This is a genomic window from Nonomuraea sp. NPDC049504 (genome assembly GCF_040676845.1).
In the GTDB taxonomy this organism is placed as follows: Bacteria; Actinomycetota; Actinomycetes; order Streptosporangiales; family Streptosporangiaceae; genus Nonomuraea; species Nonomuraea salmonea.
Genome location: NZ_JBFAPT010000007.1, coordinates 55717 through 111259, shown reverse-complemented (window position 1 = coordinate 111259; position 55543 = coordinate 55717). Strand labels below are relative to the sequence as shown.

Genomic DNA, 55543 nt, shown 5'->3' with positions numbered 1-55543 from the left:
AAGCCCGACAAGCTCGACGAACTCGCCGAGGACAGCTACGAGCGGCGCCGCGGCGCAGACCTGGCCCGCGCGTTCGCCGACGACCGGCGCCCGGCCCGCCGTCCCGTGTTCCTGCCGGCGGCCGGCGCGATCGCCGCGGGCGCCGCCGTCGTCGCGACCGGCGTGCTCGTCGTCACTCCGCCCCCGGCCGCCCCGCCCGCCGGCACGCCGCCCTTGAATACCCCGGCCGCCCGGCAGGTCCCGTCCGGCGACCCGGAGGCGTCGCCGGCCACCAGGATCGACGCCCGCGCCTTCCTGCTCGCCGCCGCCGACACCGCGCTGCGCGAGCGGCCCACGTCCGGCGCCTACTGGTACGTCCGCCAGCGCACGACCTCCCCCACCGGCTACTGGCCCAAGGAGTTCTGGGACGGGGTGAGCAAGCTCCAGCGCCAGGAGCAGGCCGAGATCGACAGAACCGGCGCCGAGGACGACGAGCTGATCGCGATCAACGAGAAGTACAACAAGAAACTGGCGGACCTGCGCGAGCGCGTCTACCCCGACGGCCCCCCGTTCAAGGCGTACGTCGTCGAGTCCGAGGAGCGCTGGCGGCCCAAGAAGGCGGGCGGCACCCACCGCACCAGGCGCACCGACCGCGAGGTCGTCTTCCCCACGCCGCAGGACGAGGCCGCCTGGCGCAAGGAGGGCTCGCCCAAGCTCCTCCAGGACCGCCCTGAGAACGTCGACGACACCCTGCCCAGGCCGCTGTCCATCGAGAACATGGACATCACCATGCAGAACGTCGGCGACCTCCCCCAGTCGAAGAAGGCGCTGGCCGCCCAGCTGAAGGCGCAGTTCAAGCGCTTGCCCGAGGACGGCAAGGAGTTCGACCTCTACCTGTGGCAGACCACCGTCGACCTGATGACCGCCCCGACCACCCCCGGCACCCGCGCCGCGATCTTCCGCATCCTCGCCGACCAGCCGGGCATCCGCTCGGCCGGCGAGGTCGAGGACGCCGCCGGCCGCGAGGGTGTCGGCCTGGAGGTGGACGGCGATGACGGCTACGAGTTCCGGCTGGTCGTGGATGAGAACACGGCGGAGCTGCTGGAGTACTCGGTGGCGGAGCAGGGCGAGGACACCACGAAGGTGACCTTCGAGGAGTCCGGCTGGACCGACGAACTGGGCGAGCGCCCCCAGAGCTGACCCCTCGGAACAGGGAAGGCGCGCCCCGCTAGGGTGGGGGGCGCGCCGGCGCCGGCGCTGGTTCGAGGAAGGGCTGGGGAGCACGATCCGATGACTGAGCTGGTGACCTTCGGTGAGACCATGGCGCTGTTCGCGGCGCGCCGCACGGGGCCACTGCGCTTCGCCCGCGACTTCGACCTCGGCCTGGGCGGCGCGGAGTCGAACGTCGCGATCGGCGTGTCCCGGCTCGGTCACGCGGCCACGTGGGTGGGCCGGGTGGGCGCCGACGAGTTCGGCGACCTGATCAGGTTCACGCTCGCCGGCGAGGGCGTCGACGTGCGGGCCGTCCCCGACCCCGACGCGCCCACCGGGCTGATGATCAAGGGCAGGCGCACCGCCGACCTCATCGACGTGCGCTACTACCGCAGGGACAGCGCGGGCTCGCGGCTGCGCGCCGGCGACCTCGACCCCGCCCTCATCAGGTCGGCCAGAATCCTGCACGTCTCCGCGATCACTCCCGCCCTGTCGGCGTCGGCGCGCGAGGCCGTACGCCACGCCATGGCCGTCGCCAGGGACGCCGGGGTGCCGATCTCGCTGGACGTCAACTACCGGCGGGCGTTGTGGAGCCCCGAGGAGGCCGGGGCGTGGCTGCGCGAGGTGATCGGCGAGGTGGACGTGCTGTTCGCCACCGAGGCCGAGGGCCGGCTGATCGCCGACGTCGAGGGCGCCGATGAGCTGGCCGCCGAGCTGGCGGACCGGGGGCCGAAGCACGTGCTGATCAAGTTCGGCGCCGAAGGGGCCATGGAGCTGTCCGGCGGGGCGGTGCTGCGGGCGGAGCCGTACCAGGTGACCGAGGTCGACTCGGTCGGCGCGGGCGACGCGTTCGCGGCGGGCTGGCTGGCCGACTGGCTGGCCGGGGCCAAGCCCGCCGACCGGCTGGCCACGGCGTGCGCGGCGGGGGCGTTCGCGGTCACCTCGCAGGGCGACTGGGAGAGCCTGCCCCGCCGGTCCGACCTCGACCTGCTCCGCAAGCCGGCGGACGGTGTGAGTCGTTAGTGCGTACGTGACCAAGCCTTAACATGTGGGGCATGAGACGCCCCCTGGGAGACCTCGAGTCCACGATCATGGACAGGATGTGGGCCTACCGCAGGCCCGCCTCCGTCCGCGACGTGCTCGAAGACCTCCGCAAGGAGCGCGAGATCGCCTACACCACGGTCATGACCGTGATGGACAAGCTGCACACCAAGGGCCTGCTGCGGCGCGAGCCGGTCGGGCGGGCCTACGTGTACGAGCCGATCGCCACCAAAGAGGCCTACACCGCCGAGCTGATGCGCCACGCGCTGGCGGCCAGCGGCAACCAGGCCGCCACGCTGGTCCACTTCCTCGAACGGCTCACTCCCGAGGAGGCGACCGCGCTGGAGACGGCGCTCCAGGTCGTGCCGCCCGGCAGCCGCCGCGCCTAGCCGATCCTCCCTTGTTTTCGTCCCTGCCTCGCGGGCAGGCGGACTGGACTACGCAACGGGGAAGGAAACGGCACGATGACCGACGTTTCGGGCCAAGGCTCACAGCCGGAAGACCAGCGCCCCATCCTCACCAACCGGCAGGGGCATCCGGTCTACGACAACCAGAACCAGCGGACGGTCGGCCCGCGCGGCCCGGCGACGCTGGAGAACTATCAGTTCCTGGAGAAGATCAGCCACTTCGACCGCGAACGCATCCCCGAGCGCGTCGTGCACGCGAGGGGCACGCTCAGCTACGGCTACTTCGAGTCGTACGGGAAGATCGGCGACAAACCCATCGCCCGCTACACCAGGGCCAAGCTCTTCCAGGAAGAGGGCAAGCGCACCGACGTGGCCGTGCGCTTCTCCACGGTGATCGGCGGCCGTGACTCCGCCGAGACGGCCCGCGACCCGCGCGGCTTCGCCGTCAAGTTCTACACCGAGGACGGCAACTGGGACCTCGTGGGCAACAACCTGGCCGTCTTCTTCATCAGGGACGCCATCAAGTTCCCCGACGTGATCCACGCGCTCAAGCCGGATCCCGTGACGTTCCGCCAGGACCCGAACCGGATCTTCGACTTCATGTCGCAGACGCCGGAGAGCCTGCACATGCTCGTCAACCTGTTCAGCCCGCGCGGCATCCCGGCCGACTACCGGCACATGCAGGGCTTCGGGGTGAACACCTACAAGTGGGTCAACGCGCAGGGCGAGTCGCGGCTGGTCAAGTACCACTGGATGCCCAAGCAGGGCGTACGCAGCATGACCGAGGCCGACGCCGCCGCCGTCCAGGCGCACGACCTCGGCCACGCCACCAAGGACCTGCACGACGCGATCGAGCGCGGCGAGTTCCCCGAGTGGGAGCTGCTCGTGCAGATCATGACCGACGACGAGCACGCCGAGCTGGACTTCGACCCGCTCGACGACACGAAGGTCTGGCCGGAGAATGAGTTCCCCGCGCTGCCCGTCGGCCGCATGGTGCTGAACCGCAACGTGGACAACCAGTTCGCCGAGAACGAGCAGTCCGCGTTCGGCACCGGCGTGCTGGTGGACGGCCTCGACTTCTCCGACGACAAGATGCTCATCGGCCGGACGTTCTCCTACAGCGACACCCAGCGCTACCGGGTCGGGCCGAACTACCTGCAGCTCCCGGTCAACCAGACCAGGGCCGAGTGCCGGACCAACCAGCGCGACGGCCAGATGACGTACTTCGTGGACACCGGCGGCGAGGACCCGCACATCAACTACGAGCCGTCACTGCGCGACGGGCTGCGCGAGGCGCACTATCCGCACCCCGACGAGGTGGGCCCGGTCGTCTCCGGCCGGCTGACCCGCAAGCGGATCCCGCGGACCAACGACTACACGCAGGCCGGGCAGCGGTATCTGCTCATGGAGGAGTGGGAGCGCGACGACCTCGTCCGCAACTTCGTCACCAACCTCAAGCAGTGCGACCGCGCCATCCAGGAGCGCATGGTCTGGCACTTCCTGCTCGCCGAGGACGACCTCGGCCTGCGCGTCGGCGAGGGCCTCGGCATCACGCCGGACGACGTGGCCCACCTGGAGCCGCTGCAGAGCCAGGACCTCACCGACGAGGACCGCAACCGGCTCGCCAAGCTGGGCAGGAACGGCCCTCGCGACGTCGAGAACCTGAAGATGACCCACTGCGTGCCCGACGAGCGGGCGGTGCACGCGGAGTCGTAGCTCACCAGGTGCGAGCGGGCCCTCGGTGCGGGGGCCCGCTGCCCGCGCGTCAGGCCGGCCAGCGCTCCACCCGCCGCCACCGCCCGCGCCAGTCGCCGAACCACTGCGCGAACCACGGATGCGCCCCCGCCAGCGGCATGACGTACGCCACCGTCTCCAGGTAGTAGCGCCGCTGGAACCGCCACGGCATCCGCTGCAACTCCTGCACGTTGCTCACCCGGTCGGCCAGCTTGACCAGCACGGCCTTGGGCGGCGCCTTCACCAGCGAGGCGAGATAGTCGGCCTTCGCGCCGCCCGGCGGCTTCGTCACCCACCGCACCAGCGCTCCCACCTCGGGCCCGAACCTGCGCGCCACCTCCGCCTCGGTGCAGGGCGTGTCCTCCAGGACGTCGTGCAGCACGATCGACACCAGCACGTCCCTGTCGCTCAGCCCCGCGCCGCGCACCGCCACCTCCAGCGCCTCCAGCAGATGCTCGAGGTACGGCCGCCCCGTGGGCCGCTGCTGCACCCCGTGCCGGCGCCGGGCGAAGGCGACCGCGTCACGCAGGGCGTCCACGGTGCGCTCCGGGAGCGCCGCGGCCAGCGGGCCCTCCGCGTGCGCCCAGGACGGCCAGCTCGTGAAGATCTCCATCCCGCTCCTTCGTCTGTGATCGTGCCGCGAGCGTGTCCTAGGGTGAGAATATGGCCGAGATCGCGGTGCCCGACGGGCAGTGGACGTTCAATGGGGAATTACTGCGGATCGTCCCTGGCAGCGACAAACGCGTCGATGAACTGCGCAGGACGCTCGGCGAGGTCGAGGTGCCGCTGGAGGCCATCGCGGGAGCGGCGTTCGAGCCAGGGCGCAAGGGCGGCCACCTCCGGTTGCGGCTGCGCAAGGGGGCCGACGCGCTGTCCGACGTGGTGGCGGGGGCGCTGGCGGCGCCGGCCGATCCGTACCGGCTGGCCGTGCCCAAGGCGCGGGCCGGCGCGGCCGAGTACTTCGCCGACGAGGTCCGCGACACCCTGCGGGTCTTCGAGACGCCCAGCGGCCCCTGCGACGCCTACCTCCTGCGCGTCCCCGACGTCCCCATCACCGCAACGGCCGGCGACGGCCAGGTGTTCTTCGACGGCGAGCGCATCCGCCTCGAGTGGACCGGCTGGGCGAGCAGCGACAAAGAGAAGATGGGCACGCAGGAGTTCCCGCTGACCGACGTGGCGAGCGTGGAGTGGAAGCCGCAGTCCGGCATGGGCTACGGCACGCTGCGCTTCCGGGTCAAGGGCGGCGGGCCGTCCCTGCCGCCGCAGAAGGACCCGCGGTGTGTGGCGTGGAGCGTGCAGCGCTTCGGCGGCACCACCGCGCTGGTGGCCGCGGCCGTCCTGGCCCGCCTGCCCCGCGAGCTGCCCGAGCTGCCGCCCGCGCCGGCCCCCGACGACGACGTCCACGACGCGGTGCTGCGCCGCCTGGCCGAGCTGGGCCGGCTCCACCAGTCGGGCGTGCTGACGGACGACGAGTTCGCCGCCGCCAAGCAGGCCATGATCCGCCGCCTCCAGGAGTCGTAGCGGTGGCATGAGAGGCTGCGGTGACCCCGACATACCGATGAGGAGCTGGTCATGGTGACACCTGACGAGGAGCGCCTGCTGCGCCGCGCGATCGAGCTGGCCGCCGAGGCACGGGAGGGCGGCAACCCGCCGTTCGGCTCGCTGCTGGCCGCCGCCGACGGCACGATCCTGGCCGAAGAGCGCAACAGCTCGCTGACCGACCACGACATCACCGCCCACCCCGAGCTGAAGCTGGCCCGCTGGGCCGCCCGCGAGCTCGACCCCGGGACGGCCGCAGCCACCACGATGTTCACCAGCTGCCAGCCCTGTGGCATGTGCGCCGGCGCCATCGCCCGCTCGGGCCTCGGCCGGGTGGTCTACGCCCTGTCGGGCGAGCAGCTCGACGGCCTCAAGCCCCCGGGCACCGCCTTCACCGACCCGCCCGCCTCCGGCCCCGCCCTGTACGACGAGGCCCGTATCCCCGTCGAGGGCTATTACCGCTAGGCAGGAGACGACCCTTCGCTTACGATCGACTACGCAAAGTAACGTTCGATCGTTCGTCCAGGAGGGGCAATGTCCAAAAGGATGTGGATGGCGGCGGCCGGCGCGCTCGCACTGCTGACGACGGGACTCACCGCGTCACCGGCCGCCGCGGCCACTCACCTCAACTGCCACACCTTCGTCCACGAGAACGACCGCGACCTCGGCATCGCCTCCTGCTCCAACCCGACGGGCGGCACCTGGATCTTCCGCGCCGTGGTGGTCTGCGGCCGCGCCCCCGACGTGGTCGGCGAATGGGTCCGCCTCACCCCCGGCGCATCGGGCCAGTCCCAGGGCTACTGCGGCGGCATCTTCACCAGCGGCGTCGGCGCAGTGGGCGTCGACGAACGCCCGGCCTGACGGACGAAGAGGCGAGAGCACAGCACAGCCCGCACCGGCGAGATCTCCACAGCAAAAGCCCCAGCTCAGTGTGCTGAGCTGGGGCTTTCCGTGGTGCGCCGCCAGGGACCGTCCGTACTCACGAGCCATCATGCCGCACGATCTCCATGGAACTTCAGTTGACAAACTGTACTTGCAAAAGACAAGCTTACTGCTCGTTCGGCCAGCCGGCCGGACCGGCCCGCCCGTAATCCATGGAGCACGTAGCCCTCATGACGCACACGATCCCGTCCTCAGCCGCCCCCATCCGTCCCGCGCGGACAACTCGTCCGGCAGCCCGCCTCTTGCTCGCGTGCGGTATCGCCGCGGGTCCCCTGTTCCTCACGGTCGGCGTCCTTCAGGGCGTGTTCCGCGACGGCTTCGACTTCACCCGCAACGCCATCAGCCAGCTCAGCCTCGGTGATCTGGGCTGGATCCAGGAGACCAGCTTCGTACTCACCGCAGCGCTGATCATCGCCGGCGCGATGGGGATGCGGCGGACGCTGGACGGCGGGCCCGGCAGCACCTGGGCGCCCAGGCTCATCGCGGTGTTCGGGACCTCGTTCCTGGTCAGCGCGGTGTTCCCCGCTGACCCTGGCGCGGGCTTCCCCACCGACGCCCCTGAAGGCCCCGGCGTCTCAATCAGCACCAGCGGCATCGTCCACATGCTCGGCGGCATGGTCGGCTACCTGGCGCTGTGCGCGGCGTTCTTCGTGCTGGCCCGCCGCTTCTCGGGCCAGGGCCGACGCGGCTGGGCGGCGGCCTGTCGGATCGTTCCGTTGGCGGTCCTGGCCGGCTTCGCCGGATCCGCGACCAGCGTGCTGGCCTTCTCCACGGGGGCGGCGCTGGGCCTGCTGTGGCTCACCGCGACAACCGCACGGCTCGCCACCGCGCCGACGGCCGAACGGTGAGCACGAACCGCCGACACTCCCACTGGCCGGCCTGCCCGAACGCAGCTGAACAAGCAATATGCGAACGCATGACAGACCTCGTGGCCGCGAGGGGGCACGCGTACGAGATCCGGAGTGACGATGAGCATGGCGAGCCTGGGGTTGACCGCCGAGCAGGAGCGTCTCTATCGCTACCTGCTGCGCCATCCCCGTGCGGACCCAGAGGCGGCCGGGGCCGAGCTGGTGATGCCCGGCGTGCGGCTGGTGCTGGCGGAGCTGCGTTCGCTTGAGCTGGTGGACGGCACGCTGACCGCGCTCCCTCCGGCCGCCGCAATCGACGTACTGGTACGGCGGCGCATCGAGCAGACACAGCGCCAGCTCACTGAGCTGACCCTCGCCTGGGACGTGCTCACCGAGCTGACGGAGGAGCACCGTAGCGGCCGGCCGGTCCAACTGGTCGAGCACATCCCTGAGGGCGCGGCTGTCACCCGTCGCATGCGTACGATGCTGGCCGCCGACCCCGGCGAGTTCGCGCACCTGAAGATCAGCGCCATCAACGCCTCGCCCGGCTACGACGACCGGCCGTTCCGACGGCTGCTGGCGCGCGGGTTACGCAGTCGCACCCTGTTCCCCGCGGACACCTTGGAGAACCGGGACGAGGAGTCGCACGCGCGGACCTTGCACGCCCTGGGCGACCTGCACCGGGTGACCACCGAGCCGGTGCGGCACCTGGCCATCGTCAACCGCACGATCGCCTTCGTCCAGGCCGACCCCGCACGGGCGAGTGCGGGGGCGTTGCAGATCCGGCAGCCCGGCGTGGTGATGATGCTGGCGGACGTCTTCGACGGCATGTGGGCGCGAGCCCGTGACCTGGATGACCTGCCGCTGTCACCGATCGAGCAGCAGGTCCTGCACGCGCTGACCCGGCACGACAACGACGAGGCCGCCGCCCGGTCGATCAGCGTGTCGGTGCGCAAGTTCCGCGCGCACGTGGCGGAGCTGATGGCCCGCCTGGACGCGGCCACCCGCTTCCAGGCGGCCCTGCGCGCCAAGGAACGTGGCTGGCTGTAGGGGCGGGGCCGGCCGTGATCAGGGCCGGACCCAGGGCTTCGTGGAAGCGGCCAGGTGCCGGGTTGTCGATGGGCGCGCTGCCGGACGTGGTGGCCGAGGCGCCTGCCGTACCGGGTGGGGCGATGATGACGGCAGCGGCCGTCCGGCGAGCGTCCTGATCACGAAGGTTGCGCTCTGAATGCGGGGGCGTGGGTGGTAGCCCACTGTGTGAAGGTGCGGGGCGGGCGGCCGGTGAGGTTCTCCACGGTGGGGTGGACGGTGGTCTCGTCGATGATGTGGCCGCGGTAGAAGCTGAAGAACGCCTGCACGTATGCGATCGGTGTGGTGGCGCTCATCCGCGTCCAGGCTTCCTCGTCGGTCAGCGCCTCGAAGCGCAGATCGCGGTCGAGTGCCCGACCGAGGATATGGAGGCGCTCGGCGGGTAGCAGGGCCTCGGGGCCGCTGAGGGAGTAGGCGCGTCCCTCGTGTGCCGGCTCCAGCAGCGCCTTGACGGCCACCGCCGCGATGTCGGCCGGGTCGATACTGGCGATCGGCACGTCGCCGAAGGCGTCGCTCACGACGTCGCCCGCTCGCAGTTGGGGCAGCCAGCGCAGGGTGTTGGACATGAAGGCGGCCGGCCTCAGGAACGTCCAGGCCAGACCGGACTCGCGGACGGCCGTCTCGGAGTCGATCATGTAGGCCGAGACGGCGTTGGCGGAGTCGGTGGCCACGGCGGCCTGGCTGGACAGCAGCACCACCCGCTCGACCCCGGCGGCGGCGAACTCGGCGGCCAGCCCGCGCATGTCGCGATAGCCCGGTAGCAGGAACACCGCCCGCACCCCTTCCAGCGCGGGACGCAGCGAGGCGGGGTCGTCCAGGTCGGCCCCGGCGGTCCGCGACAGGCCGCGCACCGGGACGCCGGCCGCGGTGAGCTGGGCGAGCACCTCACGGCCGACGTTGCCGGTGGCTCCGGTGACGAAGATCATCGCAGCGTCCTGCGGAAGTGCGCGGCCACGGTGTCGGCCGAGACCGTCACCTGCGGTTCCTGGTCGTAGAAGTCGAACTGGGTGCCCTGGGTCCACAGGATGTCCTTGGGCCCGGCCAGCCCGGTGTGGAAGCGGCGCGCACCGTCGGGGATCGCGGCGTCCTGGCTGTGCACGAGCAGGGTGGGCTGGGTGATCCGCGAGGCCAATGCGATGGAGTCGTAGGTGAGCCAGTCCGGCCACGCCATCACCGCGAACCGGTTGGGCCAGGCCGGGATGCCGCCGCGGGCGGGATCGAGGTAGAAGTCGATGGCGTACGGCATGGCCGCCCGCGGGTCCGTGGCGCTGACCACCGGCACGTAGTCGATCTCACCGGTCTCGTCGTAGCGTGAACGGGCTTCCCGCCCGGCCTTGATCTTCTCGGCCACCGCCGCCGCGCCCCCGTAGGCGGCCTCGCAGATGGCGGCGTCATGCAGCCAGGGCGCCACCAGCGCCAGCGAGGTGACGCGGGGATCGTGCGCGGCGGCGTCGGCCATGTACATCGCCGCCGCGCAGATGCCCAGAGCACCCACCCCGTCGCCCTCGACCGCCGGGTGGGCGGTCAGGAAACCGGCCGCGTGGCGGATGTCGCGGACCTTGCGTGCCGGGTTCTCCACCTCCCGCGGCTCACCGCCTGAGGCGCCGAAGCCGGTGAAGTCGAACGACAGCGCCGCGAAGCCGCGCTCGGCCAGGCGCTGCGCGTAACGGTCGGCCATCAGCTCCTTGACGCTGGTCCAGGTGCCCGCCACCACCACGCCCGGAGCCCGTTCCACCCCTTCGGGCAGGAACAGGTTGCCGGCCAGGGTGACGCCGTCGCTGTCGAAACTCACGTTCACGCGTACTCCAAGGTCGCTTGGGTGATCAATCCATCGGTGATGTCGAAGTGGTAGTTCGCGCGGAAGCCGCCCACGCCTCCGGGCTGGAAGCGGACCAGCATGCTCACCCCGCCCGCGCGCGGCGTGCTGCCGAGCAGCTCGTACACGCCGCCGATGACCTCGTCGGCCGCCCATCGGCGGATGGCGTCGCGGCCGCGGATCTCCCGGCCGACGTCGACGACCAGGCCGTCGGGCGCGAAGGCGGCGGCCAGCGCGTCGGCGTCCCGCGCGGCCACCGCGTCCAGGTAACGCCGCGCCGCCGGGTTCAGCTCACGCCGTTCCGCCGGGTCCGACCGGCCGGGTGAGGCGGCCGGGTCCGGCCGACCGGGTGAGGCGGCCGGGTCCGGCCGACCGGGTGAGGCGGCCGGCGCGGCCGGAGATTGGGCGGAGCCGGCGGCACCCGCGCGCAGGAAGTCGCTGCCGGCCACGGCTGCGATGCCGCCGACGACGAGGACGGCCACCGCCGTACCGGCGATGACGGGACCCGTCCTCACCGCACGCCGTCGTTCCAGGCCGCGGCCATCACGACCGCGGTGATCCGCCAGCCGCTGCCGGTGCGCGCCAGCTCGAAGCGGTACGTGCCGCCCAGCGTCCACGAGGTGTCATCGCTCTTGCGATGGGTGGCCTGGAAGGGGGCGGTGCACAACGCGGTGTCGCCGTCGACGACGACCAAGGGGTGGCTCAGCAGGTGCTGGGTGGCCGCGTAGCCGCCGAGCACGGCCTGCCAGCCGCCGACGATCTGCGCCGGGGTGAGCGTGGCCGGCTCGCCCCCGTCAAGGCTCGTATAGTCGAGGGTCACCTGGTCCGCGAACACCTCGGCCAGCTCGGCCCACTGCCGCTGGTCGGCATGCCAGGCCATCTTGACGCAGGTGTCGATGACGTCGAGTCGTTCCATGCGTCCAAGAATGTCGGCCTCGTTCGCCCGGCTGGGAGAGGGAAAAGTTGCAGCGTCGGCTGCAGGTGCCTGCAGCCGACGCCTGCCTCGGCATGGCCGCAACCGGCTCTTCGCCTCTCCTCCACCCAGGCCGGGCCAGTGCCGGCGGCCCGTTCGCCCGGATGGCCTCCGAGCAACCGGCGAGCGACCAAGGGGCTGTCTCGGCACCGCCCGAGAACCTCCCAACCGAAAAACCTCAGCTCAGCGTGCTGATCTGAAGTTTCTCTGTGCCCCAGAATGCCACCACGTACTGACGTGTGCCACGTGCCGCGGCTGGTCCGCGACAGGCAGCATCTCCTTGGGGATGACGCCACCGCCGCGAGCGGGCGGTGCGCGCCGGCCGGAGCGCGATCTTGCCTGCGACAGGAATACCGCCGCTGGGTGCCGACCGATTCGTGTCCGGCCGGCGCCACCGCCATTTCTACATGGGGGTGAATCGTACGGGTAGCGTCGTGAGGCCGCGTAGGAAGTCGCCTGGCTTCCAGTGCAGGCCGACGGTCGGACCGGTCAATTGGAGGTCGGGCAGCCGCGTGAGCATGGTGTTGATGGCGATGCGTGCCTCGAGACGGCCGAGCGGAGCGCCCAGGCAATGGTGGATGCCGTGCCCGAACGCCAGGTGAGTGGGGCCCGTCCGGTCAAGGATGAGACGGTGGGGTTCGGCGAAGATCTCCGGGTCCCGGTTCGCTGCGGCGATCTTCAAGATGACCCGGCTACCCGCAGGGATCGTCATGCCGTCGATGTTGATGTCTTCGAGTGCGATGCGGGGAGTGGCATGCTGGACCGGCCCGTCCAGGCGCAGGAACTCCTCGACGGCGGAGGGCAGCAGGTCGGGCCGGTCCCGCAGGAACCGGTACTCGTCGGGGTTGGCGAGCAGCGCCAGCATGGCGTTGCCGATCAGGTTGACGGTGGTCTCGTGTCCGGCCCCGAGCAGCAGGAACACCGTGGCCACGAGTTCTTCCTCGCTCAGCGCGTCATCGCCGTCTCTGGCGTGGATGAGGGCGGTCAGCAGGTCGCCGCCGGTGTCCTCGCCTGAGCCTCGTTTGGTGTCGATCAGCGTCTGGATGTAGTCGTTGAGCGTTTTGAGCGCCCGGCCCACGATGACGTCCGCGTCTGGGGCCTCGGCCGGGGTGAGGGCGGCGGTGAACCAGTCGCTGAACGTGGTGCGGCCGGTCGCCGGCACGCCGAGAAGCTCGCAGATGACGGTGGTGGCCAGGGGGAAGGCCACGTCGCCGATCAGGTCCGCCTTTCCCTGGGGGCAGATGCCGGCGATCAGCGCGTCGGTGATCTGCTGGATGCGCGGCCGGAGGGCGGCCACCTGCCGTGCGGTGAAGGCCTTCTGCGCGAGTTTGCGGAGTCTGGTGTGGTCCGGGGGGTCGGTGTTGAGCATGTGCCGGCCGCCGAAACCCGCCTGGCCGTCAGGGGGCGCACTGGACAGCCTGGCATCGGTCAGCAGAGTGCGTATGGTCTTGTATCCCTCGATCACGACGGTCTGTCTGTCGGTGCTCATGCCGTTGCCTCTCGTGCCTTGGGGCGGTTGACGGTTCGGGGCAGCAGCGCCAGCAACGCCACCAGGACGAGGCCGGCTGGCGCGCCCCAGAACAACACGTCCGGGATGGCACCGGCGGTCGCCTGGGGGGCCGGGGCCTGCCCTTGGAGTTCGCGGGTGAGGAGGCTGCCGAAGAGGGCCACGCCGAGCGAGAGACCCAGGCCGCGGACGGACACCGCGGCGGAGGTGGTGGCGGCCAGGTCTGCAGCGGAGACGGCGTTCTGCGCGACAACCACGAGGTTCTGCATCAGCAGCCCGAAGCCGACGCCGAGCACGCCGATCTCTACGGCGAGCAGGGCGTAGGGGGTGTCGGGCTGAAGCAGGCTGAGCAGGGCGAATCCCAGGACCGCGATCAGTGAGCCGGCGAGCAGGTAGGGCTTGAACCGGCCGCTGGCGCCGATGCGGGCGCCGGCCAGCGAGGAGACCACCATGAACGTCAGGACGTACGGGTTGAGCGCCAGCCCCGCCTGGGTGGCTCCCATGCCGTAGGTGGCCTGCAGGTAGGTGGGCAGGTAGACGATCGATCCGCCGAGCAGCGCGCCGAGCAGCGCGGTGGCGGGCAGCGCGACGCGCAAGGTGGGGTCGGCGAACAGCCGTAGCGGCAGCAGCGGGTTGGCCGCGCGTCGTTCCCGCCACACGAACAGCGCTCCCAGCACTACCAGGGCAGCGATCAGTGTGAGGATGACGCCGGAGTTCCACGCGTACGTGCGGCCGCCCCATTCGGCCACCAGCAGCAGGCTCACGGTCGCGCCGGCGATCAGCACGGCCCCGGCGAAGTCGATCCTGCCGTCCCCGCCGGTCCTGGGCAGCCGCAGCGCGAACGCCACCAGCGCCATGGCGAGCAGGCCGAGCGGCAGGTTGATGTAGAAGATCCAGCGCCAGCCCCAGGCGTCGGTGATCGCGCCGCCGGCGAGCGGGCCGCCCACGCTGGCGAGAGCGAAGACGCCGCCGGTGAAACCCTGGATCCGGCTGCGCAGGCGGGGTGGGTACAGCTCGGACAGCGCGATCGTGGGCAGCACGAACAGCGCTCCTGCGCCTATGCCCTGCACGGTCCTGGCCGCGATCAGCTGGGGCATCGTCTGGGTCAGACCGCACAGTGCGGAGCCCGCGACGAAGACGGCGACCGCGGTGAGGAACACCGTACGTCGGCCGAACCGGTCGCTGAGGCGGCCGTACAGGGCTCCGGTCGCGGTCGAGGCCAGCACGTACGAGGTGACGACCCAGCCGATCGCCTCCATGCCGCCCAGGTCGGCGGCGATGTCGGGCAGGGCGATGGCCACCACCGTCTGGTCCAGCACCGACAGCAGCATGCCGATCAGCAGGCCGGCCGTGGCGAGCGGCACATTGCCGCCGTCCTTCGACGGGAGGCCGGTGGCGGTCTGCGTGAGATCCGCGGACACCGTGATCAGCCCCTTGCCTGCGCGAACGGGCTGGGCAGGTCGAAGTCGGCGCTCAGCAGGTCCTGGTCGATGACCGCTGCGGCGAGGGTGCCGCCGGCAGCCGCGGCGATGACCGCGGCCATCGGCACCGGCATGCTGGCCCGGCGCGCCATGTCACCTGCGGCGTACACGCCGGGCACACTGGTCTGGCCGAACTCGTTCACCTCCACGCACCCGTCGGCGAAGGTCGCGCAGCCCAGGCGGGCGGCGAGGTCGGAGCGCTGGCGCGGCACGCTGACGACGAACACCGCGTCTCGGGCCAGGGATGGGCCGGTCTCGAACACGATCTGTTCCAGCCGTCCGTCCGTGCCCTCCAGGCGGGCGACGGCCTCGCAACGCACGCCGACACCGTGCCTGTCCAGCGTGGCCTGCGCCGCGGGGTCGAGCGGCCAGCCGCCGGTGCAGAGTGTGACGTCGGCGGCGAACCGGCTCAGCTGCAGCGCCAGCCGTACTCGGGCCGGGTCCGTGCCGAGCACGGCGACCTGCTGGCCGGTGCATTCGTAGCCGTGGCAGTAGGGGCAGTGGAAGGCGGAACGGCCCCACAGCGCTTGCACCCCGCGCGGGCCGGGAAGCTCATCGGTCAGCCCCGTGGCCAACAGCAGCCGCCGTGCCTGCGCCGTTTCACCTCCGGACAGGTCCAGTCGGAAGTCGTTCCCGTCCAGCACGCGGACGTCGGTGACCGTCCTCGTCCTTGTCTGTAGCGCCGGGTATCCGGCCAGTTCCTCGCGGCCGAGCTTGCGCAACTCGGCGGGTGGCGTGCCGTCCCGGGTGAGGAAGTTGTGTACGTTCTCGGCGGCGATGTTGCGGCCTTCTCCGGCGTCGACCAGTAGCACCGTCCGGTGAACCCGTCCCAGGGCCAGCGCGGCGGCCATGCCGGCCGGGCCTCCCCCGACAATGACGACGTCGAACATCTCTTGCCTCCATAAAGCGCGATCGCTTGACGTGAAGGCAAGTCTGCAAGTTAATGTCAACATGAAGTCAAGTGACTGGATGCGGATCGGGGAACTCGCGGAGCAGTTCAACCTCGCCCCACATGTCCTGCGCCACTGGGAGGCCATGGGTCTTCTGGCCCCCACCACCAGAGTCAACGGCCGCCGCCGCTACACCCGCGACCACGTCGTCCGCGTCCTGACGATCGTTCGCGCCAAGGCAGCGGGCATGAGCTTGGAGCAAATCCGGGAGATCCTCAGCGTCTCCGGACAGGTCGAGCGCCAGGCCCTCCTCCAGCAGCACCACGCGGAACTGGAACGCCGGCTACAGGAGATATCGGCCTCCAAGGCGCTGATCGAGCACCTGATGCAGTGCACCGCAGACGACTTCACCCGATGTCCTGTCTACCGGCGGATGGCGGAGAGCACGGCCGGACTCCACAACCTCGGCAAGGACGGCTGCGTGATCTGAAACGCCGCCTGTCCTCCCGTCAAGAAGGCCCCGGCGGCCCGCTGCGGAACGTGATCCGCGAGCCGCAGCCCGCCTGGGAGCCGCTTCACGGCAACACACAAACCGCCGAGCCCGACCAAGCCCAGCCGTTGTAGGTTTCCACCGCGTCGGTCGCGGCCGAGCCTGTGGGTTGAGGTTGATGGTGTCGACGTAGGAAGTGGACGGCGACGATGTGCTCGGCCTGCGCAGCAGATGGATCGACCTCGCCCGAGCCGCTCCGAGAACCAAGAAACCCCAGCTCAGCGCACTGAACTGGGGTTTCTCCGTGGTGCGCCGCCAGGGACTCGAACCCCGGACCCGCTGATTAAGAGTCAGCTGCTCTGACCAACTGAGCTAGCGGCGCAACAGGGATAACTGTATCAGCCGCCAGACAGTGTCCGCGCCGCCCAGGCGCTCTTCCCTACGTCAGGCGGGCCGAGAGCTTCTCGTACGTCCCCAGCACCAGGTCCCAGAAGGCCGGGACGTCCATCGCCGTGGCCACCAGGGCGTTCGCCTGGCGTGCGTCGACGCGGAAGTCGGTGACCGTCATGCCCCTGGTGTACTCCCCTGCCGTCTCCACCTTCACCACGGCGGGCACGCAGGTGAACAGGCTCGGGCGCAGCACGTACGCCACCGCGACGGCGTCGTGGATCGCCGGGCCGCCCTCGGCCGAGACCACCCCGTAGTACTGGGCGGCCGGCACCAGCAGGTCCGACAGCCGGCCGAGCGGGCGCATCCGGTCGAGCACCTGCGAGGTCACGGCGGCGGTCAGCGTGACGTCCAGGCCGAACATCTTGACCGTCCACCCGGCCTCGAACACGATCGCGGCGGCCTCGGGGTCGGCCAGCATGTTGAACTCGGCGGCCGGGTTGTGGTTGCCGCGGGTGTACGAGCCGCCCATGATGACAAAGTCGCGGGCCCACTCGACGATGCGGGGCTCGCGGCGTACGGCGAGAGCGATGTTCGTCAGCGGCCCGACCGCGACCAGCGTGATCTCGCCGGGCGCGGCCCGCAGCGTCTCCACGATGAAGTCGACCGCGTGCCCCTCCGACGGCCCCCGCGAGGGGGCGGGCAGCACCACGTCGCCGAGCCCGGTCGGCCCGTGCACGTCGGTGGCCCTGACCGTGCGCCGCAGCAGGGCGCCCGCGCTGCCGGGCGTCACCGGCACGTCGCCGAGCCGCAGGAACTCGCGCAGGGCGAGGGCGTTGGCGGTGGTGAACTCCACGTCGACGTTCCCGCCGACGGTGGTGATGCCCACCAGGTCGATGTCGTCCGCCGAGCCGGCGGCCAGCGCGAGGGCGAGTGCGTCGTCTATGCCCGGGTCGCAGTCGATGAGAACTTTCTTCACTCATCGGAGCTTACGCATGGATCGGGCCGGGCAGTTCCCCCAAATCTGCCCGGCCCGATCGGTTGCGGTCCAGGCCGGCGCTTTCCCCCAAAAACGCCGGCGGTCCCGCACTTTGCGAACCGCGGTCCCCCTCCGCGCTCGCATCGGTGAAGGTCCTCGTGGTCAGTCGCCAGTGCTCCTGACCTGCTCCTACGCTACCGAGACGAATGCAACGGTCGCGTCATAACGGGGTCGAATATCTGTTTAATCCACCTACGGAAGCTCCAACCGAACTTCGGTGCCGTCCTGCAGTGATCTGCTCACCGTGCAGTACTTCTCGTGCACCCGGTGGGCGACCGCCTCGAACACCTCGCCGGCCTCCTCCGACGGGAGCTCGACGTCGTACGTGACCGTCACCGACCCCAGCTTGTTGGGCTCGATCTTCTCCGACTCGACGGTCATCGCCAGGCGCACGAGCCGGTGACCGCGCTTGGCGGTGAGCGGCTCGACGGTCACGATGTTGCACCCGCCCACCGCCGCCAGCAGCAGCTCGACCGGAGTGAACACGCCCTCCTGGTCTCCGCCGCCTATCGACACCTCGGCGCCGCGGGCGTTGGTCGCCCGGAATCCGCCCTCTTCAGTCCGCTCCACGCGCACGTTAGCCATGTTTCTAGACCCTACTCAGAATGCTTTCATGTTCGATCCGCAAGGTTGATGACATGGCTAGCGAGGCGAATGCTCATCAGGGGCCGATCCTCTTCTGGAGCGGCGTCGCGGTCGCCGAGTTCGGGGCGATCCATCCGGGTTCCGGCCATCCGCCGGCTCCTGCCTACACCGCCGCGGCGCTGCTCGTCGCGGTCGGCTTCCTCACCGTCGTGGCCACCGACCACCTCCCCACCGAGGAGGCCAGGCAGCGCCTGCGGCTCGGCGGCTATCTCGCGGGCGCGCTGCTGGTGGCCCACCAGTTCAGCGTCACCACCCAGGCCACGGGCTTCGCCCGGGTGGCCTCCCTGCTCCTGTACGCGGCCGCCGCCGTGACGGCCGTCCTGAGCCACCGCGTCCCCGGCCCCAGGCGGCCGATCCTGCTCATCGCGACCGGCCTCGACCCCCGCGAGCTGGGCGAGCGCCTGGCCGGCGAGCCGGACACCGTCGCGGTCTATCGGACCGAGCGGGTCACCGACGAGCTGCGCGAGCTGCAGTCTCGCCACGGCGTCATCCTCGTGGTGGGCGCCGAGCACGATCCGCGCGTCAAGGAGCGGGTGAGCGCGTCCGGGCTCGGGCGCGAGGTCCCCGACATCGCCGAGCGCGAGGTGGTGGTGGCCGGTCCGCGCCGCTTCCAGCGGTACGTCGGTGGCGCGCTGTCCCGCCTGGCGGTGCCCAGGTCACAGGTTCATTTCAGATCTGAGCTCAAGGCTTAGGCTGAGCATACGAGCGATCTGACAACGTGGGCGACGGACAAGGAGGCAAGATGACGACTTCCAAGGTCACCGGGTCCGTGACGACTTCCAAGGTCACCGAGTCCGACACGACTTCCCATATTGCAGAAGCCCCGACGGCGTTCCCCGGCAGCAGCCGGGTCGAGACGGTCATGGGCCGGCCGGTCACCATCGACATCCGCACCCCCCTTCCCGCTCGCGAGCTGACCCCGCTGCTGGACGACGCGTTCGCCTGGCTGCGCTGGGTCGAGGACACCTTCAGCCCCGGCAAGGAGGACAGCCAGATCAGCCGCCTCAACAGGGGCGGCACCATCAAGCAGGTCCCCGAGCTGATCGAGGTGCTGCACCGCTGCGAGGAGCTGAGCGAGGCCACCGGCGGCTGGTTCGACGCCCGCATCAACGGCGTCACCGACCCCTCCGGCTACGTCAAGGGCTGGGCGCTGGAGCGCCTGTCGCGCGCGCTGGTGCAGGCGGGCGCGGGTGACCACCGCATCACGGCGGGCTACGACGTGCGGGTGCGCGGCTCGGCCGCTCCGGGCAGGCGCTGGCGGGTGCCGGTGCGTGACCCGCGTACGGGCGAGGTCCGCAGGATGGTGCGGGCCCACGATCTCGGCATCGCCACCTCGGGCGGGTCCCGCGTGGTCGACCCGCACACCGGCGAGGTGCGCGACGCGCTGGGGGCGGTCACGGTCATCGGCCCCGACCTGGGGCTCGCCGACGCGTACGCCACCGCCATGTACGCCATGGGCCCCGTGCGGGCCCGCCGCTACGCGACCGAGCTGGCCGGGAAGGGTCCGTACGAGACGCTGATCGTGCTGCACGACGGCCAGGAGCTCACCACGCCGGGCTTCGCGACGTACGGCGGCCCGAGGGAACGCCTCGCCGGCTGAGCCGCACCTCCCACGCGTTCAGGCGTCAGGATGTTTGCGCAGATAGTCGAGGTAGACCGGGCGCAGCGCTTCGCCCAGCTTGCCCTCGCCCGCCGCGAGGGCGTCGCTGAGCAGCGCGGAGACCTGGCTGAGGTCGTTGGCGGACTCCGTCGAGTGTCCGCTGGCGGCCTCGGCGGCCGGGATCACTTTCAGCAACTCCCATAGGAACCCCAGGTCCCCGTGGCGTACGGCGTAGCGCACCGCCCGGTCGTGCAATTCGGCGGCCGGCAACGACTCGAGCCCGTTCGTGTCCATGTCGGTTCCTCCCCTGCACGCCTCTTCCCCGCGTCGTCCGGCGATAACCGGTGACCACCCGGCGACTACGGAAAGTGATCGGCGGGCATCGTTCTGACGGCGCCCCTATCGAGCACTGATCTCAAGTGGGAGGATCAAGCAGCGTGAGATTCATCATCAGAACGCTCGCAGCGGCAGTGGCGCTGTGGGTGGCCATCCAGTTCCTCGACGGCATCTCCGTCGACGCCCCCACGAACTCGGCCAGATACTGGGGCGTCCTGCTCCTGGTGGCGTTGATCTTCGGTGTCGTCAACGCCATCGTCAAGCCGATCGTGAAGGCGCTCGGCTGCGCGATCATCGTCCTGACACTAGGCCTGTTCCTGCTCATCATCAACGCGGCGATGCTGCTGCTGACGAGCTGGATCGCGGGCGAGCTCGGCATCCCCTTCCATGTCGACAACTTCTACCCGGCCGCCTTCTGGGGCGCGATCATCGTCAGCGTGGTGAGCTGGGTGCTCAGCGCGTTCATCCCCGACGGAGACTGATCCCCACGTTCATGGAGCTCGACGGTGCCGGCCTGACGTGCGCGCGGGTGCACGAGGCCGCCTACGGAGGAGCCCGGGTCGCGATCGTCTCCCTCGATCGGGCCCGGGCCGCGTGGGCCACCGCCCAGGAGCTGACCAGGCCGGTGTACGGCAGGAGCACGGGCGTGGGCGCGAACCGGGACGTCCTGCTGGAGGGCGGCGGCCTCGACCTGCTGCGCAGCCACGCGTGCGGCGCGGGTCCGCGCGTCGATCCTGGCCGGGCCAGGGCGATGCTGGTGGTGCGGCTCAACCAGCTGCTCGCGGGCGGCTCGGGCGTGGACCCGGGGGTGTGCGAGGCGCTGGCGTACGCGATCAACCACGGCTTCACGCCGCCGCTGCGCACGTACGGGGCGATCGGCACCGGTGATCTGACCGCGCTGTCCACGACGGCGCTCTGCCTGCTCGGCGAGCTGCCCTGGGACAGCGCGGAGCCGGCGGACGAGGAACCACCGCGCTACCCGCTCGCCTCCAGCGACGCGCTGCCGTTCATCAGCTCGGGCGCGGCCACGCTGGCCGACGCCGCCCTCGCGGTGCACCGCCTGCGCACGCTCATGGAGGCCGCCATCGGGGTGGCCGCCATGTCGTTCGCCGCCGTGGACGCCTCGGCCGAGCCGCTGGCCGCCGTCGTGCAGGAGGCGCGCCCGCATCCCGGCCAGGCGGCGGTCGCCGCGGCGCTGCGCGGGCTGGTGTCGCACGAGCCGAGCACCCGCGTCCAGGACCCGTACGGTTTCCGCGCCTTCGCCCAGGTGCACGGCGCCGCCGTGGACGCGCTCGGCAGGGCGGTCACCGCGATCGAGACCGACCTCAACGCCGCCGCCGAGAACCCGCTCTTCGCCGGCTCACTCGCCTGGCACAACGGCAACTTCCACTCCGCGCCCGTGGCGCTGGCGCTGGACGCGCTGCGCCCGGCGCTCGTGCAGGCGGCGCAGCTCAGCGCCGCCCGCCTGGCCACGCTCATGGACCCGGCCTACACCGGCCGGCTGCCCTTCCTCGCCGACCGTCCCGGCGCGTCGGGCATGCTGATCCTGGAGTACGTCGCCCAGGACGCCGTCGCCGAGCTGCGCCATCTCGCCCAGCCGGTGACGACGGGCACGGCGGTGGTCTCGCGCGGCGCCGAGGATCACGCCGGGTTCGCCACCCAGGCGGCCCGCCACACCCTGCGCTGCCTTGAGCCGCTGGAGATCGTGCTGGCCTGCGAGCGTACGGCCGCCGCTCGCGCGCTCGACGCCCCCGCTCCCGACCGCCCGCTCACCGCGGACCTGGAGGAGTCGCGCCGGGCCCTGACGGGAGCCTGAACGTCAGGAGCCTGAACGTCAGGAGCGCTGAGCCACCGAGCCGCGCTCGCGCAGCGTCGGCTTCTGGACGACGCGCCGCCGGCGCGCGCCGCCGTCGGCCGCCGCCGAGATGAGCCGCACGGCGGCCCTGACGATGCCGTCGATGTCCCAGTCGACGGTGGTGAGTCCCGGGCTGAGCAGGCCCGACATCGGATGGTCGTCGTAGCCCATGACGGACACGTCACCGGGGATCGACAGCCCGAGGTCGGCCGCCGCCGCGTAGACGCCGTAGGCGATGGAGTCGCTGAAGCAGAAGACGGCGCTCGGCTGCTCGCCCGACAGCACGCGGTGGGCGGTCGCGGTGGCGCCGGCCAGGTCGTGGGGCGCGGTGGTGAGCTCGATGTCGAGCCCGAGCCGCTCGGCCTCGGCCGTGACGTGGACGTCGGCGGGCCGGTCTGGCGTGCTGGGCCGGGTGGGCGTGAGCACGGCGATGCGGCGGTGGCCGAGGGCGCGCAGGTGCTCAAGGGCGAGCGTGACGCCGCGCCGGTTGTCGAAGACGACCTCGCCCGCCGTGCCGGCGATGGAGTCGCCGATGGCCACCACCGGCACCGACTCGCACAGCTCGGCCCAGAACGCGGCGGCGGGATCGACGGGCTGCACGATCATGCCATCGACGCGCTGGTCGCGCAGCTGCCGGCCCAGGGCGCGCTCGCGGGCGGGGTCGCCGACCGCGTCGAGGATCAGGGCGTAGCGGTCTTTCTCCCGCAGGCCCCTGCTGATGCCCACGGCCAGCGACTGCTGCCACAGGTCCTCCAGCGAGCCGCAGAGCAGGCCGATCATGCCGGTGCGCCCGCTGGCCAGGGCTCTGGCGATGGGGTCGGCCTCGTAGCCGAGCTCGGCGGCGGCGGCGCGGACCCGCTCCATGGTCTCCTCCGACACCTGGAGGCCGCGCAGCGCGTAGGAGACGGCCGCCGGTGACAGACCCGTGGCCTGTGCCACCTCACGGATCGTGGCTCTCTTCCGAGGCATTAGGCCAGCCTATTGCGTGTCACCGACAGAAGCCGTTTTCCCGCCAGCGCTTGTCGGTCTTGTGGCGGGGGCGCCCATTGACAGCCCTCTGGTGAAGCGGTTCACTGAACCGTATCACTGAAACGGTTCACTCCACCGGTTGCGCAGGCCGGACGGTTTACATGTATTGTGAGTAGGAAATAGCGGAAGGAGGGCCGCGGACGATGAGCATCGACGTGCACCAGCACCTGTGGACACCGGCGTTCATCGATGCCCTGCGCGCCCGTACGAGCCCGCCGTACCTCGACGGCTGGACGCTGATCCTCGACGGCGAGCCGCCGTACGAGGTGAACCCGGCCGACCACGAACGGCGCGACACGACCGGCCTGGAGCTGGCCCTGGTGTCGCTGTCGAGCCCGCTCGGCATCGAGTTCCTGCCGCCCGAGGACGCCTGGCCGCTGATCGACGCCTACCACGACGGCGCGCTCGCGCTGGGCGAGCCGTTCGGCGCGTGGGCCGCCACCTGCCACAGCGAGCTCGACCCCGGCCGCCTGGCCAAGGACCTCGACCGCGGCTTCGCCGGCCTGCAGATCCCGGCCACCGCCGTCCCCGACGACCGGCTGCTGGAAGTGCTGACCGCCAGAGACCTGCCGCTGTTCGTGCACCCAGGCCCGGCCGCGCCGGCTCCCGGCACGCCGCCGTGGTGGCCCGCGCTGGTGCCGTACGTCCAGCAGATGCACGCCGCGTGGCACCACTTCCACGCGGTCGTCCGGCCCCGGCACCCGCGGCTGCGGGTCTGCTTCGCGCTGCTCGCCGGCCTCGCGCCGCTGCACTCCGAGCGCCTGATCGCCAGGGGCGGCGGCGGGCGCGGCCAGGTCGACCGCGACTTCTTCGTGGAGACCTCCTCCTACGGCCCGCGCGCGATCGACGCGATCGTCCGCGAGCTCGGCATCGACGTCGTGGTCAACGGATCCGACGCCCCCTACGCCACCGCACCCGACCCCGGGCTCGGCGCGGCCGCCGGTCACGCCGTCCGGGTCGTCAACCCCCGTCGTCTGCTGAACAGAAAGGAGACTCGTACGTGAGCACTGACCAGATCCAGGACGGGGGCACCTGTGCCGGCCTCCCCGAGCGCACTCTCGACCGGCGTGAGTTGCGCGACCTGGTGAACGAGCTGGCCGCCCATCCGGAGGAGTGGCGCGACCAGGTGGACTTCCCCGCCGACGGCGGGCGCCACTACGCCTCCCTCTATCGCGACGCCTACGTGGACGTCTGGCTGCTGTGCTGGCGTCCCGAGGACGACACGGGCTGGCACGACCACGACACCTCCTCAGGGGCGGTGCACGTGGTGCAGGGCGCGCTCCTCGAATGCAACCCGCGCATCGGCGGCGAGCACCTGGAGACGGTGGTGACGGAGGGTCGGTCGTTCTCGTTCGGTCCCGACCACATCCACCGGCTGACCGGCGCGGTGGACCAGAGCGTGTCCATCCACGCGTACTCGCCGCCGCTGTGGCGGCTCGGCCAGTACTCCATCGACCGCACGGGCGTCATGCGCCGCGTCTCGGTCAGCTACGCCGACGAGCTGCGTCCCATCGACGAGCCCGCCGCCGCGCAGCCGGTGGGATCAGTGGCCTGAGGACGCGCGGGCCCGCGCGGCGGGCAGGAGCACGCAGCAGCTCGCGCAGGGTTCGACGTCGGGCAGGGTGATCCACAGACAGCAGGTCCTGCGGAAGTAGCCGTCGCCGGCGGGCTCGATGAGCCCGTCGAGCGGCGGCCCGATGCGGCGCAGCAGCTCCATGTAGTCGCCCGGCACGATCGAGGTCAGCGGGTGGGCGAACGCCTCGGCCGTCGAGCCCCACAGCGTGCGTTCCCCCACCTTGGCCAGCGCGCCGATCGCCGCGACCAGCGGGCGCTGCGACTCCTCCAGCGCCTCCCGGATGGCGCCTTCGCCGGTCTCCCACCGCACGCTCGTGGCGGCCAGCGTCACCCCGGCGTCCGACACCTTGACGTACGTCTCCCCGAACGGCATGACCGGCACCCGCCCGTCGAGCGCCCACCCGAGCGCCATGGGCAGCGCGTGCCAGTAGCCGTAGGTCTTCCAGAACAGCGCCGCGCCGACGTGGCGCGGGGCGTTCCAGCGCGCGGCGGTGTCGTCCACCAGCCGCGCCAGCGGCGTGTACGGCTCGCGCACCAGCTCGGTGACCGGGGTCCACGACTCGTCGGGCTCGATGACGAGCTCGGGCACCACCCCGAGCACCCCGCCGCGCTCGTCCGCCAGCCGACGAAGGGTGTCGGTCAGCACGCGAGGCCTTTCGTGGAAGTCATCGTGTCTCCAACGTAGCAGGGCGGCCGGCCAGCCAACCGGCCACGAGCTGCACCACCAGCACGCCGAGTCCGACGGTCAGCGGCACCGTCCAGCCGCCCGACACCTCCCGCAGGAAGCCGAACAGCAGCGGGCCCAGCGCCGCCACCACGTAGCCGACGGACTGGGCGACGGCCGACAGCGCGGTCACCGCCGCCGGGTCGGCGGGGCGCAGCGCGATGATCAGCAGGGCCAGCGCGAACGCGGCGCCCTGGCCGACGCCCAGCACGATCATCCACGCCCATGGCAGCGTCGTGGGGGCCAGCAGCACGCCCAGGTAGCCGAGCACGGTCAGCAGGCACGCGCCCACCACGTACGGGACCTGCGAGGCGCGCCGGCCCGCCAGCACGGGCACCGCGAGCGAGGTGCCGACCTGCACCAGGTTCGTCAGGCTGAGCAGGTATCCGGCCTGGTCGGCGGGCAGCCCGGCCTCCAGGAAGATCGTGGGCAGCCAGGCCAGCATCACGTAGAAGGTGAGGGACTGCAGGCCCATGAGGGCGGTGACGTACCAGGTGACGCGGCTGCGCAGGACGGCGCCGAAGGGGCGGGGGCCGTTGGCGGCCGCCTCCGGTCTGCGCAGCGCCTGCGGCAGCCAGAGCAGCGCCGCCAGCAGCGCGGGCACGGCCAGCAGCGCCGTGACGCCGCGCCAGGAGAACCCGGTGCCGTGCTCGATCGGGATCACCAGCGCGGAGGAGAGCGCGGCGCCGGCGACCACGCAGGAGACGTAGACGCCGGTCATGAGGTTGACCCGGTCGGGGAAGTGCTGCTTGACGACGCCGGGCATGGAGACGTTCATGACGGCGATGGCCGTCGCGGCCAGGGCGGAGCCGAGGTAGAGCAGCGGGGCGCCGCCGAGGCCGCGTACGGCGACGCCCGCCGCGATGACGAGCAGGCCGGCGAGCAGCGTGCGGTCGAGGCCGATCCGGCGCGCCAGCAGCGGCGTGACCGGCCCGAACACGCCCAGGCAGACCACCATGACCGTGGTGATGGCGCCGCCGCCCGCCGGGCTGAGACCCACGTCCCCCATGATCTCGTCGAGCAGCGGGGAGACGCCCGCGATGGCCGGGCGCAGGTTGAGCGCGGCCAGGGCGACCCCGGCCACGAGCAAGGCGGATCTCAGCGACATAGACGACCACTCTCGCATAAGCGCTTGACAACGTTGTCCGCCCCTCCCGAGTAGGAAATGATCCAGGCGTGAGACCGACGATGAAGGACGTCGCCTCGGCGGCCGGCGTGGCGCTCAAGACCGTCTCGCGGGTCGTGAACGGCGAGCCAGGCGTCCACCCGGCGACCGCGGAGCGGGTGCGGGCGGCCATCGAGCGGCTCGGCTACAGCCGCAACGAGAGCGCGCGCGTGCTGCGCAGGGGCAGGACCGCCACGATCGGGCTGGTCATCGAGGACGTGGCCGACCCGTTCTACTCGGGGCTGAGCAGGGCGGTGGAGGACGTCGTGATCGAGCACGGCTGCCTGCTGCTCAGCGGCTCGTCAGGCGAGGAGCCGGGCAGGGAGCGCGAGCTGGTCGAGACGTTCTGCGCGCGGCGGGTGGACGGGCTGATCGTGGTGCCGGCCGGTGACGACCACACCTACCTGCGACCCGAGCTGGAGGCGGGGACGCCGGTGGTGTTCGCCGACCGGCCGCCTGGCGCGGGGCTCGACGTGGACACCGTGCTGGCCGACAACGCGGGCGGGGCGCGGCAGGCCGTACGTCACCTGATGGCGCACGGGCACCGCAGGATCGCCTTCCTCGGTGACGACCCGGCCATCTTCACCGCCGCCGAGCGGCTGCGCGGCTACCGGGACGAGCTGGGCGAGCTGTACGACGAGCGGCTGGTGGCCATGCGGGCGCCGTCGGCCGAGGCGGTGCATGCGGATCTGGAGCGGATGTTCGCCCTGGACGAGCCCCCGACGGCGCTGTTCACCGGCAACGGCCGCTACACGGTGACGACGCTGCGGGCGCTGGAGCGGCGGCGGGTGGCGCTGGTCGGGTTCGACGACTTCGAGCTGGCCGACCTGCTCGACCCAGGGGTGACCGTGGTGGCGCAGGAGCCCGCCTGGATGGGGCGGGTGGCCGCCGAGCTGCTGTTCCGCCGCCTGGGCGGCGACACGGGCCACTCCGAGCACGTCGAGCTGCCGGTACGCCTGATCGTGCGCGGCTCGGGCGAGCTTCCCCCTTGAATCGGGGGGAGCTTCCCCCTCAAGGCGCCGGGACGGCGACGGGGACGGCCGGCGGGCGGAGCACGCGGACCAGCGCGAGCGCGACCAGCACCCCGGCCACCCCCGACGCGGCCATGGCGTACCCGGGGGCGACCACCTCGCCGAGGCCGCCGATCAGCGCCGCGCCGGCCGCCTGCCCGGTCATCAGCCCGGCCGACTGCAGCCCGAACGCCTGCCCGCGCGCCTCCTCCGGCACCGCGTCCACGAACCGCCGCTGCAGCCCGAGCTGGTACGACAGCCCCGCCGCCCCGAGCGCGGCGAGCAGCGCCGCCCACCCGATGCCGGGCTGAAGGGCGAAGGCGATCCACGGCACCGCGATCAGCACGGCGAGCGGGAACGACAGCCGCTCACGCAGGGCGGGCGCCGCGAACCGGCCGACGGCGAACTCCCCCGCCGCCATGCCGACGGCCGCCGCCGCGAGCACCATCCCGGCCTGCCCCTGCCCGCCGAGGTACGGCACCACCATGGCCTCCGCCCCCGCCATGCACACGCACGGCAGCCACCCGGCCAGCAGCAGTCCCCGTACCCGGCGATCGGCCAGCAGCCGCCGGTTGACCCGCAGCGTCTGGCGGACCGCGCCCGACTCACCGGCCTTGCGCGCCGGCGTGTACGGCAGCCCGTACCGCAGGACCAGGGCCGCCACGACGGACAGCCCGGCGGTGACGGCGAGCGCCCCGGAGGGCCCCGCGACGGCGAGGAACGTGCCGCCCGCGGCCAGCCCGACGACCTGCGCGCTCGCCGAGGCCACGTTGAGCAGCGAGCGCCCGAGCACGAACGCGTCGCCTGGCAGCACCTCGGGCAGCATCGCGGCCCGCGCCGCGAAGAACACCGGCGACAGCAGCCCGGACCCGACGACCAGCGCCAGCATCGCCCACACGGGCAGCCCGGCGTAGGCGAGCAGCAGGCAGGTGACGGCCCTGAGCAGCTCGCCGGCGATCATCAGGGCCCGCGCCGGCAGCCGGTCGGCCAGGGAGAGCAGGAAGAGCCCGCCGAAGATGTACGGCAGCCACCCCGCCATGTACGCCGCCGCCGACAGCCCGGCGGATCCCGTCCTGGCGTAGACGAGCACGGACAGGGCCAGCATCTTGATCGAGTCACCGGCGATCAGCAGCGCGAAGCTGCCGAACAGCACCCGGAACTCCTTGACGGCGAACACCTCGCCGAACGTCGCACCCTTCACGGTCACGATGCTGCGGCCCGCCCGAGCCCCGGGCGACTTCTTCGGATATAACCGAAAGGTGGTGGCGATCGCAGTGGGCCCGCAGGACGTGATGGCCAGCAGGTTCGCCATCTCGCCGCTGATCGAGACCATGCACGCGCAGTGGGTGCTGGCCGGACACTACCGGGCGGGCCCCCACCAGGCGTGGGTGGCGCGATGGCGGGAGACGTACCTGCGGCTGACGCGGGAGCTGCCCGCTCTCCGCGCGGCCGGCGCGATCACCGGCAACAAGGGCAGTGCGAACGTCGACTTCATCGCCCCGCCGCCGACGGCCGTGGACGTGCCGTTCGAGGCGGAGCTGGCCGCCGTGCGGGCCACGCCGGTGGCCCGGGCGCACGCGGACATCGAGCGGGTGCTGGCCGTGCGGCCCCCGGTGGCGCCCTGGGTCAGGGAGCTGCTGTTCGGGCCCGACGTGGTGGCGCTGGTCGCGCGGGCGTACGAGGCGCTGTGGTCGGAGATCCTGGTGCACGAGTGGCCGCGGCTGCGGGCGGTGCTCCAGCGGGACGTGGCCTACCGGGCGGGACGCCTCGCGGCGTACGGGTGGCAGGCGGCCCTTGAGGACCTGAGCCCGCAGCAGGTGCGCTGGCGGGGCGGGCGGATCGAGGTGAAGCTGCGCAGCATGCAAGGCGAGGAACGGCGGCTGGGCGGCAGGGGGCTGCTGTTCCTGCCGTCGGCGTTCATGGAGAGCGTGGGGGCGTACCTGGAGGAGGGCTGGCCGTACGCGCTGGTCTATCCGGCCAGGGGCATCGCCGCCGTTCCCGCCGCGCCCGACCGGCGGGTGGCGGCGCTGATCGGCCGCAGCAGGGCCCGCATCCTCGCCGAGCTGGCGGAGCCGGCGACGACCACGCAGCTCGCCGCGCTGCTCGGGCAGAGCGTCGGCACGGTCGGCGAGCACGTGGCGGCGCTGCGCGGCGCGGGCCTGATCGCGGGCACCCGCACCGGCCGCAGTGTGGTGTACGCGCGCACCCCGCTCGGCGACGCCCTGATCGGCGGCTAGCCTGTCCCCCGGGACGTGCAGGAAGCACGTGGCTATAGTGGTTGCGCATCAGTTCTGCAAATCTGTTCACCGAGGAGCGCGTGCATGAATGCCGCCGACGTCGCACCCGAGGCGCAGGCCAGATTTCCCCAGGAGCTGATGTACACCGCGGCCCAGCAGTACTACCTGGAGGACGCCACCCAGGGCGACATCGCCAAGCGGCTCGGCGTCAGCAGGGCCACCGTGAGCCGGCTGCTCACCGAGGCCCGCAGGCAGGGCATCGTCGAGATCAGGGTGCACCGCCCGGCCGCGCTGGCGGACGGCCCGCTGGCCGCCGAGGTGGCAGAGGCGCTCGGCCTCGACCGCGTCCACCTGGTGCCCAAGGCCAACGGCCCGGCCCTCGGCCCCTGGCTCGCGCCCGGCGTGGCCCGCGCGCTGGCCGGTGCCGGGCTGGTGTCGGGCGACGTCGTGCTGGTCTCCTCCGGCACCACCGTCTACGAGTGCGCCCGCGAGGACCTCGGCCGCCATCCCGGCGTGACCATCGCCCCCGCGGTGGGCGGCCAGGAGGAGCCGCAGCCCTGGTACCAGACCAACGAGACCACCCGCATCCTGGCCGAACGCGTCGGCGGCGTGCCCGCCTACCTCTACGCGCCCGCCCTGCCGGGCCCCGAGCTGTTCTACTCGCTGCAGCACGAGCCGTCGGTGCGCCGGGTGATGGACCTGTGGGGGCGGGCCAAGTGCGCGCTCGTCGGCGTCGGCTCCGCGCCGCTGATGCGGCAGATGGTGCCCTCGCTCATGCCCCGCGACGCCGACAGCCTGCGCCAGGCGGTGGGCGACGTGTGCATGCGGATCTACGACCGCGACGGGGCTCCGGTGACGTACCCGGGCAGCGAGCGGCTGGTCGCGGCCGAGCAGGAGGACCTGCGGCGCATCCCGCACACGATCGCGGTCGCGGTCGGAGCCGAGAAGGTGCTCTCGATCGTGGCCGGCGCCAGGGGCGGCTACTTCAACCAGCTCGTCACGGACACGCCCACGGCGGAAGGGCTCGTCGCCGCCGCCCACCAGCTCTGAACATCTTTGCTGGACAAAGTTTCTGACAGCGCGCTAACGTGAGCCGCACCACAGGCTGTGCGCTCCTGCGCGGGCGTCCCTGTCTCGGGGACGGCGTGCGTTCAGAAACCTGGCGTAAGTGAGGTAACAACCCGTGAACAGAGCTCAGATGCGGACCTCCGCGTTCGCCGCGGCGGCCGTGCTCGCCGCCTCCGTGCTGGCCGCCTGCGGCTCCGGCGCCGGCTCGACCGGCGGGGACACCGGGGGAGGCGGCGACCCGCAGAACGCCAAGGTCGCCTTCCTCATGCCCGACCTCGCGTCCACGCGCTACGAGCTGCAGGACAAGCCGCTGTTCGAGGCGAAGATGAAGCAGCTCTGCCCGACCTGCGAGGTCATCTACCAGAACGCCGACTCCGACGCCTCCAAGCAGCAGCAACAGGCCAACTCCGCGCTCGCGCAGGGCGTCAAGGCCATCGTGATCGACCCGGTCGACTCCGCCGCCGCGGCCACCATCGTCAAGTCGGCGCAGTCGCAGCAGGTGCCGATCATCGCCTACGACCGGCCCATCCCGGCCACCCCCGCCGACTACTACATCTCGTTCGACAACGAGAAGATCGGCCAGCTGATCGCGCAGTCCCTCGTCGACCACCTCAAGGAGGAGAAGGCCGAGGGCGGCATCCTCCAGGTCAACGGCTCCCCCACCGACGCGGCGGCCGGGCTGATCAAGAAGGGCATCCACAGCGCGGTCGACCCCAGCGGCTTCAAGCTGCTGGCCGAGTACGACACCCCCGACTGGCAGCCGGAGAAGGCCCAGACCTGGGTCAGCGGCCAGATCACCCAGTTCAAGGACCAGATCGTCGGCGTGGTCGCGGCCAACGACGGCACCGGCGGCGGCGCGATCGCCGCGTTCAAGGCCGCCGGCGTGAAGGTGCCGCCGGTCACCGGCAACGACGCCGAGATCGCCGCCGCCCAGCGCATCATCAACGGTGACCAGTACAACACGATCTCCAAGCCCATCAAGATCGTGGCCGAGGCGTCGGCGAACGTGGCCTGGGAGTTCATGCAGGGCAAGAAGCCCGCCGGCAAGACCACGCTGTACGACACGCCGTCCGAGCTGTTCGTCCCCACGGTCGTCACCAAGGAGAACGTCAAGGAGGTGCTGTTCGACAGCGGCATCATGAAGGCGTCCGAGGTGTGCACCGGCGAGTACGCCAAGGGCTGCGACGAGCTCGGAATCAAGTGATGAGCGTTCTGTCCCTCCGGGGGATCAGCAAGACGTTCGGCGCGGTCGCCGCGCTCACCGACATCGAGCTCGACGTGGACGCCGGCCAGGTCGTGGCGGTCGTCGGCGACAACGGCGCGGGCAAGTCCACGCTGGTCAAGATCCTGTCGGGGGTGCACCCGCCGGACGCGGGCACGATCACGTTCGAGGGCCGCGAGGTGCACATCCCCACCCCGGCCGCCGCGCACCGGCTCGGCATCGCCACGGTCTTCCAGGACCTCGCGCTGTGCGAGAACCTCAACGTCATCCAGAACCTCTTCCTCGGCCAGGAGATCCGCCCGCTGCGGCTCAACGACGTGGCCATGGAGACCCGCTCGTGGGAGCTGCTGCGCCAGCTCTCGGCCAAGATCCCGAGCGTGCGGGTGCCGGTCGCGGCCCTGTCGGGCGGCCAGCGGCAGACCGTCGCCATCGCGCGGTCGCTGCTCGGCGACCCCAAGGTGATCATCCTGGACGAGCCCACGGCCGCGCTCGGCGTGGCCCAGACCGCCGAGGTGCTCAACCTGGTCGAGCGGCTGCGCGAGAACGGCCTCGGCGTCATCATGATCAGCCACAACATGGCCGACGTGAAGGCCGTCGCCGACACCGTCGCGGTGCTGCGGCTCGGCCGCAACAACGGCGTGTTCGCCGTGGACGAGGTCACCACCGAGGACATCATCTCGGCCATCACCGGCGCCACCGACAACGCGGTGTCCCGCCGGGCCCAGCGCGGCCAGGGAGCACAAGGAGGACAGGTGTCATGACCGCCGTGACCACCGACCGCCAGGACGAGCGGCTGCGGCAGAGCGAGGGCCTGCGGGGCGCGCTCTCCGACGTGGTGGAGCGGGCCCGCGGCGGCGACCTCGGCGTCATCCCCGTCGTGGTGGGCCTGATCGTCATCTGGTCGGTCTTCCAGGCGCTCAACCCGATCTTCCTGTCCAGCGCGAACCTGGTGAACCTCACGCTGGAGTCGGCCGCCGTCGGCGTCATCGCGCTCGGCATCGTGTGCGTGCTGCTCGTCGGCCAGATCGACCTGTCCGTCGGCTCGGTCAGCGGCCTGTCGGGCGCGGTGCTCGCGGTGCTCTTCGTCGGCCAGGGCCTGCCCGTGTGGGTGGCGATCGCCGCGTCGGTGCTCATGGGCGCGGTCATCGGCTGGGTGTACGGGCAGCTGTTCAACCGGTTCGGGGTGCCCAGCTTCGTCATCACGCTGGCCGGGCTGCTCGCCTTCCTCGGCTTCCAGCTCTACGTGCTGGGCACCAAGGGGTCGATCAACCTGCCGTTCGACTCGGGCCTGGTGAACTTCGCGCAGCTCGACTTCGTGCCCGCGTGGCTCTCGTACACGTTCGCGGTGATCGCGGCCGGCTGGTTGTTCGCCGGCGGCTACCTGCACGCCAGGCAGCGGCGCAAGGCCGGGCTGTCGGCCCGCAGCACGACGACGCTGGTCGTGCGGAGCGTGGCGCTGCTCGCGGTGCTCGCGTTCGTGGTCTGGTACCTCGGGCAGACGCGCGGCGTGGGCTGGATGTTCGTCTTCTTCGTGGCTCTGGTGCTGATCATGCACTACCTGCTGTCACGGACGAAGTGGGGCAGATCCGTGTACGCCGTCGGCGGCAACGTCGAGGCCGCGCGCCGGGCCGGCATCAACGTCCGGGCCGTCTACACCTCGGTGTTCGTGCTCTGCTCGACGTTCGCCGCGGTCGGCGGCATCCTCGCCGCGGCCAGGCTGGCGGCGGCCAACCAGAGCAGCGGCGCGGGCGACGTCAACCTCAACGCGATCGCCGCGGCGGTGATCGGCGGCACCAGCCTGTTCGGCGGGCGCGGCACCGCGTTCGGCGCGCTGCTCGGCATCATCGTCATCCAGTCCATCTCCAGCGGCCTGACGCTGCTCAACCTCGACTCCTCGATCCGGTTCGTGGTGACCGGCGCGGTGCTGCTGCTCGCCGTGATCGTCGACTCGGTCTCGCGCCGGTCCAGGACCTCGCACGGCAGGGCATGATGGCGATCATCTGCGTGGACGCCGGCACCACGGTCATCAAGGCCGTCGGGTACGACGACGCCGGCGCCGAGGCGGCCGTGGCCCGCCGCGCGACCGTGGTCACCAGGCCCGCGCCCGGCCACACCGAGCAGGACATGCACGCCGTCTGGGACGCGGTGGCCGAGACCGTGCGCGAGGTCGCCGCCCAGACGGGTGGGGCCGAGTTCGTCGCGGTCACCGCCCAGGGCGACGGCTGCTGGCTGGTCGACGCCGCGGCCGAGCCCACCGGCCCCGCCATCCTATGGAACGACGCCAGGGCCGCCACCACCGTGGCCGCCTGGACGCGCGACGGCCTGGCCGAGACCGCGTTCCGCCGCAACGGCTCGTCGGCCGCGTCCGGGCTGCCGCACGCCATCCTCACCTGGCTGCGCGCCCACGACCCCGATCGCCTCGGCCGCTCCAGCGCCATGCTGACCTGCGGCGGCTGGATCTTCTCCCGGATGACCGGGGAGATCGCCGCCGACGAGTCCGACGCCTCGGCGCCGTTCATGGACCTGCGGGAACGGGCGTACTCGCCCGAGCTGCTGCGCCTGTTCGGCCTGGAGTGGGCCGAGCGGCTGCTGCCGCCGATCAGGCCGACGCCGGTCGCCGGGCTCACCGCGCGGGCCGCCGAGACGCTGGGGCTCGCGCCGGGCACGCCGGTGGTCATGGCCCCGTACGACATCGCCGCCACGGCACTCGGCTCCGGCGCGGTCCGCCCAGGGCAGGCGTGCGGCATCCTCGGCACCACGCTGTGCACCGAGGTCATCGCCGCCGCGCCCGACCTCGACGGCCCGCCGACCGGCATCACGATCGCCCTGCCCGGCGGCTACCTGCGGGCCTTCCCCACGTTCGCGGGCACCGAGGTGGTGCAGTGGACGTGCCGCCTGCTGGGGCTGTCGGCCCCCGACGAGCTGGGCGAGCTGGCCATGACGAGCGAGCCGGGCGCGGGCGGGCTGGCGTTCCTGCCGTACCTGTCGCCGGCCGGTGAGCGGGCGCCGTTCTCCGACCCGCTGGCCAGGGGCGCGCTGCTCGGCATGTCGTTCGAGCACGGCAGGGGCCACGTCGCGCGGGCCGTGCTCGAGGGGCTGACCATGGTGATCCGCGACTGCCTGGCGGCGACCGGGGCGGCGCCGACCGAGCTGCGGGTGTGCGGCGGCGGCGCGAACAGCGCGGTCTGGCTGCAGCTCATCGCCGACGTCACCGGGCTGCCGGTGCGCCGCTCCACCGACACCGAGGTGGGCGCGCGCGGGGCGGCGCTGGTGGGGATGGCGGCCACGGGCGGGGCGCCGTCGGTCGCCGAGGCGGCAACGCAGCACGTACGGCTGCGCCAGGCCGTCGAGCCCGGCCCCGGCCGCAGGGCACTCTACGACGACCTCTTCGCCGCCTTCCTGACCCTGCGCGGCGGCACCGCCGAGAACTGGCCGCTGCTCGCCGAGCTGAGGGACCGTACATGAGCGTGTGGATCGGCATCGACCTCGGAACCCAGAGCGTGCGCGCGCTGGCCGTGGCGGGCGACGGCCGGGTGCTCGGCACCGGCAGCCGCCCGCTGACCAGCCACCGCGACGGGCCGCGGCACGAGCAGGACCCCGAGCAGTGGTGGCGGGAGCTGGCCGCGGCCACCCGCGAGGCGCTGCGCGGCGTGCCCGCCGGTGAGCGGGTCGAGGGCGTCGCCGTGGACGCCACCTCTGGAACGATCCTGCTGACCGACGCCGAGGGCCGCGCCGTGACGCCCGCCCTCATGTACGACGACCGCCGCGCCGACGCCACCCGCGCCAACGAGGCGGGCGCCGCGGTGTGGGAACGGCTCGGCTACCGCCGCATGCAGCCGAACTGGGCCCTGCCGAAGCTGCTGTGGCTGCTGCGCGACGCCCCTCCAGGCGCCCGCGCCGCCCACCAGAGCGACTTCGTCAACCGCCGCCTGGTCGGCCACGAGGTGGCCACCGACCTGAGCAACGCGCTCAAGACCGGCGTGGACCTGATCGACGAGCGCTGGCCTTCCGACGTGTTCGACGCGCTGGGCGTGCCCGAGGGCATGCTGCCCGCCGTCGTACGCCCCGGCGTCCGGCTCGGCACGGTGTGCGCGGCGGCGGCGGAGGAGACCGGCCTGCCCGAGGGCACCCCGGTGATCGCCGGCACCACCGACGGCTGCGCCGCCCAGCTCGGCGCGGGCGCCCGGCAGCCGGGCAGCTGGAACTCGGTGATCGGCACGACGCTGGTGCTCAAGGGCGTCACCAAGGAGCTGATCCACGACCCGCTCGGCGTGGTCTACTCCCACCGCGCGCCCGACGGCTCCTGGCTGCCCGGCGGCGCCTCAAGCACGGGCGCCGGCGTGCTCTCCCGCGACCTGCCGGGCGCCGACCTCGACGCGCTCAGCCGGCGGGCCGCCGAGCGGTACGGCCGCCGCCTGCCGCCGGTCGTCACGTATCCGCTGGTGTCGCGGGGCGAGCGGTTCCCGTTCGCGGCGCCCGCCGCCGAGGGCTTCACGCTCGGGGAGCCGGCCGACGACGTCGAGCGCTACGCCGCCATCCTGCTCGGCGCGGCCTTCGTCGAGCGGCTCTGCTTCGACTACCTCGACCTGCTCGGCGCGCCCGTGGACGGGGAGATCATCCTGACCGGCGGCGCCACCAGGAGCGCCTACTGGACACGACTGCGCGCCGACGTGCTGGAACGCCCGGTGACGCTGCGCGAGAACGCCGAGCCCGCCCTGGGCATGGCCGTCCTGGCGGGCGGCGACCCGGCCGCCATGATCAGGACGAGCGCCGTCGTCGAGCCGTCGGACGCCGGCGTGCGCGGGCCGTACCTGCGGTTCGTGGCCGAGCTCGAACAACGCGGCTGGCTCGACGGCCGGGCCGCCGCACACGCCCGTGAGAGGACCACCCGATGACCGACCTCGTTCTCGTCCGCCACGGCGAGACCGTCTGGCACGCCGAGAACCGCTACGCCGGGATCAGCGACGTCGAGCTGACCCCACGCGGCCGCGAACAGGCCGCCGAGCTGGCGTCCTGGGCGGCGGGAGCGGGACTCACCGCCGTGTGGGCGTCCACGCTGAGCCGGGCCAGGATCACCGCCCAGGCCGCCGCCGACCAGGCCGGACTGCCCGTGCGGACCGACGAGCGGCTGCGCGAGCTGGACTTCGGTCAGGGCGAAGGGCTCACCTCGGCCGAGATGAAGGCCCGCTTCCCCGAGGCCAGGGCCGCGTTCGAGGCCGACCCGGCCGGGAACCCGCTGCCGAGTGGCGAGGACCCGTACGAGGCCGCGGGCCGGTTCACCGCCGCGCTCGACGACATCGCCGCCGCGCACTCCGGAGGCCGAGTGCTGGTGGTCGCGCACACGACCGCCATCAGGCTCGCCTTGTGCGGGCTGCTGGGAGTGCCGCTCGGCGAGTACCGGCGGTTGTTCCCCCGGCTCGACAACTGCGCACTGACCGAGCTGCGCCTGTGCGACGCCCGTACGGGACGGGTGGCGATGCTGCAGTACAACTCCCCGATTGGAGCCGTTCGTTGACACTCAAAGTCCTTGCCGCAGGCGACCACTTCGTCAGGAACAGCCTGCTCATCGACGCGCTGAAGAGCGCGGTGCCCGGTGAGCTGGACGTCCGCGAGCTGACGCTGCCCTGGCCGGTCGAGCCGTTCGGCCGGGTGGGCGAGGTGGACGAGGCGTCCGACGTGGAGGACGAGCTGATCGAGGCGCTGCGCGGGGTGGAGGTGTGCGTCACCCAGATGGCGCCGCTGACCAAGCGGGTCCTGGACGCCTCGCCGGAGCTGCGGCTGTTCTGCGTGAGCAGGGGAGGTCCGGTCAACGCCAACCTGGAGGCGGCGTCCGAGGCCGGGGTGAAGGTGACGTTCGCGCCGGGCCGCAACGCGGTGGCCACCGCCGAGCACACGCTCGCCATGCTGCTCGCCGCCACCCGGCGCATCCCGCAGACCCACGCTGAGCTGGCCGCCGGGGTGTGGCGGGGCGACTACTACACCTACGACCGGGTCGGGCCCGAGCTGGAGGGCAACACGGTCGGCCTGGTCGGCTACGGCGCGATCGGCAGCAGGGTGGCCCGCATGCTCGAAGGGTTCGGCGCGACCGTGCTCGTCCACGACCCCTACGTGGACGTGCCCGGCAACGTCGGCCTGCCCGAGCTGCTCGAACGCTCGCTGTTCGTCTCCCTGCACGCCCGCGCCACCCCCGAGACCACCGGGATGATCGGCAAGGCCGAGATCGCCGCCATGCCGGCCGGCTCGGTGCTCGTCAACTGCGCGAGGGGCGCGCTGCTCGACTACGACGCGCTGTGCGACGCGCTCGACTCCGGCCACCTGTTCGGCGCCGCGTGCGACGTCTTCCCCGACGAGCCGATCCCGCCGGGCTCACGCCTGCTCACGACGCCGAACCTGGTGATGACCCCGCACCTGGCCGGGGCCAGCAAGGAGACGGCGATGAAGGCGGCCGCGATCGTGGCCGCCGACGTGGCCCGCTACGTACGCGGCGAGCCCGTCGCCCACCTCGCCAACCCGAGCTAACCCTTGAGTGCGCCCGCCATGAGCCCGCGCATGAAGAACCGGCCGAGCAGCACGTAGATCAGCATCGTCGGGATCGACGCCAGGATGGCGGCGGCCATCTGCTGGCTGTACGGGGTGGCCTGCGCGCCCGCGATGTTGTTCAGCATCACGGTCGTGGGCCAGCTCGTCGGCCCGGTGAGGAACACCGCGAACAGGAAGTCGTTCCACATCGAGGTGAACTGCCAGATGATCACCACGGCGATCGCGGGCCCCGACACCGGCAGGATGACCGACCAGTACGCCCGCAGCATGCCGGCCCCGTCCACCCGTGACGCCTCGATCAGCTCGTCGGGGATCGTCACGTAGTAGTTGCGGAAGATCAGCGTGCAGATCGGGATGCCGTACACGACGTGCGCCAGCACCAGGCCGGGGATGCCGCCGTAGAAGACGCCCTGGAGCCCGGTGAGGTCGTTGAGCCCGACGAGGAGCTGCACGAGCGGGATCATCACGCCCTGGTACGGGATGAACATGCCGAACAGGAACAGCGTGAACAGCACGTCGGCCCCGGGGAAGCGCCATTTGGACAGCACGTAGCCGTTCATGGAGCCGAGCGCGCACGACAGCAGCGATCCTGGCACCGCGAGCAGCACGCTGTTCCACAGGCCGGGGGCCAGCTTCTCCCAGGCCACCCGCCATGCCTCGGTCGTCCACGTCTGCGGCAGGTTCCACGCCTGCCCGGGGTCGGCCTCGGTGAGCGGCTTGAAGCTGGTGACCAGCAGGACGTAGATCGGGATGAGGAAGATCAGGACGAACAGGATCAGCACGACGAGCCGCGCGTACTGGAAGCCCGTCGCCCTGCGCCCGGCCACCGCCGTCATGAACGGCCCCCCTTACGCACCGACCAGATCAGGTACGGGATCACGAAGATCGCCACGCTGAGCACGATGTAGGACGCGATCGTGGCCCCCTTGGCCGGGTCGTGCGAGTCGAAGACCGCGACCCACATGAACACCGCGGGCACGTCCGTGATGATCTGCTTGCCGGACACCGCCACGATCAGGTCGAAGACCTTGAGCGAGATGTGCCCGAGGATGATCAGCGCCGAGAGCGTGACCGGCCTGAGCATGGGCAGCACCACGTGCCGGTAGACGCCCCACTCGTTGCAGCCGTCCACGCGGGCGGCCTCGCGCAGCTCCTCGGGGACGCCGCGGAACCCGGCCAGGAAAAGCGCCATGATATATCCGGACATCTGCCAGATCGCTGGCAGCGCCATCGCGGCCATCCCCCAGTCGGGGTCACGGAACCACTGCCACTGCGGCAGCCCGATCCAGTCGAACAGCCGGTTCAGACCGACCGCCCGCTCCCCCGTCCCGGAGTTCATCAGCCACCGCCACACGATGCCGGTCGCGACGAACGAGATCGCCATCGGGAACAGGTAGATCGCGCGGAACGTGCCCTCGCCCCTGATCCCCTTCTCCATCAGGAACGCCAGGAGCCAGCCGAGCAGCAGCGCCCCCAGCACGAAGACGATCGTGAAGACGATCGCGTGGTTCACGGAAAGGTGCCAGCGGGGCTGGTCCCAGATGTCCACGAAGTTCTGCAGCCCCACGAACTTCCCCTCGGACACCTCATCGTGCTTGTCGGTCATCGCCAGGCGGAAGTTCCAGCCCAGCATGCCGTACACGAAGACGCCGATCAGGATGATCGACGGTGTCACGAGGAGGAGCCCGGGCAGCCACGAGCGTGCCCGCCTCACAAGAATGACCTCCCACGGGTGCGGCGGGCCCGCGATCCGGGCCCGCCGCACCGTGCCGTTGTCGAGCGGCTGTTACTGCGCGTTGGCCGTGGCCGCGTCGGCCAACGCCTGCTGCAGCGCCTTGACGTCCTTGGTGCCGATGAACAGGCCGACCGCCTCGTTGATCGCGGCCAGCCAGGGCTGGTTCACCGCCACGCCGTGCTGGATGGAGCCGGCGAGCTTGTTGCTCGACCAGTCCTTCAGCGCGTCTGCCAGGTAGTCGGTGTAGAGCGACTGGTCGGCGTCCTTGCGGGCGGGGATGGAGCCCTTCTTCGGGTTGAAGGCGTCCTGGCCCTCCTTGCTGGCGGCCACCTTCAGCCACGCCGTGGCGCCCTCGCGGTTCTTCGCGCCCTTGGGGAGCGTGAAGCTGTCGGACAGCCACAGGTACGTGCCCTCGGTGCCGGGCGACGGCGCCCAGTCGAAGTCCGTCTTCGACGTCTTGCCGAGGCCGCCCTCCGGCGGGTTGTGGAAGTAGCCGTAGGCCCAGTCGCCCATGATGTTGAACGCCGCCTCGCCGTCGGCCACCTGCTTGGCGGCCGGCTGCCAGTCGTCCTGCGGGTCGCCCGCGTACTCCATGATCTTGGCGAAGCTCTGCAGGGCGGTCGTCACCTGCGGGCTGTTCCAGTCGGCGCCCGGCTTGAACAGCGCGTTGTAGGCGTCGGCGCCGAGCGTGCCGAGCAGCACGCTTTCCAGCAGGTGGGTGACCGTCCACTCCGACCCGATGGACAGCGGGATCTTGCCCTTGGCCTTGACCTTCTCCAGCGCCGCGACGAACTCCTCGATCGTCTTGGGCGCGCCCGCGACACCGGCCTCCTTCAGCACGGCCGGGTTGAACCACAGGACGTTCGAGCGGTGGATGTTCACCGGCACGGAGTAGATCTTGCCGTCGACGCTGATCTGCTCCACGAGCTGCTCGGGGAAGACGTCCTTCAGCTTCAGCTCGTCGTAGAGCGGGGTCAGGTCCTCCAGGTTGCCGGCCTTGATGTAGCCCTGCAGCTCGGCGCCCGCGTGACCCTGGAACGTGTCGGGCGGAGTGCTGGCCTGGAGCTTCGACTGCAGCAGCGCCTTGGCCTTGTCGCCGGAACCGCCCGCCACCGCGGCGTCGAAGAAGGTGTAGTTCGGGTTCTTCTCCTCGAAGATCTTCTTCATCGCCTGCAGGCCGTCGGCCTCACCCGGCCCTGTCCACCAGGAGAAGACCTCAACCTGCTGTTTCCCGCCGCCTTCCGCCGCGGGTGTCTGCGCCGTCTGTCCGCCGCCGTCGCCTCCGCAGGCCGCCAGACCCAGCACGCTGACCATCGTGATCGATACGGCTGCTAACCACCGTCGCATGCCCACACCATCCCTTCGATCCCCCCGAAGGTTTGACACTTGACAACGTTGTCAACGTGTGGCTATCAACCCACTTCGTGCCGCGCCTCGTCAAGGGATGGGCGGTAACAGCTCCGCATATTCGGGCCGTCAGGCGACGCGCTCCATCGTGCCGCCAGGGCCCGCGAGCACGGTGACGCCGAAGTCGTGCCGGGTGCCCGCCAGGTCACCGCCGCCCGCCGCCACCACCAGAGCGCCCTTCGACACCCCGAGCGCCACCAGGGCGAGCAGGTCGCAGCCGCCGTCGGGCCGCCACGTGGTCAGCACCACGTCGGACTCGGCCAGGTGAAGGCGCACATCGAGCTCCGCCATCCGGGCCAGCAGCCCCGCGTGGGACAGGCGGCGGCCGTCGGCCAGCAGCAGCGCGGGCTGGCTCGCCGCGTCGAGCGCGGGCAGCGCGGTCGGCTCCAGCGTGAGCAGGCAGCGGAAGTCGATCGTGTCGAGCGCGCGGCCCAGCGAGTAGATCTGACGCACCCGCGACAGCTCGGCCGCCTGGATCGCCGACTCGGCCAGGTCAGGCGTGGTGATCAGAGCGCGGGCGTCGCACTCGCGCAGCCGCTCGGCCAGCTCGTACGCCCCCGCCCCCGCCTCGACCGGCGCCGCCACCCCGCCCGCGGCCACCACGGTGTGCACCGCCAGCGTCTGCGCCCCCGCCGTGGAGACATGTACGCCCACCACCTGGTCACGCCGGGCGCCCCTGCGCACGAGCCCCGAGGCTGCCCTGGTCACCTCGGTCACCAGCCGCCGGTAGCCGTAGACGTGACCGCCCCGCAGGTCGACCAGCGCGGGCCGGTCGCCACGCTCGTAGGCCCGGCGGAACACTTCGTGGATCACGGTGCCGGTGGCCGGGGCGGTGGGTCTCATGCCCGCCAACGTACGGCGGGGTCAGGCGGGCGAGCATCCACCGATCTATGTAGGCGGATGTGCATTCGGCGATGGGGAGGAACGTGTGGGCGGGCCCGAGCCCTGCGCGACCCGGGCCCGCTGTCACGCGCCCGGGGCCCGGCCCCCACCCCTCCGAGAAGGCCGCTCCCCGTGTGGGTGCGTGACGTCATCGACCGAACGGCTGCGCGGCTCCCCGTTGGGATGAGACGGGGATCGCGCGGCACGGCCGATCACACGAAGAACGGTAGGCGTGCACAATGCCCCCGCACATGCGCTGACATGGCCATTCGACGATGTAAGCCGACGGGCGCCGGGATGTGTAGAGACGTCACCGGCCGCCGATCACCCATGCGGCGATCTGTGTACGTGTGGAGAAGCCCAGCTTCGCGAGCATGTTGGCGACGTGCCTGGCGACGGTCGCCGGACTGATCACCAGCTCCTCGGCGATCGCCCTGTTGCTCAGCCCGCGCGCGACCAGCTCGGCGATCTCCCGCTCCCTGGCCGTGAGCCTGCTGTCGCGGCTGACCGGCACGACGGGACGGGCCGGCGGCTCGGGCAGCTCGCCGTCGAGCGCGCAGGCCACCGCCTGCTCGGCCGTCATGGCGGCGCCCTCGGCCCACAGCACGCCGACCACGGCCTCGCCCAGCCGGTCGCGGGCCGGTCGCAGCACGTCCTCGGTACGCGCGTCCGGCTGCCGCCCGCCCAGCGTCACCGCGGCCGCCGCCAGCAGCACCGCCCGCCGGTGGTCGCCCTCCGCCGCCACCAGCACCGCCCACGCCTCCAGCCGCCGCGCGATGCCCGCGCGCAGGCCGGCGTCGCGGCTGAGCGTCAGCGCCTCCGTCAGCCTGGCCCGCGCCTCGGTCAGGTCGCCCTCGTCCAGCGCCACCCTGCCGAGGCCGGCCAGGCAGCTCACGATGTGCTGGCGGGCGTCGATGTGGCGCAGCAGGCGCAGCCCCGCGTCGTAGTGCCGCCTGGCCGCCGCGAGGTCGCCGGAGCGCCGCGCCACCTGGGCCAGGCCGATGTGCGCCAGGCTCTGCCCGTAGTGGTTGTCCAGCTCCTCGTGGACGCTCAGCACGTCGCGGAAGTCCCGCCTGGCCTCCTTCAGCCGCCCGTGGTGCAGCCCCGAGCGCGCTCTGACGGCCTTGGCCAGCGACTCCAGCACCAGGTCGCCCGAGCGTCCGGTCAGCTCAAGGGCGCGGTCCAGCAGGGCCTGGTCGCCGGTGAGCTGGGACAGCACGATCGCCCCTATCGTCTCGCCGTACTCGTCGCCGGCCGCCGCGCACTGCTCGTGACCCGCCCGTACGTGCCGCAGCGCCGGCTCGACGTCGCCCGCCGCCAGCGCCAGCTCGCCGCGCAGGATCGTGGCCTGGCCGCGCAGCGCCTCCGGCACCTGCGCGTCGTCGAGGGCGAGCAGCCGGTCGAGCCGCTCGGCCATGTCGAGCTTCCTGCCACTGCCGATCAGCAGGTAGCGGGTGTCGGCCAGCAGGGCGAGCGTCGTCCGCGCCGCACCGGTCGCGATCGACCAGTCGCAGGCCGCGCCCACCTCCGCCTTGAGGCCGTCGAACAGGTTGATGAAGCGCTCGACCACCGGCCACGACGTGCGTACGCCCGGGGCCAGCGCGTGCTTGAACCGCTCCCCCAGCCTCGCCAGCGCGGCCAGGTGCCGCCCGCGCAGCTCGGCCTCCTCGCCCGACTCGGCCAGCTGCTCGAGCGCGTATTCGCGGACGGTCTCCAGCAGGCGGTAGCGGGCCTGCCCGGCGATCTCGCCGTCGAGGACGACCAGCGACTTGTCCACCAGGTCGCACAGCCGCGCCAGCACCTCCTCCTCGGCCAGCCCCGGGCCCGCGCAGACCCACTCGGCCAGGTCGAGGGTCCAGGACGAGCGGAAGACGGCGGTCCTGCGCAGCAGCAGGCGCTCCTGGGAACTGAGCAGCCGGTAGCTCCAGTCGACCGCCGCCCTGAGCGTGCGGTGGCGGGCAGGGGCCGTGCGCGCGCCGCCCGCCAGCAGTCTGAACCGGTCGTCGAGGCGCTCGACGAGCTGGCGTACGGACAGGACCCTGACCATGGCGGCGGCCAGCTCGATCGCCAGCGGCAGCCCGTCGAGCGCCCGGCACAGCTTCTCGGCCAGCGGCCTGGTCTCGTCGGTCAGCTCGAACTCGGGCCGCGCCGCCGTCGCCCTCGTCACGAACAGCCGCACCGCCTCGCTCTCACCGCCGTCCGGCCTGCTGACGGACAGCGGCGGCACCCGCCACACGGTCTCGCCAGGGACGCGCAGCGGCTCACGGCTGGTGGCCAGCACGGTCAGCCCCTTGCAGGCGCTCAGCAGGTCCCTGCACAGCTCCGCGCACTCCCCGATCACCGGCTCGCAGTTGTCGAGCAGCAGGAGCAGCCGGCGGTCGCCGATCGTCTCCGCGAGGTCGCCGGCGATCCCGAGCGCCGCCGCCACGTGCCCGCGCAGCTCCCCCTTGTCGAGATCGGCCAGCTCGACCAGGCAGACGCCCCCGGATCGAGTCGCCGGATGTGCGGTGCCCAGGCGGGAGGCCAGCCGCAGCGCCAGCCGCGTCTTCCCGATCCCGCCCGCCCCGCACAGGGTCACGCACCGGGAGACACCGAGCAGATGGACGAGCTCGTCGAGATCGGACTCCCGGCCCACGAAAGGATTGGGCTCGGCCGGCAGGTTGCTGGGGTCGGCGGTTCGCAGCATCACTGTGAGTGTGACACCAACTACGGTTCGCGCCCAGGGCCCCGCCCACCCCAAGAGCGGACGCCGCGGTCAGGAGAGGGCGGCCTGGATGATCGAGCGGGCGATCGTGGTGACGGCGGTGGCCTGAGGGCCGGGGCGTTCCAGGACGACGCCTACCGCGACCTCCGGGGCGCCGGCGGGGGCGAAGGCCGTGACCAGGGCGTGGTCCTCCGTGAGGGGGACGCTCGTCATCGCCGCGCGGACGCCGGGGGCCGCCGACCGGGTGCCGCCGCGGCGGGGGGTGGTCGCCATCATGGCCGCGAGGTAGCGGGCCAGCGCCGGGGACATCACCGTGCGGTACGGCGCGGGCGCCGCCCGGCTCACCACCGACCGGTCGGGGAGCCGGACGTCCTCCACCAGGTACGGCCGCATCAGCACCCCGTCGTTGGCCACCGCCGCCGACAGCATGGCCACCATGAGCGGCGTGGCCAGGGTCTCGTACCGCCCGATGGCCGCGAGCGCGGTCTGCGACCGGTCGGCGGTGACCGGGTAGCGGCTGCCGGTCGCGGCCAGCGGGATCCGCAGCACGCCCGCGTTGAAGCCGAACGCCTCCGCCTGGTCCCGCAGCAGGTCGTGCCCCAGCCGCAGCCCGATGCCTGCGAAGGCGGTGTCGCAGGGCGACTGGAAGGCGTACACGAGCGTCGGGTGGGCGGAGCCGCAGCCGGTGTCGCGGACGTACGCGGACGAGCCGGGCAGCCGCAGCCGCGGCGGCGCGTCCACCAGGGCCGTCGGCGTGTACTCGCCGGAGGCCAGCGCCGCCGCGGCGGTCACCAGCTTGAACGTGGCCCCGGGCGGATAGAGCCGGTTGAGCGCCCGGTTGAGCAGCGGCCGATCGGGCGACTCGCGCAGCCGCCGCGAGGTCAGCGCGAGCCTGAGCCGGTCGAAGGTGGCCAGCGCGTTGGGGTCGTACGTCGGATGGCTGGCCAGCGCCAGCACGGCGCCGGTCGCCGGGTGGATGGCGACCGCCGCGCCGGGCACCCCCGCGGCGGCGAGCCCGTCGTGGGCGGCCCGCTGCACGCGGTCCCTGATCGTCAGCCGGACGTGGGCGCCCGCCCCGCTGCCCGCGCTGACCATCGAGCGCACCTTGACCCTGGGGTCGTCGCCGGTCAGCACGGCCTCCTGGGTCTGCTCGACGCCGGTCGCCCGGCGCAGCGACACGTGCCCCGTGACGGCGGCGTACCGCTCGCCGAAGGGGTAGACCCGCTGGTAGCGGTAGGGGCCGCCGGTGGTGGGGCGGCTGGTGGCGATGGTGGTGCCGTCGTAGGTGCGGATGTCGCCGCGCGGGTGGGCGTACCTGAGGATCAGCGTGCGCTCGTTCCTGGGGTCGGCGTCGAGCACGCGCGAGCCGAACGACTGCACCAGCGTGATGTGCGCGAGCAGCACGAACAGCATCACCGCGCACAGCATGGCCACGCGGGCCAGGGGCACGTTGATCCACCTCGCCCTCGAACCGGCCATGGTTCGAGGTGTACCAACCGCCCCGCAAAGCGGGAGCTAGAGGACGCTGCGGTAGTAGGAAATCTTGTGGTGGATGTAGCGCTGGCGCTCGACGAGGTTGCCGATCTGCGCCTGCACCGTGCGGTCGTGCTCCTCCAGCAGCTCGATGCGCTCGGGGATGGTGTGGTCGCCGGCGCGGACGAGCTCGGCGAAGCGCAGCATCGTGGCGATGGGCATGCCGGTGTCGCGCAGGCACCGGAGCATGCCGAGCCAGCCGATGTCCTCTTCGCTGAACCTGCGCTGGCCCGCCGCGTTGCGATCGACGCGTTCGAGCAGGCCGATCTTCTCGTAGTAGCGGAGGGTGTCGATGCTGAAGCCGGTCTCTTCGACGACCTCCGCGGGGGTGTACACGCTCACGGGTATCAGGATCCCACCTGGAGTGCACTCCAGGTCAACCGGATAAGGGCGCTGTTGACATGGAGTGCACTCCAGCTTCCACAGTCATGGGCCATGGACATCGCATTGGGCACCATTCCGTTCGGCACGTCCGTCGGCATGGACGAGACCTTCGCCATCCTCGACCGCTACCACGAGGCCGGCGGCACCAGGATCGACACGGCCAACAACTACCCGTTCTGGGTGGAGGGCTGCTCGGGCGACGAGAGCGAGCTGGCCATCGGCGCGTGGCTGGCCGCGCGCGGCACCCGCGACGAGATGGTGATCAGCACGAAGGTGGGGGCGCGGCCGACCGTGCCGGGCGACGTGACGCTCGACTCGGCCGAGGGCTTGTCGGCCGAGGTGGTCGCCAAGGGGGTGGAGGGCAGCCTGCAGCGCCTCGGGACGGACCGGATCGACGTGTACTGGGCGCACGTGGACGACCGGGACACGCCGCTGGAGGAGACGCTGGGGGCGTTCGACGCGGTCGTACGGGCCGGGAAGGCGCGGGCGATCGGGGCGAGCAACATGGCCGCCTGGCGGCTGGAGCGGGCCAGGAACATCTCGGCGGGGCACGGCTGGACGCCGTACACCTATCTGCAGCTCCGCCACACCTACCTGCGGCCGCGGCCGGGCGCCAGGCCGGCCGAGTCCGGTCACCGGCTGGTGAACGACGACACGCTCGACTACCTGGCCGCCGAGTCCGGGATCACGTTGTGGGCGTACAACACGCTGATGTTCGGGGCGTACACGCGGCAGGACCGGCCGATCCCCGACATCTACCACCACCCCGGCACGACGCGGCGGCTGGCCGCGCTGCGCGAGGTGGCGGGCGAGCTGGGCGCCACCCCGAACCAGGTGGTGCTGGCCTGGCTGATCGGCGGTGGCGTGGTGCCCATCGTCGGGGTCTCCACGATGGAGCAGCTGGAGGAGGCGATCGGCGGGGCGCGGCTCACGCTGGACGCGGAGCTGCGCGCCCGCCTGGACGCGGCCTGCTAGCTCTCCTGCCGGCTCATGAGGGCAGGTGGTCGGTGAGGTAGCGGCGGACGAGCTGCTTGCACTCGGCGATCAGGCCGGGGTCGCCGGCCGGGTCGGCTCTGAAGGCCAGCTTGAGCACCGCGTCGGTGGCCTCGATGGCGACGAGCAGGGCCCGGTCGAGCCCCGGGCCCGCGGGGGCGTGGAGGAGGCCGAGCATCAGGTCGCGCAGGCGCTCGGCCACCACGACGCCGTTCTCCTGGGTCTCGTCGAGCGCCCGCTTGCTGCCCCCGACGGCGGGCCCGCCCGGGGTGAGCAGCACCTCGCCGAAGTCGACGACCCCGAACCCGGGCGTGGTGCGTTTCATGTCCACGAACACGTCGATGGCGAGGTCGACGAGGTCGGTCCAGTGGCCTGGGCCGGTCTCCTGGATGCGCTGGACGACGCGCTGGAGGAACGCCTCCAGGTTGCGTCGCGCCAGCGCACGCACCAGGCCCTGCTTGTCGTGGAAGAACTGGTAGAAGGTGCCGATCGGCACCTCGGCGCGGCGGGCGACCTCCTTGGTGGTCAGCGCGTCGTAGCCGACCTCGTCGAGCAGCAGCGCGCACTCGTCGAGCATGCGTTCGACGCGCTCGACGCTCCGGCGCTGGGCGGGGCGGCGGCGCAAGGTACTGGTCATGTCCCCATCCTGACGTATTCCGGTGAGGCCGAGTCAGGATCTCCGACCTCAGATAACATGAGCCCCACTCGGGTAGCAGTGGAGGCCCAGGGATGTTTCTGTGGGGTACGGCCACGGCGGCCTATCAGATCGAGGGCGCGACCGGCGAGGACGGCAGGGGCCCCTCCATCTGGGACACCTTCGCCCGCGAGCCGGGCCGCACCCGCGACGGGCACACCGGCGACGTGGCCTGCGACCACTACCACCGCTGGCGCGAGGACGTCGCGCTCATGGCGGACCTCGGCGTCAACGCCTACCGCTTCTCGATCGCCTGGCCGCGCGTGCTGCCCGACGGCGCGGGCGCGGTCAACGGGCGGGGCCTCGACTTCTACGACCGGCTGGTGGACGCGCTGCTGGCGGCGGGCGTACAACCGGTGCCGACGCTGTTCCACTGGGACCTGCCGCAGGCCCTGGAGGACCGGGGCGGCTGGCTGAACCGCGACGTGGCGGAGCTGTTCGCCGACTACGCCGGCGTCGTCGGCGCCCGCCTCGCCGACCGGGTGCCGCTGTGGATCACGCTCAACGAGCCGTTCGTCCACATGGCCTTCGGCTACGCCATGGGTCTGCACGCCCCCGGCCACGCCCTGATGACCGGCGCCCTGCCCGCCGCGCACCACCAGCTGCTCGCCCACGGCCGCGCGGTGGCGGCGCTCAGGGCGGCCGGCGCGCGCCAGGTGGCGCTGACCAACAACTGCACCCCGGTCTGGCCCGCCTCGTCGCGGGAGCAGGACGTACGGGCCGCCGAGGCGTACGACATCCTGCACAACCGCCTGTTCACCGACCCGGTGCTGACCGGCGCCTACCCCGACCTGTCGGCCTACACCGGCGACCTCGACTTCGTCAGGGACGGCGACCTGGAGACCGTCTCGGCCCCCATCGACGCGCTGGGCGTCAACTACTACAACCCCACCCGCATCGCCGCCCCCACGGACGAGGGCCTGCCGTTCACCAACGCGGGCATCACCGGCCACCCCACGACCGCCTTCGGCTGGCCGGTCGTCCCCGACGGCCTGCGCGAGCTGCTCACCGGCCTGAAGTCACGCTACGGCGCCGCGCTCCCGCCGATCCTCGTCACCGAGAACGGCTGCTCGCAGCCCGACGTCCCCGGCCCGGACGGCACGATCGACGACGCCGACCGGATCGCCTTCCTCGACGGTCACATCGCCGCGCTGCGCCGGGCCATGGACGAGGGCGTGGACGTGCGCGGCTACTTCGTCTGGTCGCTGATCGACAACTTCGAATGGGCCGAGGGCTACCACCAGCGCTTCGGCCTCGTGCACGTGGACCACGCGACGCAGCGGCGCACGCCGAAGCGCTCGTACCACTGGTACCGGGACTTCCTGCGGGCTCAGAACACCGACACGTGAACGTGGTCGTAGTGGTTGGCCGTCACGCCGCCGCGGTTGGACATCGGGTCCCAGCCGCCGCCTGAGCGGATGTCGTAGTAGCGCTGCTTCCAGATGATGTACATGACGCCGATGCGGGCGCCGTTCTTGATCAGCCAGGCGGCCAGCGCGTCGCCGTTGGCCGCGTCGGAGCCGGCGGCCATGGTGCCGCCTCTGGACATCATGAAGTCGCAGGCCCGGCCCTTGCCGTGTTCGCCGGGGTCGCCGGGGCGCAGGCAGCCGACGCCGTACTTCATGGGGAAGTTGGCCATGATCTCCGCGCGGACCTGGATCATGCGCTGGGTCAGGCCCTCGGCGCCGCCGGGCTGCTGGAAGCCGTATTTGGCGAGCAGCTTCTCGATGTCGGTGCGCTTGGCCTGGAGCCGCTTGATCTCCTTGGCCATCTTCTCGACCTTCTTGTTGGCGTTGAGCTTGGCCTGCTTGGACTTCTCGATGAGCTTCCTGATGCTCTCGACGCGCCTGGCCCGCTCGTTGGCCATGTACGCCATGTTCGCCGCCTGCCCGAGCACCTTGTACGGGTCGCCGGACGGCGTGATGAGCTGGAGGCCGTCGAGTGGCCCGACCATGTAGGAGGTCTGGGCGATCCGGCTGACCTCCTCCTGGGCGGCCTTGAGCTGGGCCTGCAGCGTGCCGGACGTGGCGCTGGCGCGCTTCACCTGGAGCTTGATGTCCTCCAGGCTCTGGAGCTGGCCGCGGTAGAGCTTTTCGAGCTGGGCCGCCTGCTTGGTGAGCCTGCGCAGCTCGGCGGGTGAGGGATCGGCTGCGGCGGAAGGCGGGGTGGGGAGTCCGAGCAGCCCGGCGAGCACGGCGACGAGAACGGCGAGCCGCCAGATTCTCACACCCGTCCCCTCCCCTCATAGACGGACCGAAACTATAGAAGATGATCTTGATTCCTGTCATCCGAACGACCGAACTGCTGCACCTTTGATGGGGTTTTTTGGCTTTTGTCCGACATAAGCCCGACCTAAAAGTTGGGCCTTCCCGGGAGCGCTCCAAAGGTCTGAGATGGCGATCGATTCCCGTCTCTGCGAAGGGGCAGACCGTGTCTCGATTACTGAAGCTCACCGCGGCCGTCACCCTCGGCCTGGGCACGTCCGTCGTGGTGGTCACACCGCCCGCGCACGCGGCCGTGGCCCCCCTGCCGCCCCGCGACCGCATCGAGCTCTACGAGCTCGACAGCCCGCCGGGCACCGCGCAGCAACTCAGAGAGAAGGGCTTCGACGTCGTCCAGCAGGAGAACGCGGACGGCAAGGAGCACATCGAGCTGACCGCCGACCGTACGGACCTGGACGCCCTGGCCAAGCTCGGCCACCGCCCCGAGCCCGTGCGCAACGCTCAGGGCCAGACCCAGCTGGAGGCCGCGCGGGCGCAGGCCGCCGGCGGCCACACCGTCTTCCGGTCCTACTCCGAGCGCGGCGGCATCGCCGACCAACTCAAGGCCATCGCCCAGGCCCACAAGGACGTCGTCAAGGTCCAGTCGATCGGCAAGACCCTGCGCGGCCAGGACATCCTCGCCGCCAAGGTCACCACGGGAGCCCGATTGCTGCCCGACGGCCTCAAGCCCTCGACGCTCTACTCGGCCACCCAGCACGCCCGCGAGTGGATCGCGACCGAGGTCGACATGCGGCTGCTCAAGTACGTGGTCGCGAACAAGTCGAAGCTGCGCGACCTGCTCAACAAGGTCGAGCTGTGGTTCGTCCCCGTCGCCAACCCCGACGGCTACGACTTCACCTTCACCGAGGGCAACCGCCTGTGGCGCAAGAACCTGCGCGACGTGAACGGCGACGGCCAGATCACGACGGGCGACGGCGTCGACCCCAACCGCAACTTCCCGACGAACTTCCACTACGACGAGGAGGGCTCGTCGAGCATCCCGAGCAGCGAGACCTACCGCGGCGCAGGACCGGCCAGCGAGCCCGAGACCAGGGCCATGGACGGCCTGCTGCGCCGGATCGGGTTCGAGACGCAGCTCAACTACCACTCCTACGGGCCGCTGCTGCTCTACCCGAGCGGCTTCCAGATCGCCACGGAGACCGCGGACAACCCCATCTACGAGGCGCTGACCGGCGACGACGCCCGGCCGGCCGTTCCCGGCTTCGACCCCGACCTGGGCGCCGAGCTCTACACCACCAACGGCGACACCAACGACCACGCCCACGCCAAGTACGGGACGCTGTCGTGGACGCCCGAGCTGAACGAGGGCTGCGACGGCTGCGGCTTCGTCTTCCCCGACGACGAGGCGCTGGTACAGGCCGAGTTCGAGAAGAACCTGCCGTTCGCGCTCGACGTCGCGAAGTCGGCGGTCAACCCCGTCGAGCCGGTCACCCACCTGGGCAACAGGACGCCCGACTTCGTGCTCGACCCGTTCGAGGTCAGCCACGGCAGGAGCCAGGTCGTCCAGGTCAACGCCAAGCGCAAGCTCGGCCCGGTCCTCCTCAACTACCAGGTCGGCAACGGCCGCACGAAGACCGTCCCGACCAAGGAGTGGAAGGGCGGCGAGCGGTACGGCAAGGGCTACGACCGCTACTACCACCGCCTGCGCGGCACGATCACCGGCACCAAGCCGGGCGACAAGGTGAAGGTCTGGTTCACCTCGATCGGCAGGAAGAGCGGCGGCTTCACCTACACGGTCGCCTCCGACATCGGCGGCAAGGTGCTGGTGCTCGCCGCCGAGGACGTCACCGGCCCCAGCCCCGCCCAGGAGGGCACCGAGGCCAGATACGCCGGCGTCTACACCGCAGCCCTCCAGGCCGCCGGCTACAGCACCGACGTGTACGACATGGACAAGATGGGCCGCCAGGCCCCGCACCCGCTCGGCGTGCTCAGCCACTACAAGGCGGTGGTCTGGGAGACCGGCGACGACATCATCCCGAGGTCGGAGGGCCAGGTGCCGGGCACCACGTCGAAGGCCGGCGTGGACACCGAACTGGCCGTGCGCGACTACCTCAACGAGGGCGGCAAGCTGCTGCACGCCGGGAAGTACCCGTCGTACGCGGCCAACTTCAACGGCTCCTACTACTACGAGCCCGACCAGCCGGGCAACCCGGAGTGCACGGTGCCGGACGACCCGCCCTGCATCCCGGTGTTCAACGACTTCCAGCAGTACTGGCTGGGCGCGTACGTGTTCTTCGACGACGCGGGCACCGACCAGGCGACCGGGCAGCCGTACCCGCTGACCGGGGTGGGCGGCGCGTTCGACGGCTTCGCCGCCACGCTGGAACAGACCCACACCAACTCGTTCGTGGCCACCTCCGCGGTGCTGCCCGCCGCGCGGTTCCCCAGGTTCGCCGGCTCGGCCCCGGTGAAGTGGGGCAGGCCAGGTGGTCCGTTCGACCCGCACACCGGCTCCTGGGACGTCTACAGCGGCATCGCGGACGTCTCCTGGAAGCGGCTGACCAGGACGATCGACCTCACCGGCAGGACCAGTGGTGAGCTGTCGTTCTGGACGTCGTACGACACCGAGTTCCACTGGGACTTCCTGACCGTCGAGGCCAGGACGGCGGGCGGCGACGACTGGACCACGCTGCCGGACGCCAACGGTCACACCACCCAGGAGGCCGGCGACAGCTGCCTGGTCGAGAACAGTGGCGGCTGGCGCACGATCCACCCGTTCACGCAGCGCTACCAGGGCGTGGACTGCGAGCCGACCGGCGGCTCGGGCGCCTGGCACGCGGCGTCGGGCAACTCGGCGGGCTGGCAGCAGTGGCGCGTCGACCTGACCCCGTACGCGGGCAGGCAGGTCGAGGTGTCGATCTCGTACATCAGCGACTGGGCCACCCAGGGCGCGGGCGTCTTCCTCGACGACGTCACGGTGACCCTGGACGGCGCGGCGGCCATGACGACCTCGTTCGAGAGCGACCTCGGCGGCTGGGCGGTGGGCGCGCCGCCCGAGGGCACCTCGCCGTCGATCAACGACTGGTTCCGTACGGACCAGGTCTTCGAGGAGGGCGGCGGCATCACCACGGAGGACACCGTCTACCTCGGCTTCGGCGTGGAGAGCGTGACCGGTCAGGCGGCGCGTACGGACCTGCTCAAGAGGTCCATGCGGCACCTGCTCGGCCCCTCGCGCTAGAGCCCATCGAGGGGTGCGGCCCCGCGCCGCGCCCCTCTTGCGTGCACGGACAGAACATGGTTCGGTCACCTTGAGGCACACCTGGAGCAAGCAAGCATTCGGTCAAGCAGGAGGTCCACGTCATGCGCCAGCACGACACGCTGTTCATCGGGGGCGAATGGGTGGCCCCAGCGGGCACCGGGACGATCGACGTCATCTCCCCCCACACCGAGGAGGTCGTCGGCCGGGTGCCCGACGGCACCCCCCAGGACATGGACCGCGCCGTCGCCGCCGCCCGCCAGGCGTTCGACCACGGGCCGTGGCCGCGCATGACGTTCGCCGAGCGGGCCGAGGTGATCGGCCGGCTGGCCGCGATCTACAACGAGCGGCAGGGCGAGATGGCCCAGCTCATCACCGAGGAGATGGGCTCGCCGATCACCTTCTCCAACCTCGCCCAGGCGCCGCAGCCGCTCGGCATGCTGCAGTTCTACGCCGAGCTGGGCAAGACGTTCGAGCAGGAGGAGCAGCGGCCCGGCATCTTCGGGCCGATCACCGTGCGCAGGGAGCCCGTCGGCGTCGTGGCGGCCGTGGTGCCGTGGAACGTGCCCCAGTTCGTCACCATGACCAAGGTCGCGCCCGCGCTGCTCGCCGGGTGCACGATCGTGCTCAAGCCCGCGCCCGAGACGCCGCTCGACGCGTACCTGCTGGCCGAGTGGGCGGCCGAGGCCGGGGTGCCGGCCGGCGTGCTCAACATCGTGGCGGCCGGCCGCGAGGCCGGCGAGCACCTCGTCTCGCACCCCGGCGTGGACAAGGTCGCCTTCACCGGCTCCACCGCCGCGGGCCGGCGCATCGCCGCCATCTGCGGCGAGCAGCTCAAGCGGGTCAGCCTGGAGCTGGGCGGCAAATCCGCCGCGATCATCCTCGACGACGCCGACCTGAACGCCAGCATGGGCTTCCTGTCGATGGCCTCGCTGATGAACAACGGACAGGCGTGCGTGGCCCAGACCCGCATCCTCGCCTCCCGGCAGCGCTACGACGAGGTCGTGGACGCCATCGCCGGCATGGTCACCTCGCAGCCCGTCGGCGACCCCGCCGACCCCGCCACCGGCATCGGCCCGCTCGTCGCCAAACGGCAGCAGGACCGCGTCGAGGGCTACATCAGGATCGGCATGGAGGAGGGCGCCAAGGTCGTCGTCGGCGGCCTCGACCGGCCGCGCGACAAGGGCTGGTACGTCTCCCCCACCGTCTTCGCCGGCGTCTCCAACGACATGCGCATCGCCAGGGAGGAGATCTTCGGGCCGGTGCTCGCGGTCATCCCGTACGAGGACGAGGCCGACGCCGTACGCATCGCCAACGACAGCGACTACGGCCTGGCCGGCACGGTGTGGACGG

54 protein-coding genes and 1 tRNA gene (2 of these 55 running past the window's edge) are annotated in these 55543 nt (G+C 71.6%); 30 read left to right on the top strand and 25 right to left on the bottom strand.

Annotation, left to right across the window (positions count from 1 at the left end; translation table 11 throughout):
• From AB0K28_RS15770 to AB0K28_RS15755, 4 genes are all read left to right on the top strand, one after another.
• Positions 1-1179: the 3' portion of a hypothetical protein gene (locus AB0K28_RS15770; RefSeq protein ID WP_364369911.1), read on the top strand. It extends 27 nt beyond the left edge of the window; 1179 of the gene's 1206 nt are visible here — the last part of the coding sequence; its start codon lies off the left edge, out of view; the stop codon is at positions 1177-1179.
• A gap of 90 nt (positions 1180-1269) precedes the next feature.
• Positions 1270-2214, top strand: a complete 945-nt coding sequence (locus tag AB0K28_RS15765) for a sugar kinase (RefSeq protein ID WP_364369908.1) — start codon at positions 1270-1272, stop codon at positions 2212-2214.
• A 32-nt stretch (positions 2215-2246) separates the two neighbouring features.
• A complete protein-coding gene (locus AB0K28_RS15760) occupies positions 2247-2621 on the top strand; it encodes a BlaI/MecI/CopY family transcriptional regulator (RefSeq protein WP_355426844.1) in 375 nt (124 codons plus the stop codon).
• 75 nt (positions 2622-2696) lie between these two features.
• Entirely contained in the window at positions 2697-4355 is a 1659-nt protein-coding gene (locus AB0K28_RS15755) for a catalase (RefSeq protein WP_364369904.1), read from the top strand.
• Between the two features lie 49 nt (positions 4356-4404).
• Here AB0K28_RS15755 and AB0K28_RS15750 read toward each other — a convergent pair whose 3' ends face one another.
• Entirely contained in the window at positions 4405-4986 is a 582-nt protein-coding gene (locus AB0K28_RS15750) for an HD domain-containing protein (RefSeq protein WP_364369901.1), read from the bottom strand.
• Between the two features lie 50 nt (positions 4987-5036).
• Between AB0K28_RS15750 and AB0K28_RS15745 the strand changes: the two genes are divergently transcribed.
• The 5 genes from AB0K28_RS15745 to AB0K28_RS15725 all read left to right on the top strand — a co-directional run bounded on the left by AB0K28_RS15745 (position 5037) and on the right by AB0K28_RS15725 (position 8752).
• Positions 5037-5894, top strand: coding sequence for a DUF4429 domain-containing protein (locus tag AB0K28_RS15745; RefSeq protein ID WP_364369898.1), 858 nt, complete (start codon positions 5037-5039; stop codon positions 5892-5894).
• Positions 5895-5945: 51 nt separating this feature from the next.
• Positions 5946-6377, top strand: a complete 432-nt coding sequence (locus AB0K28_RS15740) for a nucleoside deaminase (protein WP_364369895.1) — start codon at positions 5946-5948, stop codon at positions 6375-6377.
• 69 nt (positions 6378-6446) lie between these two features.
• Complete coding sequence (locus tag AB0K28_RS15735) at positions 6447-6773, top strand: hypothetical protein (RefSeq protein ID WP_364369893.1); 327 nt, start codon at positions 6447-6449, stop codon at positions 6771-6773.
• A 251-nt stretch (positions 6774-7024) separates the two neighbouring features.
• A complete protein-coding gene (locus AB0K28_RS15730; RefSeq protein ID WP_364369890.1) occupies positions 7025-7702 on the top strand; it encodes a DUF998 domain-containing protein in 678 nt (225 codons plus the stop codon).
• Positions 7703-7822: 120 nt separating this feature from the next.
• Entirely contained in the window at positions 7823-8752 is a 930-nt protein-coding gene (locus tag AB0K28_RS15725; protein ID WP_364369887.1) for a hypothetical protein, read from the top strand.
• Positions 8753-8910: 158 nt separating this feature from the next.
• On the opposite strand, the gene AB0K28_RS15720 is transcribed toward AB0K28_RS15725, so the two are convergent.
• The 7 genes from AB0K28_RS15720 to AB0K28_RS15690 all read right to left on the bottom strand — a co-directional run bounded on the left by AB0K28_RS15720 (position 8911) and on the right by AB0K28_RS15690 (position 15458).
• Positions 8911-9717, bottom strand: a complete 807-nt coding sequence (locus AB0K28_RS15720) for an NAD(P)H-binding protein (protein WP_364369884.1) — start codon at positions 9715-9717, stop codon at positions 8911-8913.
• The gene (locus tag AB0K28_RS15715) at positions 9714-10589 is read right to left on the bottom strand and encodes an alpha/beta fold hydrolase (protein WP_345389030.1); all 876 of its coding nucleotides are present in this window, start codon (positions 10587-10589) and stop codon (positions 9714-9716) included. The genes AB0K28_RS15720 and AB0K28_RS15715 overlap by 4 nt, the downstream gene beginning before the upstream one ends.
• On the bottom strand, positions 10586-11122 hold the full coding sequence (locus AB0K28_RS15710; RefSeq protein WP_364369881.1) for a nuclear transport factor 2 family protein: 537 nt from the start codon (positions 11120-11122) through the stop codon (positions 10586-10588). Before AB0K28_RS15710 ends, AB0K28_RS15715 begins: the two co-directional genes overlap by 4 nt.
• Complete coding sequence (locus AB0K28_RS15705; RefSeq protein ID WP_364369878.1) at positions 11119-11523, bottom strand: nuclear transport factor 2 family protein; 405 nt, start codon at positions 11521-11523, stop codon at positions 11119-11121. Before AB0K28_RS15705 ends, AB0K28_RS15710 begins: the two co-directional genes overlap by 4 nt.
• Positions 11524-11983: 460 nt before the next feature.
• Entirely contained in the window at positions 11984-13069 is a 1086-nt protein-coding gene (locus AB0K28_RS15700) for a cytochrome P450 (protein ID WP_364369875.1), read from the bottom strand.
• Entirely contained in the window at positions 13066-14508 is a 1443-nt protein-coding gene (locus tag AB0K28_RS15695; protein ID WP_364369872.1) for an MDR family MFS transporter, read from the bottom strand. The genes AB0K28_RS15700 and AB0K28_RS15695 overlap by 4 nt, the downstream gene beginning before the upstream one ends.
• Positions 14509-14513: 5 nt before the next feature.
• Complete coding sequence (locus tag AB0K28_RS15690; protein WP_364369869.1) at positions 14514-15458, bottom strand: NAD(P)/FAD-dependent oxidoreductase; 945 nt, start codon at positions 15456-15458, stop codon at positions 14514-14516.
• Between the two features lie 61 nt (positions 15459-15519).
• On the opposite strand from AB0K28_RS15690, the gene AB0K28_RS15685 reads away from it, so the two are divergent.
• A complete protein-coding gene (locus tag AB0K28_RS15685) occupies positions 15520-15948 on the top strand; it encodes a MerR family transcriptional regulator (RefSeq protein ID WP_364369867.1) in 429 nt (142 codons plus the stop codon).
• Between the two features lie 305 nt (positions 15949-16253).
• On the opposite strand, the gene AB0K28_RS15680 is transcribed toward AB0K28_RS15685, so the two are convergent.
• The 3 genes from AB0K28_RS15680 to AB0K28_RS15670 all read right to left on the bottom strand — a co-directional run bounded on the left by AB0K28_RS15680 (position 16254) and on the right by AB0K28_RS15670 (position 17959).
• A tRNA-Lys gene (locus tag AB0K28_RS15680) sits at positions 16254-16330 on the bottom strand.
• Between the two features lie 57 nt (positions 16331-16387).
• Entirely contained in the window at positions 16388-17314 is a 927-nt protein-coding gene (locus AB0K28_RS15675; RefSeq protein ID WP_364369864.1) for a nucleoside hydrolase, read from the bottom strand.
• A gap of 252 nt (positions 17315-17566) precedes the next feature.
• Positions 17567-17959, bottom strand: coding sequence for an OsmC family protein (locus tag AB0K28_RS15670; protein WP_345389046.1), 393 nt, complete (start codon positions 17957-17959; stop codon positions 17567-17569).
• Positions 17960-18012: 53 nt separating this feature from the next.
• Between AB0K28_RS15670 and AB0K28_RS15665 the strand changes: the two genes are divergently transcribed.
• Together AB0K28_RS15665 and AB0K28_RS15660 are read left to right on the top strand one after the other, a co-directional pair.
• Positions 18013-18711 carry a hypothetical protein gene (locus tag AB0K28_RS15665; protein ID WP_364369861.1) on the top strand — a complete coding sequence of 233 codons (699 nt, stop codon included), beginning with the start codon at positions 18013-18015 and terminating at the stop codon, positions 18709-18711.
• Positions 18712-18761: 50 nt separating this feature from the next.
• Positions 18762-19619: an FAD:protein FMN transferase gene (locus AB0K28_RS15660; RefSeq protein WP_364369858.1), complete on the top strand. Its 858-nt coding sequence runs from the start codon at positions 18762-18764 to the stop codon at positions 19617-19619.
• Positions 19620-19637: 18 nt separating this feature from the next.
• Here AB0K28_RS15660 and AB0K28_RS15655 read toward each other — a convergent pair whose 3' ends face one another.
• Positions 19638-19913 carry a hypothetical protein gene (locus AB0K28_RS15655; protein ID WP_345389051.1) on the bottom strand — a complete coding sequence of 92 codons (276 nt, stop codon included), beginning with the start codon at positions 19911-19913 and terminating at the stop codon, positions 19638-19640.
• Positions 19914-20056: 143 nt separating this feature from the next.
• On the opposite strand from AB0K28_RS15655, the gene AB0K28_RS15650 reads away from it, so the two are divergent.
• Both AB0K28_RS15650 and AB0K28_RS15645 read left to right on the top strand, forming a co-directional pair.
• On the top strand, positions 20057-20437 hold the full coding sequence (locus tag AB0K28_RS15650; protein WP_364369855.1) for a phage holin family protein: 381 nt from the start codon (positions 20057-20059) through the stop codon (positions 20435-20437).
• A gap of 11 nt (positions 20438-20448) precedes the next feature.
• Positions 20449-21771, top strand: coding sequence for an aromatic amino acid ammonia-lyase (locus tag AB0K28_RS15645; RefSeq protein WP_345389054.1), 1323 nt, complete (start codon positions 20449-20451; stop codon positions 21769-21771).
• Positions 21772-21789: 18 nt separating this feature from the next.
• Here AB0K28_RS15645 and AB0K28_RS15640 read toward each other — a convergent pair whose 3' ends face one another.
• On the bottom strand, positions 21790-22749 hold the full coding sequence (locus tag AB0K28_RS15640) for a LacI family DNA-binding transcriptional regulator (protein ID WP_345389056.1): 960 nt from the start codon (positions 22747-22749) through the stop codon (positions 21790-21792).
• A gap of 233 nt (positions 22750-22982) precedes the next feature.
• Here AB0K28_RS15640 and AB0K28_RS15635 point away from each other — a divergent pair, with 233 nt between their 5' ends.
• Positions 22983-23843 (top strand): amidohydrolase, encoded by an 861-nt coding sequence (locus AB0K28_RS15635; protein ID WP_345389058.1) that lies wholly within the window; start codon positions 22983-22985, stop codon positions 23841-23843.
• Positions 23840-24394 (top strand): cysteine dioxygenase family protein, encoded by a 555-nt coding sequence (locus AB0K28_RS15630; protein ID WP_345389060.1) that lies wholly within the window; start codon positions 23840-23842, stop codon positions 24392-24394. Before AB0K28_RS15635 ends, AB0K28_RS15630 begins: the two co-directional genes overlap by 4 nt.
• Here the strand turns inward: AB0K28_RS15630 and AB0K28_RS15625 are convergent.
• Both AB0K28_RS15625 and AB0K28_RS15620 read right to left on the bottom strand, forming a co-directional pair.
• Positions 24383-25060, bottom strand: coding sequence for a (2Fe-2S)-binding protein (locus tag AB0K28_RS15625; protein WP_364369850.1), 678 nt, complete (start codon positions 25058-25060; stop codon positions 24383-24385). The genes AB0K28_RS15630 and AB0K28_RS15625 overlap by 12 nt on opposite strands.
• Before the next feature lie 19 nt (positions 25061-25079).
• Complete coding sequence (locus AB0K28_RS15620) at positions 25080-26246, bottom strand: MFS transporter (RefSeq protein WP_364369847.1); 1167 nt, start codon at positions 26244-26246, stop codon at positions 25080-25082.
• Positions 26247-26326: 80 nt separating this feature from the next.
• Between AB0K28_RS15620 and AB0K28_RS15615 the strand changes: the two genes are divergently transcribed.
• Entirely contained in the window at positions 26327-27295 is a 969-nt protein-coding gene (locus tag AB0K28_RS15615) for a LacI family DNA-binding transcriptional regulator (protein ID WP_345409367.1), read from the top strand.
• A gap of 19 nt (positions 27296-27314) precedes the next feature.
• Here AB0K28_RS15615 and AB0K28_RS15610 read toward each other — a convergent pair whose 3' ends face one another.
• A complete protein-coding gene (locus AB0K28_RS15610) occupies positions 27315-28514 on the bottom strand; it encodes an MFS transporter (RefSeq protein WP_364369844.1) in 1200 nt (399 codons plus the stop codon).
• Positions 28515-28572: 58 nt separating this feature from the next.
• On the opposite strand from AB0K28_RS15610, the gene AB0K28_RS15605 reads away from it, so the two are divergent.
• The 9 genes from AB0K28_RS15605 (at position 28573) to AB0K28_RS15565 (ending at position 38359) form a co-directional block, all read left to right on the top strand.
• Positions 28573-29550: a DUF5937 family protein gene (locus AB0K28_RS15605; RefSeq protein WP_364369841.1), complete on the top strand. Its 978-nt coding sequence runs from the start codon at positions 28573-28575 to the stop codon at positions 29548-29550.
• Between the two features lie 84 nt (positions 29551-29634).
• Positions 29635-30600 (top strand): sugar-binding domain-containing protein, encoded by a 966-nt coding sequence (locus AB0K28_RS15600; RefSeq protein WP_345389074.1) that lies wholly within the window; start codon positions 29635-29637, stop codon positions 30598-30600.
• A 133-nt stretch (positions 30601-30733) separates the two neighbouring features.
• Entirely contained in the window at positions 30734-31822 is a 1089-nt protein-coding gene (locus AB0K28_RS15595) for a sugar ABC transporter substrate-binding protein (RefSeq protein WP_364369838.1), read from the top strand.
• Entirely contained in the window at positions 31822-32601 is a 780-nt protein-coding gene (locus tag AB0K28_RS15590; RefSeq protein ID WP_364369835.1) for an ATP-binding cassette domain-containing protein, read from the top strand. Before AB0K28_RS15595 ends, AB0K28_RS15590 begins: the two co-directional genes overlap by 1 nt.
• Complete coding sequence (locus AB0K28_RS15585; protein WP_345389078.1) at positions 32598-33830, top strand: sugar ABC transporter permease; 1233 nt, start codon at positions 32598-32600, stop codon at positions 33828-33830. The genes AB0K28_RS15590 and AB0K28_RS15585 overlap by 4 nt, the downstream gene beginning before the upstream one ends.
• Positions 33827-35305: an FGGY-family carbohydrate kinase gene (locus AB0K28_RS15580; protein WP_364369832.1), complete on the top strand. Its 1479-nt coding sequence runs from the start codon at positions 33827-33829 to the stop codon at positions 35303-35305. Before AB0K28_RS15585 ends, AB0K28_RS15580 begins: the two co-directional genes overlap by 4 nt.
• Positions 35302-36735, top strand: a complete 1434-nt coding sequence (locus AB0K28_RS15575) for an FGGY family carbohydrate kinase (RefSeq protein WP_364369829.1) — start codon at positions 35302-35304, stop codon at positions 36733-36735. Before AB0K28_RS15580 ends, AB0K28_RS15575 begins: the two co-directional genes overlap by 4 nt.
• Entirely contained in the window at positions 36732-37355 is a 624-nt protein-coding gene (locus AB0K28_RS15570; RefSeq protein WP_364369826.1) for a histidine phosphatase family protein, read from the top strand. The genes AB0K28_RS15575 and AB0K28_RS15570 overlap by 4 nt, the downstream gene beginning before the upstream one ends.
• Complete coding sequence (locus AB0K28_RS15565) at positions 37352-38359, top strand: 2-hydroxyacid dehydrogenase (RefSeq protein WP_364369823.1); 1008 nt, start codon at positions 37352-37354, stop codon at positions 38357-38359. Before AB0K28_RS15570 ends, AB0K28_RS15565 begins: the two co-directional genes overlap by 4 nt.
• Here AB0K28_RS15565 and AB0K28_RS15560 read toward each other — a convergent pair.
• The 7 genes from AB0K28_RS15560 to AB0K28_RS15530 all read right to left on the bottom strand — a co-directional run bounded on the left by AB0K28_RS15560 (position 38356) and on the right by AB0K28_RS15530 (position 46983).
• Positions 38356-39216 carry a carbohydrate ABC transporter permease gene (locus AB0K28_RS15560; RefSeq protein ID WP_364369820.1) on the bottom strand — a complete coding sequence of 287 codons (861 nt, stop codon included), beginning with the start codon at positions 39214-39216 and terminating at the stop codon, positions 38356-38358. The genes AB0K28_RS15565 and AB0K28_RS15560 overlap by 4 nt on opposite strands.
• Positions 39213-40094, bottom strand: a complete 882-nt coding sequence (locus tag AB0K28_RS15555) for a sugar ABC transporter permease (protein ID WP_364369817.1) — start codon at positions 40092-40094, stop codon at positions 39213-39215. The genes AB0K28_RS15560 and AB0K28_RS15555 overlap by 4 nt, the downstream gene beginning before the upstream one ends.
• A gap of 72 nt (positions 40095-40166) precedes the next feature.
• Entirely contained in the window at positions 40167-41462 is a 1296-nt protein-coding gene (locus AB0K28_RS15550) for an ABC transporter substrate-binding protein (protein WP_364369814.1), read from the bottom strand.
• Positions 41463-41591: 129 nt separating this feature from the next.
• Positions 41592-42365: an AMP-binding protein gene (locus tag AB0K28_RS15545; protein WP_364369811.1), complete on the bottom strand. Its 774-nt coding sequence runs from the start codon at positions 42363-42365 to the stop codon at positions 41592-41594.
• A gap of 349 nt (positions 42366-42714) precedes the next feature.
• Positions 42715-45090, bottom strand: coding sequence for a LuxR C-terminal-related transcriptional regulator (locus AB0K28_RS15540; protein ID WP_364369808.1), 2376 nt, complete (start codon positions 45088-45090; stop codon positions 42715-42717).
• Between the two features lie 69 nt (positions 45091-45159).
• Positions 45160-46587, bottom strand: coding sequence for a penicillin-binding transpeptidase domain-containing protein (locus AB0K28_RS15535; RefSeq protein ID WP_364369805.1), 1428 nt, complete (start codon positions 46585-46587; stop codon positions 45160-45162).
• A 36-nt stretch (positions 46588-46623) separates the two neighbouring features.
• Positions 46624-46983 carry a MerR family transcriptional regulator gene (locus AB0K28_RS15530; protein ID WP_364369802.1) on the bottom strand — a complete coding sequence of 120 codons (360 nt, stop codon included), beginning with the start codon at positions 46981-46983 and terminating at the stop codon, positions 46624-46626.
• 93 nt (positions 46984-47076) lie between these two features.
• On the opposite strand from AB0K28_RS15530, the gene AB0K28_RS15525 reads away from it, so the two are divergent.
• A complete protein-coding gene (locus tag AB0K28_RS15525; protein WP_345389104.1) occupies positions 47077-48000 on the top strand; it encodes an aldo/keto reductase in 924 nt (307 codons plus the stop codon).
• 13 nt (positions 48001-48013) lie between these two features.
• Here AB0K28_RS15525 and AB0K28_RS15520 read toward each other — a convergent pair whose 3' ends face one another.
• Positions 48014-48655 (bottom strand): TetR/AcrR family transcriptional regulator, encoded by a 642-nt coding sequence (locus tag AB0K28_RS15520; protein ID WP_364369799.1) that lies wholly within the window; start codon positions 48653-48655, stop codon positions 48014-48016.
• A gap of 92 nt (positions 48656-48747) precedes the next feature.
• Between AB0K28_RS15520 and AB0K28_RS15515 the strand changes: the two genes are divergently transcribed.
• Entirely contained in the window at positions 48748-50061 is a 1314-nt protein-coding gene (locus AB0K28_RS15515; protein ID WP_364369796.1) for a GH1 family beta-glucosidase, read from the top strand.
• On the opposite strand, the gene AB0K28_RS15510 is transcribed toward AB0K28_RS15515, so the two are convergent.
• On the bottom strand, positions 50043-50939 hold the full coding sequence (locus AB0K28_RS15510; protein ID WP_364369793.1) for a hypothetical protein: 897 nt from the start codon (positions 50937-50939) through the stop codon (positions 50043-50045). The two genes, AB0K28_RS15515 and AB0K28_RS15510, sit on opposite strands and share 19 nt — an antisense overlap.
• Before the next feature lie 203 nt (positions 50940-51142).
• Between AB0K28_RS15510 and AB0K28_RS15505 the strand changes: the two genes are divergently transcribed.
• The gene (locus AB0K28_RS15505) at positions 51143-54172 is read left to right on the top strand and encodes a M14 family zinc carboxypeptidase (RefSeq protein ID WP_364369790.1); all 3030 of its coding nucleotides are present in this window, start codon (positions 51143-51145) and stop codon (positions 54170-54172) included.
• A 122-nt stretch (positions 54173-54294) separates the two neighbouring features.
• On the top strand, positions 54295-55543 hold the 5' portion of the coding sequence (locus AB0K28_RS15500; protein WP_364369787.1) for an aldehyde dehydrogenase. Its footprint extends 185 nt past the window's final position; 1249 of the gene's 1434 nt are visible here — the first part of the coding sequence; it begins with the start codon at positions 54295-54297; its stop codon lies off the right edge, out of view.

What these genes read in the sequence shown, in the direction of transcription:
- AB0K28_RS15765 (WP_364369908.1), top strand. Translation starts at nt 1,270, where the DNA reads ATGACTGAGCTGGTGACCTTCGGTGAGACCATGGCGCTGTTCGCGGCG.
- AB0K28_RS15760 (WP_355426844.1), top strand. Translation starts at nt 2,247, where the DNA reads ATGAGACGCCCCCTGGGAGACCTCGAGTCCACGATCATGGACAGGATG.
- AB0K28_RS15755 (WP_364369904.1), top strand. Translation starts at nt 2,697, where the DNA reads ATGACCGACGTTTCGGGCCAAGGCTCACAGCCGGAAGACCAGCGCCCC.
- AB0K28_RS15750 (WP_364369901.1), bottom strand. Translation starts at nt 4,986, where the DNA reads ATGGAGATCTTCACGAGCTGGCCGTCCTGGGCGCACGCGGAGGGCCCG.
- AB0K28_RS15745 (WP_364369898.1), top strand. Translation starts at nt 5,037, where the DNA reads ATGGCCGAGATCGCGGTGCCCGACGGGCAGTGGACGTTCAATGGGGAA.
- AB0K28_RS15740 (WP_364369895.1), top strand. Translation starts at nt 5,946, where the DNA reads ATGGTGACACCTGACGAGGAGCGCCTGCTGCGCCGCGCGATCGAGCTG.
- AB0K28_RS15735 (WP_364369893.1), top strand. Translation starts at nt 6,447, where the DNA reads ATGTCCAAAAGGATGTGGATGGCGGCGGCCGGCGCGCTCGCACTGCTG.
- AB0K28_RS15730 (WP_364369890.1), top strand. Translation starts at nt 7,025, where the DNA reads ATGACGCACACGATCCCGTCCTCAGCCGCCCCCATCCGTCCCGCGCGG.
- AB0K28_RS15725 (WP_364369887.1), top strand. Translation starts at nt 7,823, where the DNA reads ATGAGCATGGCGAGCCTGGGGTTGACCGCCGAGCAGGAGCGTCTCTAT.
- AB0K28_RS15720 (WP_364369884.1), bottom strand. Translation starts at nt 9,717, where the DNA reads ATGATCTTCGTCACCGGAGCCACCGGCAACGTCGGCCGTGAGGTGCTC.
- AB0K28_RS15705 (WP_364369878.1), bottom strand. Translation starts at nt 11,523, where the DNA reads ATGGAACGACTCGACGTCATCGACACCTGCGTCAAGATGGCCTGGCAT.
- AB0K28_RS15700 (WP_364369875.1), bottom strand. Translation starts at nt 13,069, where the DNA reads ATGAGCACCGACAGACAGACCGTCGTGATCGAGGGATACAAGACCATA.
- AB0K28_RS15690 (WP_364369869.1), bottom strand. Translation starts at nt 15,458, where the DNA reads ATGTTCGACGTCGTCATTGTCGGGGGAGGCCCGGCCGGCATGGCCGCC.
- AB0K28_RS15685 (WP_364369867.1), top strand. Translation starts at nt 15,520, where the DNA reads ATGAAGTCAAGTGACTGGATGCGGATCGGGGAACTCGCGGAGCAGTTC.
- AB0K28_RS15670 (WP_345389046.1), bottom strand. Translation starts at nt 17,959, where the DNA reads ATGGCTAACGTGCGCGTGGAGCGGACTGAAGAGGGCGGATTCCGGGCG.
- AB0K28_RS15665 (WP_364369861.1), top strand. Translation starts at nt 18,013, where the DNA reads ATGGCTAGCGAGGCGAATGCTCATCAGGGGCCGATCCTCTTCTGGAGC.
- AB0K28_RS15660 (WP_364369858.1), top strand. Translation starts at nt 18,762, where the DNA reads ATGACGACTTCCAAGGTCACCGGGTCCGTGACGACTTCCAAGGTCACC.
- AB0K28_RS15655 (WP_345389051.1), bottom strand. Translation starts at nt 19,913, where the DNA reads ATGGACACGAACGGGCTCGAGTCGTTGCCGGCCGCCGAATTGCACGAC.
- AB0K28_RS15645 (WP_345389054.1), top strand. Translation starts at nt 20,449, where the DNA reads ATGGAGCTCGACGGTGCCGGCCTGACGTGCGCGCGGGTGCACGAGGCC.
- AB0K28_RS15635 (WP_345389058.1), top strand. Translation starts at nt 22,983, where the DNA reads ATGAGCATCGACGTGCACCAGCACCTGTGGACACCGGCGTTCATCGAT.
- AB0K28_RS15620 (WP_364369847.1), bottom strand. Translation starts at nt 26,246, where the DNA reads ATGTCGCTGAGATCCGCCTTGCTCGTGGCCGGGGTCGCCCTGGCCGCG.
- AB0K28_RS15615 (WP_345409367.1), top strand. Translation starts at nt 26,327, where the DNA reads ATGAAGGACGTCGCCTCGGCGGCCGGCGTGGCGCTCAAGACCGTCTCG.
- AB0K28_RS15600 (WP_345389074.1), top strand. Translation starts at nt 29,635, where the DNA reads ATGAATGCCGCCGACGTCGCACCCGAGGCGCAGGCCAGATTTCCCCAG.
- AB0K28_RS15590 (WP_364369835.1), top strand. Translation starts at nt 31,822, where the DNA reads ATGAGCGTTCTGTCCCTCCGGGGGATCAGCAAGACGTTCGGCGCGGTC.
- AB0K28_RS15585 (WP_345389078.1), top strand. Translation starts at nt 32,598, where the DNA reads ATGACCGCCGTGACCACCGACCGCCAGGACGAGCGGCTGCGGCAGAGC.
- AB0K28_RS15580 (WP_364369832.1), top strand. Translation starts at nt 33,827, where the DNA reads ATGATGGCGATCATCTGCGTGGACGCCGGCACCACGGTCATCAAGGCC.
- AB0K28_RS15575 (WP_364369829.1), top strand. Translation starts at nt 35,302, where the DNA reads ATGAGCGTGTGGATCGGCATCGACCTCGGAACCCAGAGCGTGCGCGCG.
- AB0K28_RS15570 (WP_364369826.1), top strand. Translation starts at nt 36,732, where the DNA reads ATGACCGACCTCGTTCTCGTCCGCCACGGCGAGACCGTCTGGCACGCC.
- AB0K28_RS15560 (WP_364369820.1), bottom strand. Translation starts at nt 39,216, where the DNA reads ATGACGGCGGTGGCCGGGCGCAGGGCGACGGGCTTCCAGTACGCGCGG.
- AB0K28_RS15550 (WP_364369814.1), bottom strand. Translation starts at nt 41,462, where the DNA reads ATGCGACGGTGGTTAGCAGCCGTATCGATCACGATGGTCAGCGTGCTG.
- AB0K28_RS15545 (WP_364369811.1), bottom strand. Translation starts at nt 42,365, where the DNA reads ATGAGACCCACCGCCCCGGCCACCGGCACCGTGATCCACGAAGTGTTC.
- AB0K28_RS15540 (WP_364369808.1), bottom strand. Translation starts at nt 45,090, where the DNA reads ATGCTGCGAACCGCCGACCCCAGCAACCTGCCGGCCGAGCCCAATCCT.
- AB0K28_RS15535 (WP_364369805.1), bottom strand. Translation starts at nt 46,587, where the DNA reads ATGGCCGGTTCGAGGGCGAGGTGGATCAACGTGCCCCTGGCCCGCGTG.
- AB0K28_RS15525 (WP_345389104.1), top strand. Translation starts at nt 47,077, where the DNA reads ATGGACATCGCATTGGGCACCATTCCGTTCGGCACGTCCGTCGGCATG.
- AB0K28_RS15520 (WP_364369799.1), bottom strand. Translation starts at nt 48,655, where the DNA reads ATGACCAGTACCTTGCGCCGCCGCCCCGCCCAGCGCCGGAGCGTCGAG.
- AB0K28_RS15515 (WP_364369796.1), top strand. Translation starts at nt 48,748, where the DNA reads ATGTTTCTGTGGGGTACGGCCACGGCGGCCTATCAGATCGAGGGCGCG.